This is a genomic window from Pantoea septica (assembly GCF_002095575.1).
Classification (GTDB): Bacteria; Pseudomonadota; Gammaproteobacteria; order Enterobacterales; family Enterobacteriaceae; genus Pantoea; species Pantoea septica.
On record NZ_MLJJ01000006.1, the window covers coordinates 112,956 to 153,633 of the forward strand.

Annotated in this window: 44 protein-coding genes and 1 pseudogene; 31 read left to right on the forward strand and 14 right to left on the reverse strand. The window is 54.1% G+C overall.

Going from position 1 to position 40,678, the window contains the following annotated elements:
• Positions 1–35: 35 nt before the first annotated feature.
• The gene (locus tag HA46_RS04935) at positions 36–1,289 is read left to right on the forward strand and encodes a glucosyl transferase (RefSeq protein ID WP_084882399.1); all 1,254 of its coding nucleotides are present in this window, start codon (positions 36–38) and stop codon (positions 1,287–1,289) included.
• Positions 1,290–1,547: 258 nt separating this feature from the next.
• Here HA46_RS04935 and HA46_RS20700 read toward each other — a convergent pair whose 3' ends face one another.
• A complete protein-coding gene (locus HA46_RS20700; protein WP_143807585.1) occupies positions 1,548–2,225 on the reverse strand; it encodes a hypothetical protein in 678 nt (225 codons plus the stop codon).
• Positions 2,226–2,769: 544 nt separating this feature from the next.
• Here HA46_RS20700 and xisR point away from each other — a divergent pair.
• The 4 genes from xisR (at position 2,770) to HA46_RS04960 (ending at position 7,514) form a co-directional block, all read left to right on the forward strand.
• A complete protein-coding gene (gene xisR / locus HA46_RS04940; RefSeq protein WP_084882404.1) occupies positions 2,770–3,027 on the forward strand; it encodes an excisionase family protein in 258 nt (85 codons plus the stop codon).
• 33 nt (positions 3,028–3,060) lie between these two features.
• Entirely contained in the window at positions 3,061–4,341 is a 1,281-nt protein-coding gene (locus HA46_RS04945) for a site-specific integrase (protein WP_084882407.1), read from the forward strand.
• A gap of 91 nt (positions 4,342–4,432) precedes the next feature.
• On the forward strand, positions 4,433–5,230 hold the full coding sequence (locus HA46_RS04950; RefSeq protein ID WP_084882409.1) for a hypothetical protein: 798 nt from the start codon (positions 4,433–4,435) through the stop codon (positions 5,228–5,230).
• Positions 5,231–6,035: 805 nt separating this feature from the next.
• Positions 6,036–7,514 (forward strand): glucosyltransferase domain-containing protein, encoded by a 1,479-nt coding sequence (locus HA46_RS04960; protein WP_084882414.1) that lies wholly within the window; start codon positions 6,036–6,038, stop codon positions 7,512–7,514.
• Between the two features lie 560 nt (positions 7,515–8,074).
• Here the strand turns inward: HA46_RS04960 and HA46_RS04965 are convergent.
• Positions 8,075–8,355, reverse strand: a pseudogene (locus HA46_RS04965) (DUF2612 domain-containing protein); the annotation flags it as partial.
• Positions 8,356–8,761: 406 nt separating this feature from the next.
• On the reverse strand, positions 8,762–9,781 hold the full coding sequence (locus HA46_RS04970; RefSeq protein WP_084882417.1) for an acyltransferase: 1,020 nt from the start codon (positions 9,779–9,781) through the stop codon (positions 8,762–8,764).
• Positions 9,782–10,692: 911 nt separating this feature from the next.
• On the opposite strand from HA46_RS04970, the gene HA46_RS04980 reads away from it, so the two are divergent.
• From HA46_RS04980 to HA46_RS21430, 5 genes are all read left to right on the forward strand, one after another.
• Entirely contained in the window at positions 10,693–11,277 is a 585-nt protein-coding gene (locus HA46_RS04980) for a phage N-6-adenine-methyltransferase (RefSeq protein ID WP_084882424.1), read from the forward strand.
• Positions 11,278–11,376: 99 nt separating this feature from the next.
• Positions 11,377–11,625 carry an excisionase family protein gene (locus HA46_RS04985; protein WP_084882428.1) on the forward strand — a complete coding sequence of 83 codons (249 nt, stop codon included), beginning with the start codon at positions 11,377–11,379 and terminating at the stop codon, positions 11,623–11,625.
• Positions 11,626–11,656: 31 nt separating this feature from the next.
• On the forward strand, positions 11,657–12,112 hold the full coding sequence (locus HA46_RS21260; protein ID WP_244277504.1) for an Arm DNA-binding domain-containing protein: 456 nt from the start codon (positions 11,657–11,659) through the stop codon (positions 12,110–12,112).
• Positions 12,113–12,145: 33 nt separating this feature from the next.
• A complete protein-coding gene (locus HA46_RS21425; protein WP_280174245.1) occupies positions 12,146–12,631 on the forward strand; it encodes a tyrosine-type recombinase/integrase in 486 nt (161 codons plus the stop codon).
• The gene (locus HA46_RS21430) at positions 12,619–12,843 is read left to right on the forward strand and encodes a tyrosine-type recombinase/integrase (protein ID WP_280174247.1); all 225 of its coding nucleotides are present in this window, start codon (positions 12,619–12,621) and stop codon (positions 12,841–12,843) included. Before HA46_RS21425 ends, HA46_RS21430 begins: the two co-directional genes overlap by 13 nt.
• Before the next feature lie 124 nt (positions 12,844–12,967).
• On the opposite strand, the gene fliE is transcribed toward HA46_RS21430, so the two are convergent.
• Positions 12,968–13,279 carry a flagellar hook-basal body complex protein FliE gene (fliE, locus tag HA46_RS04995; protein WP_033749815.1) on the reverse strand — a complete coding sequence of 104 codons (312 nt, stop codon included), beginning with the start codon at positions 13,277–13,279 and terminating at the stop codon, positions 12,968–12,970.
• 232 nt (positions 13,280–13,511) lie between these two features.
• Between fliE and fliF the strand changes: the two genes are divergently transcribed.
• From fliF to HA46_RS05070, 15 genes are all read left to right on the forward strand, one after another.
• Positions 13,512–15,218 carry a flagellar basal-body MS-ring/collar protein FliF gene (gene fliF / locus HA46_RS05000; protein WP_084882432.1) on the forward strand — a complete coding sequence of 569 codons (1,707 nt, stop codon included), beginning with the start codon at positions 13,512–13,514 and terminating at the stop codon, positions 15,216–15,218.
• Positions 15,215–16,207: a flagellar motor switch protein FliG gene (gene fliG / locus HA46_RS05005; RefSeq protein WP_084882436.1), complete on the forward strand. Its 993-nt coding sequence runs from the start codon at positions 15,215–15,217 to the stop codon at positions 16,205–16,207. Before fliF ends, fliG begins: the two co-directional genes overlap by 4 nt.
• Positions 16,200–16,892, forward strand: a complete 693-nt coding sequence (fliH, locus tag HA46_RS05010; RefSeq protein ID WP_033791362.1) for a flagellar assembly protein FliH — start codon at positions 16,200–16,202, stop codon at positions 16,890–16,892. Before fliG ends, fliH begins: the two co-directional genes overlap by 8 nt.
• On the forward strand, positions 16,892–18,244 hold the full coding sequence (gene fliI / locus HA46_RS05015) for a flagellar protein export ATPase FliI (RefSeq protein WP_033749819.1): 1,353 nt from the start codon (positions 16,892–16,894) through the stop codon (positions 18,242–18,244). Before fliH ends, fliI begins: the two co-directional genes overlap by 1 nt.
• Before the next feature lie 26 nt (positions 18,245–18,270).
• Positions 18,271–18,714, forward strand: a complete 444-nt coding sequence (fliJ, locus tag HA46_RS05020; protein WP_033791363.1) for a flagellar export protein FliJ — start codon at positions 18,271–18,273, stop codon at positions 18,712–18,714.
• Positions 18,711–19,991, forward strand: coding sequence for a flagellar hook-length control protein FliK (locus HA46_RS05025; protein ID WP_084882441.1), 1,281 nt, complete (start codon positions 18,711–18,713; stop codon positions 19,989–19,991). The genes fliJ and HA46_RS05025 overlap by 4 nt, the downstream gene beginning before the upstream one ends.
• Before the next feature lie 129 nt (positions 19,992–20,120).
• Entirely contained in the window at positions 20,121–20,606 is a 486-nt protein-coding gene (fliL, locus tag HA46_RS05030; RefSeq protein WP_033749823.1) for a flagellar basal body-associated protein FliL, read from the forward strand.
• Between the two features lie 4 nt (positions 20,607–20,610).
• Positions 20,611–21,618 (forward strand): flagellar motor switch protein FliM, encoded by a 1,008-nt coding sequence (gene fliM, locus HA46_RS05035; RefSeq protein ID WP_033791365.1) that lies wholly within the window; start codon positions 20,611–20,613, stop codon positions 21,616–21,618.
• Positions 21,611–22,015, forward strand: a complete 405-nt coding sequence (gene fliN, locus HA46_RS05040) for a flagellar motor switch protein FliN (RefSeq protein WP_033791366.1) — start codon at positions 21,611–21,613, stop codon at positions 22,013–22,015. Before fliM ends, fliN begins: the two co-directional genes overlap by 8 nt.
• Positions 22,016–22,020: 5 nt before the next feature.
• Positions 22,021–22,407, forward strand: coding sequence for a flagellar biosynthetic protein FliO (fliO, locus tag HA46_RS05045; RefSeq protein ID WP_033791415.1), 387 nt, complete (start codon positions 22,021–22,023; stop codon positions 22,405–22,407).
• Positions 22,407–23,138: a flagellar type III secretion system pore protein FliP gene (gene fliP / locus HA46_RS05050; protein ID WP_033750714.1), complete on the forward strand. Its 732-nt coding sequence runs from the start codon at positions 22,407–22,409 to the stop codon at positions 23,136–23,138. The genes fliO and fliP overlap by 1 nt, the downstream gene beginning before the upstream one ends.
• A 25-nt stretch (positions 23,139–23,163) precedes the next feature.
• Positions 23,164–23,433: a flagellar biosynthesis protein FliQ gene (gene fliQ, locus HA46_RS05055; protein ID WP_033749828.1), complete on the forward strand. Its 270-nt coding sequence runs from the start codon at positions 23,164–23,166 to the stop codon at positions 23,431–23,433.
• A complete protein-coding gene (fliR, locus tag HA46_RS05060) occupies positions 23,433–24,218 on the forward strand; it encodes a flagellar biosynthetic protein FliR (protein ID WP_033749829.1) in 786 nt (261 codons plus the stop codon). The genes fliQ and fliR overlap by 1 nt, the downstream gene beginning before the upstream one ends.
• Positions 24,219–24,853: 635 nt before the next feature.
• The gene (rcsA, locus tag HA46_RS05065) at positions 24,854–25,489 is read left to right on the forward strand and encodes a transcriptional regulator RcsA (RefSeq protein ID WP_033791367.1); all 636 of its coding nucleotides are present in this window, start codon (positions 24,854–24,856) and stop codon (positions 25,487–25,489) included.
• 134 nt (positions 25,490–25,623) lie between these two features.
• Entirely contained in the window at positions 25,624–27,330 is a 1,707-nt protein-coding gene (locus HA46_RS05070) for a methyl-accepting chemotaxis protein (protein WP_084882445.1), read from the forward strand.
• Positions 27,331–27,456: 126 nt separating this feature from the next.
• On the opposite strand, the gene dsrB is transcribed toward HA46_RS05070, so the two are convergent.
• Together dsrB and HA46_RS05080 are read right to left on the reverse strand one after the other, a co-directional pair.
• On the reverse strand, positions 27,457–27,651 hold the full coding sequence (gene dsrB, locus HA46_RS05075) for a protein DsrB (protein WP_033791369.1): 195 nt from the start codon (positions 27,649–27,651) through the stop codon (positions 27,457–27,459).
• Between the two features lie 48 nt (positions 27,652–27,699).
• A complete protein-coding gene (locus HA46_RS05080) occupies positions 27,700–27,858 on the reverse strand; it encodes a YqaE/Pmp3 family membrane protein (RefSeq protein ID WP_033749833.1) in 159 nt (52 codons plus the stop codon).
• Positions 27,859–28,213: 355 nt separating this feature from the next.
• Here HA46_RS05080 and HA46_RS05085 point away from each other — a divergent pair, with 355 nt between their 5' ends.
• From HA46_RS05085 to HA46_RS05095, 3 genes are all read left to right on the forward strand, one after another.
• The gene (locus tag HA46_RS05085; RefSeq protein WP_051563622.1) at positions 28,214–28,450 is read left to right on the forward strand and encodes a DUF2525 domain-containing protein; all 237 of its coding nucleotides are present in this window, start codon (positions 28,214–28,216) and stop codon (positions 28,448–28,450) included.
• A gap of 345 nt (positions 28,451–28,795) precedes the next feature.
• Positions 28,796–29,584, forward strand: a complete 789-nt coding sequence (locus tag HA46_RS05090) for a mannosyl-3-phosphoglycerate phosphatase-related protein (protein ID WP_033791371.1) — start codon at positions 28,796–28,798, stop codon at positions 29,582–29,584.
• Between the two features lie 33 nt (positions 29,585–29,617).
• On the forward strand, positions 29,618–30,838 hold the full coding sequence (locus tag HA46_RS05095) for a glycosyltransferase family protein (RefSeq protein ID WP_033791372.1): 1,221 nt from the start codon (positions 29,618–29,620) through the stop codon (positions 30,836–30,838).
• Here the strand turns inward: HA46_RS05095 and dgcQ are convergent.
• From dgcQ to HA46_RS05120, 6 genes are all read right to left on the reverse strand, one after another.
• Positions 30,835–32,484, reverse strand: a complete 1,650-nt coding sequence (dgcQ, locus tag HA46_RS05100; protein ID WP_084882449.1) for a cellulose biosynthesis regulator diguanylate cyclase DgcQ — start codon at positions 32,482–32,484, stop codon at positions 30,835–30,837. The genes HA46_RS05095 and dgcQ overlap by 4 nt on opposite strands.
• A gap of 109 nt (positions 32,485–32,593) precedes the next feature.
• Positions 32,594–32,773 carry a YodC family protein gene (locus HA46_RS05105; RefSeq protein ID WP_033791375.1) on the reverse strand — a complete coding sequence of 60 codons (180 nt, stop codon included), beginning with the start codon at positions 32,771–32,773 and terminating at the stop codon, positions 32,594–32,596.
• Positions 32,774–32,949: 176 nt separating this feature from the next.
• Positions 32,950–33,081, reverse strand: coding sequence for a hypothetical protein (locus HA46_RS21435; protein WP_255351574.1), 132 nt, complete (start codon positions 33,079–33,081; stop codon positions 32,950–32,952).
• Positions 33,082–33,122: 41 nt separating this feature from the next.
• On the reverse strand, positions 33,123–34,034 hold the full coding sequence (locus HA46_RS05110; RefSeq protein ID WP_033791376.1) for a DUF808 domain-containing protein: 912 nt from the start codon (positions 34,032–34,034) through the stop codon (positions 33,123–33,125).
• A 10-nt stretch (positions 34,035–34,044) separates the two neighbouring features.
• Positions 34,045–34,317 carry a hypothetical protein gene (locus HA46_RS05115; RefSeq protein ID WP_033791378.1) on the reverse strand — a complete coding sequence of 91 codons (273 nt, stop codon included), beginning with the start codon at positions 34,315–34,317 and terminating at the stop codon, positions 34,045–34,047.
• Positions 34,318–34,382: 65 nt separating this feature from the next.
• Complete coding sequence (locus tag HA46_RS05120; protein ID WP_033791379.1) at positions 34,383–34,859, reverse strand: very short patch repair endonuclease; 477 nt, start codon at positions 34,857–34,859, stop codon at positions 34,383–34,385.
• Between the two features lie 187 nt (positions 34,860–35,046).
• Between HA46_RS05120 and dcm the strand changes: the two genes are divergently transcribed.
• On the forward strand, positions 35,047–36,441 hold the full coding sequence (gene dcm / locus HA46_RS05125; protein WP_084882454.1) for a DNA (cytosine-5-)-methyltransferase: 1,395 nt from the start codon (positions 35,047–35,049) through the stop codon (positions 36,439–36,441).
• A gap of 115 nt (positions 36,442–36,556) precedes the next feature.
• A complete protein-coding gene (locus tag HA46_RS05130; protein ID WP_084882459.1) occupies positions 36,557–38,149 on the forward strand; it encodes a methyl-accepting chemotaxis protein in 1,593 nt (530 codons plus the stop codon).
• Positions 38,150–38,189: 40 nt separating this feature from the next.
• On the opposite strand, the gene HA46_RS05135 is transcribed toward HA46_RS05130, so the two are convergent.
• The gene (locus HA46_RS05135) at positions 38,190–38,441 is read right to left on the reverse strand and encodes an Arc family DNA-binding protein (protein WP_033791383.1); all 252 of its coding nucleotides are present in this window, start codon (positions 38,439–38,441) and stop codon (positions 38,190–38,192) included.
• A 78-nt stretch (positions 38,442–38,519) separates the two neighbouring features.
• A complete protein-coding gene (locus HA46_RS05140) occupies positions 38,520–39,218 on the reverse strand; it encodes a phosphohydrolase (protein WP_084882464.1) in 699 nt (232 codons plus the stop codon).
• A gap of 604 nt (positions 39,219–39,822) precedes the next feature.
• Between HA46_RS05140 and HA46_RS05145 the strand changes: the two genes are divergently transcribed.
• Entirely contained in the window at positions 39,823–40,500 is a 678-nt protein-coding gene (locus HA46_RS05145) for an ASCH domain-containing protein (RefSeq protein ID WP_084882469.1), read from the forward strand.
• The last annotated feature ends 178 nt before the right edge of the window (positions 40,501–40,678 follow it).

Below are 40,678 nucleotides of genomic sequence, written 5' to 3' on the forward strand. Positions count from 1 at the left end.
AAATTTTAGGCAGGCAGGTATTGAGAGAGGATAGTATGGTGAAGGAAGAAGGCAGCCTGAGCGCGGTCACGGTTGTAGGGCTGATGCTGCTGGCGTTCGCTCTTTTGGTTTTGCGTCGTCCGGATATCGTTATTCACGCCCAGCCATGGGCGGAAGACGGGAAAATCTGGATGGCAGGCATATATAACGAGGGGTTTTGGTCGTCGCTTCTACTGCCTCAGAATGGTTATTACCAGACGATATCAAGAATAGCTTACGGTATTTCGCTTGCTTTCGGTCTTGAGCATGCGGCATTGGGCGCTAACTTAATCGCTCTCCTTATTCGCTGCTGCTTTGTTGGATTCATTCTTTCGTCTAGAATGAACTTCATTCCAGTCGCTTACCGACTGGCTGCAGCGGCATATTTTGTGCTTATGCCGAACTTGTCTGAAGGTTTCGTAAATATTACCAACTCCCACTGGTATCTTTCAATGTATTTGGTAGCGGTTGTTATGGCAGAAATGCCAGAAAGTCGCGCATGGAAAATCCATGATTACGGCCTGCTTATACTAAGCTCGCTCAGCGGTCCATTCGTCGTATTTATCGCGCCATGTTTGTTAATAAAAAGAATTCACGAAAGAGGTGGCATTCTAAATGCAATAAAAGGAATGAATACCTTCGATTTCATTATGGCTTCCTGCTGTGTTATTCAGATTGCCGCCATACTCTTATCTCCTGAAACAGCTCGATCATCCGCCCCGCTTGGCGCGTCGTTAGGCGTTTTGATAAAAATCGTATCCTATAGAATCATTGCAGGAACATTTTTCCCTAATGAAGCAATATCTTTTATTCCATTAAATAAATGGCTCTGCCTGGCATTGTTCCTTCTTTTTATCATACCAGCGGTTTACTACTTTTTCCGTGCGGGATGGAGATATAAAATCGCGATCATTTTTCCCACATTGATGATTGGGTTTGCATTAACTAAACCGATGATGAGCATTACAGACCCACAGTGGCCTGTTTTCTTTGGCCCTGGTAATGGAGAAAGATACTTCTTCGTCACTAATTTCGCGTTCTTCTGTTTTGTTTTGTTTATGATATCTAAGGCCGGAAAGGCAAGTAAGGTTGCTCTCCCTGTTCTATGCTTGCTCACCTTGCTTTTGGTAAGCCGAGATTTTCGTATGGAGCCTTATGCCGACGTGGGTTTCGCCAAGGACATTTCTGAGTTCAACTCATTACCTGAAGGGCAGGTTAAGGATATACACATCAATCCTCCAGGGTGGATTATGACGCTTCATAAAAAGTAAAGAAAAGGCCATCAATGCGATGGCCTTACTTTTTATTCTGCTGACAGTTCGAACTGGCAAGAGAATGCGCTGATGTTGGCGCCTGCCACGTTTCTTATGTAAAACTTGGCAGATGTTGCGCTACTTTCACTGGGAGCATATGAAAGAATGTAGTCAGCGCTAACGTTAATTGGCGTTGCTCTACCCCATGCCGGAGCCTCTTTGAATACGCCAGAAGGCAGAGCTACTGTATAGCTCCCGGTTGAGGCAGAGATTGCATTAACGGATGTCGTCTCTCTCTACGTATGAGGTTGTTGGCGTCGTGAATGATGCGTCAGTTGCGCTTCCCCGATGAATATTCCCTTGGTATGTGCTGTAGTTAAAATATGACAGGTCGGACAATGCTGTAGTCATATCACGAACAGTGTTGCCAGTTACAGACCAGTAGGAAATACTAGTGCTGCTTCCGGTAAGGAATCCATTGAACCCTCTCGCATTGTTGTTTGCGATCATGCCCTCAATTCCGCCCGAAATATTTATTGCGTATTGAGTAGAAGCACCAGTGCTCAGCATATTACCGTAGATTTGGTTGCCTGTAATTGTCGCATTATCACCCGATGACGTTATGGCCGTTCCGGCTACGCTGATCCAGTTATTAGAAATAATTAGCGCATCAACTACAGAACTGATCGCGCTTCCTGTGCCAAGAATGATGTCAATAATGTTATTAGTGACAGTGGCCAGAAGTCCTGCCTGGAAGAAGGCTGCCTGAGTACAAGCAATAATTGTATTGTTGTTTATCATCCAGCCTTCACAGCGGTGCCCAACGGTTGTATCGGTAGACCAGTTAATGCCGCGGGAAAAGCTCATAATGGTGTTGCGTGTTACGCTGATGTTTACAGAGCTGAGGCCATTTATGCCTGTACCATACTGACCAACATACGCTGGAACGTTCATCAGCTCATTACCAGAGATTGTTCCATACCACGCATTTTGCAAGAGGATTGCATTCGCAAAGTAATAAGATGTTGAGTTAACTGGATTCCCAATAAAACAGTTAGTGATACTCCAGTGTTCAACAGCACTTCCAGACAGGTCACCGATAACAATTGCCCCTGCGGCGCGGGGGACCAGCTTAAGGCCGTTTATTGAAGATCCACTCGCAAGAACAACTATCCTGCCTGAACCTCCAAACCTGATTTCTGCACCATTTGATGAACATCAAAGACAGGGATGAAAGAGGCCGCACATATGTTCCAGGTGGAGAAAATTCCCCGCACTCAAAACTGACTGATGAAGACGTCCTATCCATCCTTAGCTCCTCTGAAAGTCACCGGGCCTTAGGAAAGAAATTCGGCGTCATGCCATCTGCCATCTTTTCCATAAAGAAAGGCAAGACATGGAAACACTTAGGGAAGAGAGATTAAGTGGCGCTCGTCGTGAGCATTTTAATAATTATCGCCTGCATAGTGGCCTGGTACTGGCCGGATAAGGAGTAGGTATGGAAAACGTAATTCAGCTGATGCCCAGCAAATGGGTTACTGAAGATGTTCTGATAGCAATCACCGGCTTGCGGCCCGGCACAATCAAGAGAGCCAGGGAGAACGCCTGGCTTCAGGGTAGAGAGTACCTGCTCTTCTCTCCAGTGAACGATCCCAAGCCAAACAGTGAAGCAATGTACAACCGTGAGGCAATCGACAAGTGGATCGAGTCTCAGGCGCAACGTCAACCAGATGCGGCTGAGCGGAAAAAGGCTTAACCTGACCTCCCTTTCAACCAATGGAGATGGCGCATGTCAAAATCAGCGTATCCGACCGGAGTAGAAAACCATGGCGGCTTTCTGTGGATCTGGTTTGTCTATCAGGGTAAAAGAGTTCGTGAGTCACTTGGAGTACCTGACACGCCGAAAAACAGGAAGGCTGCCGGTGAACTCAGAACGGCGATTACGTATCGCATCCAGACGGGAGCATTCAGTTACAAAGAGCAATTCCCGCAGTCGAAGCGATATGAAACAGACAGAAGCAAGCAGAGTGTCACCATTAAGGAGATGTGTGAAAAATACCTAGCGCTGAAGCAGCCGACAATATCTGCTATCACATTGAAAAACTTCAGGGCCAGACTGAAGACTGTTTACCTTCTTCTTGGCGAAGATGTACCGATATCATCAATCCGGCAAGAGGACGTTCTAAGGGTAAGGAACGAGCTTCTGAACGGAACCCAGTTCATTCGCATGTTTCAAGATGAGCCTAAAAAAGGGCGCACGGTCACAACTGTAAACTGCTCTATTTATCAACTTAAAAGCGTGCTGGCATTTGCTGTAACCAACGGATACATCGCTAACAATCCGGCAGATGGCATTTCTCCTATGAGGAAGGATAAGAGTGCTCCGGACCCGCTATCCAAGGATGAATTTCGCAGGATCATCAGTGCAGCCAGTCATCCACAGATTAAGAATTTCTGGTCAATCGCGGTATACACCGGCATGCGCCATGGTGAGTTGTGCGCGCTGGCATGGGAAGATGTCGATCTTGTGAATGGCACAATCACCGTCTGCAGAAACCTTACCGCTCTGGGTAATTTCTGTAAGCCTAAAACATCCGCAGGCGAAAGGGTGATCAATTTAATCGAGCCAGCAATTCAGGCATTAAAAGACCAGATGCTGGTCACAAGGATGAAGAAGGCAGTTGAGATAGAGGTTGTTGGGAGAGAGTATGGCAGGAAAGAACGGCAGGATGTGACTTTTGTTTTTAGCTCAGAAGTGACCGATGTATCAGGTAACGGCGGTGGGCACTACTCAGTCATGTCAGTAAGCGGTATGTGGAAAGGCATTATCAAACGATCTGGGGTCAGGCACAGGAGGCCATACCAGACGAGGCACACCTATGCGTGCTGGTCACTCACTGCAGGAGCTAATCCAAGTTTCATTGCCTCACAAATGGGCCACCGAAACGCGCAGATGCTTTATACGGTTTATGGAAAGTGGATGAGTGACAATAACAGTGAGCAAGTTGACCTTCTAAACAGCAAACTAAACGCATTTGCCCCATCAGTGCCCCAAAGGAAAGAGGCTTAAACAATTAGCATTTAAATACATGTAGTTATATCTCAATGCCATTTCTACGAACGTTCACTGGTATCTTTCAATATATCTTGTCGCGGTTGTTATGGCCAAAGATGCAGAAAGTTTACCAGAGAAAATGCATGACTTCATTGTTCTGGTGATAAGCGGACTAAGTGGGCCCTTCGTTGTTTTCATTGCACCATGCCTGATTATAAAGAGAATCTATACAAGAGAGGGGTTGATTAATGCGGTTAAAGGCATCAACCTGTTTGACGTTGTCATGGCTATTTGTTGTGTAATCCAGTTGTGGGCAATCCTTGCAACATCAGGATCGACACGCATTGATGCGCCTCTGGGATATAGCTTTGGCTTGCTTGCCGACATCGTTTCTTGTCGCATTATTTATGGCTCATTCCTTCCATTTAACATGGCGCGAGAAATGGCTGCGCACGGTAATGTCAATGCAGGGTTGTTCATCATTCTTTGCGTCGTACTACTATTTGCCTTCTTCCGGTATGGATGGAGAGTGAAATGCCTTATTCTCTTCCCGCTTCTGATGATAGGCTTTGCGCTTAAAAGCCCGGTCATTGCTATTGGCCAACCCCAATGGCCTCTGATATTTAATACGGAAAGTGGTGAAAGATATTTCTATGTTACCAACATAGCTCTGGCATGTCTGGCTATCGCACTGGCTTCGTCCATCACGAAGATCAGGATTACCATCCTTTCCGTCGGAGTGATTATCTTCCTTTCTTTTGTCCCTAAACATTTCCGGCTCCCTGCCCTTCCTGCGTCTGGTTACTATCAGGATGTTAAGTCGTTTGATGAAAAACCTTCTGGTGAAACGGTTTCTATAAGGATTCTGCCGCCAGGATGGGACATGAAACTTATTAAAAAATAGAATGGAGCCCACCTTCCCGGTGGGCTTTTTTATGCCATAAAGATATTACCAGTCTGAACACTACCCGCACCTGCATTAATAGATGTTGCACAAGTAAATACGTTACCTGTAGCACAGGTATAATATGCGACTCCCTCAGTGAGAGAGTAAGAGTTTCCGGTTGTTCGAAAGGCGTTGCCGGAAAAAATTTAGACTGTCGGCCGACACGGCTCACAAACGGACACTATCTTTGCCTTTACCCTCCCCAGCACGATAATTCCTTCCATATCATCCCCGTCGATCGTTTCACCATCCTGCGTTATCAATCTGGAAGCAAACAGCTTGCCTACCACCGGGTAGCCATAGTACTGAAAAGCCATTTCATCGCCAGGCTTCATCGTTTCGGCACGGTCTACGATGACAAGCCCGTCTGGCGTCTCCACACGGACACGCTGTCGTTTTCATATTCCCTGAACATAAAGCTACCCTTTACATTCATCAGTGTGTATAAACACAGTGATATTCAGAACTGGTTTTTGCAATCTGTCTGGGGGTTTGTCATGAGTATGTGAAGGGCTAAGATTTGGGTAACCACCCCGCAGCCCGCTCAGACAGGTGCGACGAAGATCTGCCCCTTCGCCGGGGCTTTTTTTGTGTTAGGATTTACGCCAACTTAAGAAAGGGGTACTAATCATGAGTAGTTGTGCATATGAGGCCATAAGAATATACCTCGGCATATAATAAGAAACGATAGGAGTTAAGTAGTTAATAAGTAGCAATAACGAATACCATTTTTGATAAATGCACAAAGCTGGACAAAATAAACATGCTTGCTAAGACCATATCTTTAGGTAATGAAGAGCTAAAAAAATACCGATATATTTTTATAGCCGCACTGGTGTCTTATATACTCATTTTTGGATTTGAGCTTACTCACTTCACCTTGTCCATTGATGAAGAACTAATGGATAATTTTCACCAGACTCTTAGTTTGGGACGCTGGGGACATGCCTTGTTGAGGAAATACATTCTTCCTGAGCCATACATTCCTTTTTTTACATTGATTCTTTCTATTCTTATACTTTCTGTATCATCTGTTATAGCAAGTGTTTACCTTGATCTATCCACACGCCAATCTGTAATTTTTGTCATAATGCTGGCTGCGATACCTCAGATGGCATATCAGCTTGAGTTCAGCAATCAAGCGGATACTATTGCCATATCAGTATTGTGCTCCGTGTTGTCGTTAACTTTACTGAATCGCTTGAGCATTGTTAATGCTGTCTCATTTGTCTTACTAACTGTCGCTTCGCTTTCAATTTATCAGTCAATATTCCTTTACGCCGCCTCATTGTTGATGGTATGGGTGTCAATTGGTGTTTTCAGAGGAAATCTAAATTTCATAAAATCATTAAAGATATGTACAATATTCTTGTTTTTAGTTATCATTTCTCTCATTATCAATAGTTACGTATCCGTCGTAGTCTCCAGCCATTACAATGTAGCCATTTCCGACTATCTTTCTGACAGGATGGGATGGAAGATTGCGCCGACGCATACTATTATAATGAATATAATTGGCGTAACTAGAGACTATTTAACTTTCAATGCTGAATATGGAATGAATGCTTTCCCTTTCTCAGTATTGTTCCTGCTGGCATCTGTCGCAGGTGCGTTTTATTATCGTAAAAATCCAATTCTTACTTCTGTTGTGCTGGTTCTGACTTTTTTTTCTGCATTCTCTCTTAATTTTGCTCTAGGCATGAGGTTACCACCAAGAACTATGACGCAAATACCTGTGGTGTTTGCTGGATTATTCATCATGGCTGTGCTTATCTTCAGGTTGAATGTTAGCGCGCTGGTAATTGCATTAATGTTCCTACTCACTAGTGCGGCATCTTCTAACAGGTTATTTTATACAGACTATATGGCCAGAAAAGCTGACGACCACCTGGCTACCAGAATAGTTGTGGCAATACAGCAGGAATATCCTACCGTAGATATTGATAATACACCCATATTCTTCTACGGAAGCTATACGCCTTATAACCAATGGTCACTAGCTAATTCTGATATTTTTGGTCGTTCGTTCTTTAGTCAGGACAAGGGTAATAACACAAGGATGAATGGTTATCTTTCTATTTCCAACATAATTAAAGTTAAGCGCCCGAACCCTGAACAAGTAGCAATGGCCAGAGAGGCAGGGGCTGACTTGCCATCCTGGCCGAACAAAGGCTCAGTTTCAATGGTTAATGGTGTATTGATAGTTAAGCTATCTAATGAACTTAGCAAGTATAATAATTAAAAAGTTGCCCACCAGAGACGGTGGGCATCCTCATTAAGCTGGCCTGTTTGGCCAAGGAATATCTGCATCAGTATTAGCGTCTAAAGCTTATAGATGGTCAATATAACTAAGCATAAGCTGAGTGACGTTGTCTCCTCATCAGTGAGCTTACGCCCAATCAAAAGCTTAGTTTGCCATACACTATATTGTTGAAGCCTGATTTATTAAGGCCTCTTTAGATGCTAAACCAGATTAATCAATCCCTGTTTTGTTTGTACGATTTCTTCATCCGTTGATTCAGGGGCTGCGAATTCCCCATCTATATAAGCGAATCCGATAGCGATTGTTTGATTTTCATCAAGTGGTACCACCTAAGAGCCATCACCTGCTGAAAGGCCAAAATCAAATTAATCTAATCATCCTGAGAAGAAAAGTAAGCCACATTAACAACTTTCCCATCTTTTATAATGACTGCATTTGGCATTATGCATATTCCTCTACAATAAATATCTCGTAAACTGACTGACTGGTGACATTCGCGCCAGCGCCAATGCCAAATACCTTAAAATTATTGATAGCTATTAAAGTGTCACTCCCCATGCGCCGTCATCAAATCCGGCAATATATTTATTGTCCATATCGGAGCCGAAGAATTTTAACCCAACTGATGGCGTTAAAATAAGAGGCGTTTGAATGTCCCCTGCCCATACTCCCGCAGCTTTAACTGTCTGATAGCGGACAGAAGCTCGAGTGACACCTGGCTGATATCCTCTTCAGGAAATACCCAGACTGAGATGGTCATATCCTGATTGTCGACTATTTGCATTCTCAAACCGGAACCTTCTAGCGCAACTTCCAGAATCGCCTTAGCGGCGCTAACAGCTGAGCCTGTTGTTTGGGTTAAGCATAAAGCGATCGGCATTCAGCGAATGACGAGCATAGACGCCGTGATAATCCCCGGCGTTCATTAATATGGCATTGGTTTATTCACCAACTAAACCATTTCAACATCACATTATGCGTGAGGGAATTTTTTGTCACTTAGTTATCTTTTATATGAAACTCAACTTGATACAATATGCCTTATTGATTGGCTCGAAATAGCTGGATAAGTGAGTGACGCGGCGCTGTTGGTGTTAACACCATACAAACCCAGCTTGCTAAACATAGTGTATGCTATGCACGAACCATAATCACCGAGCCAATCAATAATCTACACCGACATATATAAAAATCACCCTGCGAACAATCGCAGATATTGATTAATTTTATACAAAATACCTAAAAAACTTGATCCTTCTAGCGAGCCACACTATAAAAACCGAAACCAGGAAGATAATTAAAGTGTTTACCGCAGGGTCTACAATAGCTCGCCCACGCATTACAAACTCGTATTTTTCTAAGACAATAAAAACCAGCCAATGGACCAGATAAACACCGAAAGAGCACTCACCAACAGTCAATACAAAGCGAGTTAAAGTATTAGGTAGCCATGAGAAATCCAGAGACATCACGATATTAAAAATAACATATGATGACAAGAAAACAATGAGTGTATTAAAACCATAGAATCTCTCGTCTGGTTTCCCAGCCAGCCCGGAAGCATTAAGGTTAAGCCATGAATTTAATGAAAGAAGAGCAAAATATATCAGAAGTGCTGGTAATACTCTTACTTTCTTATGCATGTATGGAAAAGCCATTGCATACAATAAAAAGGATGGAAAAGTAAGATTAAATTGATTCAAACCAGACAGGAATCCATAGTCCCCTGGCATTAACTTAGAGTAAGCGATAATTGAAGGCAGACATATTGTGAAAAAGAAAACAACCCAAAAAAGATATTTGAATTTATCTTTTCCTTCTTCATAAAAAACATGTTTAACAAGCGGCAATGCAAACATAAATCCAATAAAAGGAGCTATAAACCAGAGGTGGAATGATGTACTCCTTGTGAATAGTCTGATTATAAACTCAATAAAACTACCCCCGCCATTATAAACATAATAAATTACAGACCATGTAATAAAAGGAATCCCTATCCTGATCAGTCTTGATGCCAAGCCTTTCTGGCTTTTATTGTTAAACGATATATATGCGGCAATTATAAAAAAAACAGGAACGCAGAATCTAGATATTGTGTAATAAATATGACTGGAGATCCACGCTAGGTAATTTTTACTCATTAAATTCGGATCATAATAGTGTTGCATAGTCATATGAATTAGTATGACACCAACGACAGCCATGAAACGTAGAACCTCAATATTTAAATTTTTTATTTGCTTCAAGAAATTTACCTTTTTAAAAGTATACTATTTAATCTTTTCACCTAAGGCTTAACCTCTGATCAACTACCTATAAAATTTCCAGCATTTAAAATACTTAATAAATATTGCAAGTAAAATACCGCAATAAGAATGAACCCCATCCAACCCTCCTTTTTGAACCAAATGATTACGAATAATTTCAATTAGCTAATTTAAGTGACCCATTTCACATTTAAAGACGATTTATGGCTGTTTTCGTGGTTAACAAAACGTTTCATTTCACCATAAATATTTCTAGAAATAAATATGGAAAACATCATCAAACTAGTTTCAGGCAAATGAGTGCCTAATTCAGTGCTGATAGCTATCGCTGGCATAGCGAGTTAAGCCTTCTTGCTGCTTTGCCCATCGCTTTTGCTCGTAAACTACCTTAGGAGAAGATGTGGCTGTATGGTCACGTTTACTCTTATTGGGTGAAGTTATTGCTATCTACCGACATTGGAGATCGAATGGAAAGTTACGTCCTTTCAATGGATGAGGCGTACGCGTTTCTGATCATATTCTGTTCGACAGCCCAGCAGTGGATACGCACCGGCAGACTAACCTCCACACGTAAAGGCCTATTCAAACCTAAATCACCTTGCCTTCTCACTCGCCAGGCCTGTATTGCCGCTCTCAACAATCCAATGCACACTGTTGCCGTGAGCGCGGTAGATATACATGAGAAGAAATCACCATGTCGATCTTCCGCAGGGATAAAAGCTGGGACGCCAGTTTCACAGAACTGGTCAATAGCCTAATAGCTAGTCAATTCGGCATTACAAGCTCTAAGGTAATGCTCTGGATTTTGTGGCATTATCGCTAAGCCACATCGCCCTGAAGTAACCTCCTACTCACCCTATTCACTATCGCGCTTTGCGTGAGGATTCTCTATGTCTGAAGCTATTCCCAGACGTGGCTACCATGACAGCCACACCAATCTCGATATTCGCGATTTATGGCAGACGCCGCTTGAGGTATTCGCAGCTTTAAACCGCGATTTCCGTTTTGTGGCAGATGTTGCCGCGAGCGAGCACAACCACCTGCTGCCGGTTTACTTCACCGAAAAGGATGACGCGCTGGCACAGGACTGGGCCGGGCGACTGCCACTGGGAATAACCTGGTGCAATCCGCCCTATAGCGAAATCACGCCATGGATAAAGAAAGCCACGGAGGAATGCCGTAAAGGGATCGGTACAGTGATGCTTGTTCCCGCTGACACTTCGGTCAGCTGGTTCAGCCTGGCGCGGAACCCATGCACCGAGGTGCGCTTCATTATCGACGGCCGCCTCTCGTTTATTCACGCTGATACCGGCAAACCAGTCAACGGCAACAACAAGGGCTCGATGCTGCTCATCTGGAATCCGTTCGCCTCAGGTTTTGGCATAACCGGGTATGTCTCGCGCGACACGCTGATGGCGATCGGCCGGAAGCTATTATTGTCTGGCATGGAGCCTGCCGACGAGCGCGCCGCATGACAGCTACCAGAAAGAAGCCGACATGGGCTGGATTATCACTAATCTTGCCCTTTTTATTTGTATCGTGCTGGTCTGGCTATAGCCGCCAAAGGAGTAGATATGGAAAACGTAATTCAGCTGGCGCCCAGCAAATGGGTTTCAGAATCTGTGCTGATGGCTATTACTGGCCTGAAGAAAAACACGATTAAGACAGCAAGGGAAAAGAGCTGGATGGAGGGTCGTGAGTATAAGCACATTTCGCCGGATGGCATGCCGATGGATAACAGCATGTGCTTCTACGACTGGAAAGCTGTTGAGAAGTGGATCGAGAATCAGCCAGCAACGATTCCGCGGCGTAAATCTGCTTAAATGCAGATCACTTTCAACAGGAGACAGGAAAATGTCTGCATATCCAACAGGCGTGGCCCCCAACAAAAACCATCTTCGGATCTGGTTCATGTATGAGGGTAAAAGACGGTGGGAGGCGCTTGGTGTACCCGACACGCCGAAGAACAGGAAGGTGACTGGCGAGTTGCGAAGCAACATCGTGTACCGGATAAAAACAGGGACGTTTAATTACCGCAGCCAGTCCCCCGACTCGCCGCTGTTTAAGAACGAGATAGATTCACCTAAATCATTAGCGATAAGTGATGCGGCGGATTTATGGCTAAAGCTGAAAAAGCCGGACTGGGCGAACAGCTCATATGTAACGACCGAGCGACGGGTACGGGTTACGCTCGACCATATCGGGAACAGTCGGGACATCAGGTCAATAATGCAGAAGGATCTGCTTAACCTGCGCATAGAGCTGCTGAACGGAAGTTACTTTACCGGCAGGAAGATGAATATAGAGTAAAAAGGCAGGACGGCGGCCACGGTAAATTCCAGCATGTCCGATCTGAAAGCCATCTTCGCCTTCGCGTACGGGAACGGATATATAGAGGAAAACCCGATGACGGGCATCAAGCCTCTTAAAAAATCCAACAAGCGGCCGGATCCAATCACGCGCGAAGAGTTTCCACGGCTCATTGCCGGATGCTCTACACGACAGAACGCGAACATGTGGTCGCTGGCGATCCTGACAGGAATGCGCCACGGGGAAATCTGCGCGCTAGCCTGGGAGGATATAGACCTCGAAGCGAAGACAATAACCGTGTCGCGAAACCTGACGCCGCAGGGACTGTTCACCCCACCTAAAACGGAAGCGGGCAACAGGGTAATAAACATGCTCTATGCAGCAGCAGAGGTTCTTCGCGACCAGCGCGAGCTGACAAGAATGTATCCTCAGACACCCTTCACCTTTCATACCAGGGATTTGGTGAGCGAATCGAGGAGCAGAAAACATTCGTCTTCAACGCCAGTCTGGATTCAGTAAACGGCAGGTCAGGCGCTTACTATTCAACAGAGTCGCCAGGTCAGATATGGAACAGTGCATTAAGGCGTACAGGCCTTCGTCACCGAAAAGCATATCAGTCCAGGCATACCTTCGCATGCTGGGCGTTGTCGGCAGGCGCAAACCCGAACTATGTCGCCGCGCAAATGGGTCACTCAGATGCGCAGATGGTCTATCGGGTTTATGGCGCCTGAATGTCAGAGAACAATACGGATCAGCTTTCCCTTATCAACACGAAAATGAACGTTCTTTTGCTACATACGTGCTTCGCTAAAGTGGCCGTATAGTTATTTTTAACATTATCAGCCAGTTACCCGATTAAACCTGCATATTCATAATATCGGTATAAGCCGCCACCAGCTTATTCCTCACCTGAATCCCCATCTGCATCGAGATAGAAGACTTCTGCATATCCACCATTACATCATTCAGCGCGATGCCCGGCTTGCCCATTTCAAAATCCTGCGCCTGCGTGCGAGCGGTGTTCTGCGTATCGCTGATCTTATCGAGCGCCGCTTTCATGGTGGCGGCGAAGTCGACCGGCTGCGTCGCCTCGCTGCTTTTGTTACTGGCCTGCAGCGAAGTGAGCTGAAGCTGCTGTAAAACGCCGTCGATTGCCTGAATGGACATGCCGTTACCTCATTGAAAGAGAGATGGAATTTTCTACGCTCAAAAAGTTAACACATTGTCAATAAGACAAAGGCGCTAAATAACCGCAAAAAACCCGGCTTATTCGCCCATCGAATTTTGCGATAAAGAAAATAATGCCATGCATTGAAGTGGAGTTTCATTTACGCAGTGTCAGGGAGTCTGTTTTGTCACTACAACAAACCCGGTCAATTATGTCAGGCAGGAATAGGTCATGAACGCGAGCGCAGCCGCCACACAGGATTCAGCCAAAAAAGGTTTCGGTGACCTTATCGCTCGCCTGCGCGCTAACCCGCGTATCCCCCTTATCGTTGCCGCCGCCGCCGCTATCGCCATCGTGATGGCGCTGGTGCTGTGGGCGAAAGCGCCCGATTACCGCGTGCTGTACAACAATCTCTCGGATGAAGACGGCGGTGCGATTGTTACCCAGCTCACCCAGATGAATATCCCCTATCGCTTCGCCGATAACGGCGGCGCGCTGATGGTGCCGGCGGAAAAGGTGCATGAGCTGCGCCTGCGCCTGGCGCAGCAGGGTCTGCCGAAAGGCGGATCGGTGGGCTTCGAGCTGCTCGATCAAGAGAAGTTCGGCATCAGCCAGTTCAGCGAGCAGGTTAACTACCAGCGCGCGCTGGAAGGCGAACTGGCGCGCACCATCGAAACCTTAGGGCCGGTGAAAACGGCGCGCGTGCATCTGGCGATGCCGAAGCCGACGCTGTTCGTGCGCGAGCAGAAAGCGCCTTCCGCCTCGGTCACCCTGAACCTTCAGCCTGGCCGCGCGCTCGATGAGGGTCAAATCCAGGCCATCGTGCATATGGTCTCCAGCAGCGTGGCAGGCCTGCCGCCGGGCAACGTCACCGTGGTCGATCAGAGCGGACGCCTGCTGACGCGTTCCGACAGCGAGGGCCGCGACCTCAACGACGCACAGCTGAAATATACCGCCGAAGTCGAAGCGCGCTACCAGCAGCGCATCGAGGCGATCCTGAATCCGATTCTCGGCCAGGGCAACGTGCACGCGCAGGTGACGGCGCAGATCAATTTCGACAAGAGCGAGCAGACCGACGAGAAGTATCAGCCGAACGGCAACCCGAGCAGCACCGCTATCCGCTCGCGTCAAACCAGCACCAGCGATCAGACCGGCAGTCCTTATCCGGGCGGCGTGCCGGGCGCCCTTTCCAACCAGCCAGCGCCGGCTAACACCGCGCCGGTCAACGCGCCTAACGGCCAGAACGGACAAAACGGCCAGCAGAACAACGCGAACAGCGGCACGACCACCAGCACCGCCAGCAGCAGCGTGCCGACCAACTCGCGCCGCGACGATACCGTGAACTACGAGCTGGACCGCACCATTCGCCATACCAAAATGAACGTCGGCGACGTGCAGCGTCTCTCGGTCGCGGTAGTGGTTAACTATCGCGCCGACGACAAAGGCAAGGCGATCGCCCTTAACGAACAGCAACTGAAGCAGGTAGAAGATCTGACGCGCGAAGCGATGGGCTATTCCCAGCCGCGCGGCGACAGCGTCAACGTGGTCAACTCCGAGTTCACCGCAGCCGATCCAACCAGCGGCGATCTGCCGTTCTGGCAGCAGCAGGCCTTCTTCGATCAGATGATGAACGTCGGCAAATGGCTGCTGATTGCGCTGGTCGCCTTCATCCTCTACCGCAAAATGGTGCGTCCGCAGCTGATGCGTAAACGCGAAGCGGAAAAAGCCGCCGTGGAAGCCGCAGAACAACGCGCCGCCGCCGCGCAGGAAGAAGAAGCCTACAGCGTACAGCTCAGCAAAGATGAACAGGATGCAGAGCGCAAGTCTAGCAACCGCATGAGCGCCGAGGTGATGAGCCAGCGCATCCGCGATATGTCCGAGAACGATCCGCGCGTCGTTGCGCTGGTTATCCGCGAATGGATGAGTAAAGAACTATGAGTCTGACCGGAACTGAAAAAAGCGCCATCCTGATGATGACCATCGGTGAAGAGCGCGCCGCCGAGGTGTTCAAGCACCTTAACCAGCGTGAAGTGCAGCACCTGAGCGCCGCGATGGCGAATATGCGCCAGGTGTCACACAAGCAGCTCACCGAGATCCTGCGTGAGTTTGAGACCGACGCCGAGCAGTTCGCGGCGCTGAGTCTCAACTCCAACGAGTACCTGCGTTCGGTGCTGACCAAAGCGCTGGGCGAAGAGCGCGCCGCCAGCCTGCTGGAGGATATTCTCGAGTCTCGCGAGACCACCAGCGGCATGGAAACGCTCAACTTTATGGAGCCGCAGGCCGCCGCCGATCTCATCCGCGACGAGCATCCGCAGATCATCGCTACCATCCTGGTGCACCTCAAGCGCGGCCAGGCGGCGGATATTCTGGCGCTGTTCGACGAACGCCTGCGTCATGACGTCATGCTGCGTATCGCCACCTTCGGCGGCGTACAGCCGGCGGCGCTGGCGGAGCTGACCGAAGTGCTCAACGGCCTGCTGGACGGCACCAACCTCAAGCGCGCCAAGATGGGCGGCGTGAGAACCGCAGCGGAAATCATCAACCTGATGAAAACGCAGCAGGAAGAGGCGGTCATCGAAGCGGTTCGCGACTTCGACGGCGAACTGGCGCAGAAAATTATCGACGAGATGTTCCTGTTCGAGAACCTGGTGGAAGTGGACGACCGCAGCATCCAGCGTCTGCTGCAGGAAGTGGAGTCGGAGCAGCTGCTGGTCGCGCTGAAAGGCGCCGAGCAGCCGCTGCGCGAGAAGTTCCTCAAGAACATGTCGGCGCGCGCCGCCGATATCCTGCGCGACGACCTCGCCAACCGCGGACCTGTGCGTATGTCGGCGGTGGAGAACGAACAGAAAGCTATCCTGCTTATCGTGCGCCGTCTGGCGGAATCGGGCGAGATGGTAATTGGCGGCGGCGAGGAAACCTATGTCTGATGCCTTTTCCGCCCGTCCGTGGCAGCTCTGGCAGCCTGATGATTTAGGCCGCCGCGACGAACCGGAGCCGGAGATCCTGCCGGAGCCGGAGACGTTCGAATCGGAAGCCGACGAGCAGCAGCAGCTCTTCGAGCGCATGCAGCAGCAGGCGCGCAAAGAGTCGCAGGCGCAGGGCTATAACGAAGGCCATCAGCAGGGCTTCGCCGAGGGTCAGAAAGCGGGCTACGACGCCGGCTTTCAGCAGGGGCTGGCCGATGCGCAGCAGCAGCAGGCGCCGCTTCAGGCGCGCATGCAGCAGCTGGTCACCGAGTTCCAGCACTCGCTGGAGGCGCTCGACAGCGTGATCGCCTCGCGTCTGATGCAGCTGGCGCTGGAAGCCGCGCGTCAGGTCATCGGCCAGGCGACCACGGTGGACGGCAGCGCCCTGCTGCGTCAAATCCAGCAGCTGCTGCAGCAGGAGCCGATGTTTAGCGGCAAACCGCAGCTGCGCGTACATCCCGACGATCTGCAGCGTATTGAGCAGACCCTCGGTCCGACGCTCGATCTGCATGGCTGGCGTTTGCTGGCCGACAGCACGCTGCATCCCGGCGGCTGTAAGCTGAGCGCCGAAGATGGCGATCTCGACGCCAGCGTGGCGACGCGCTGGCAGGAGCTCTGCCGTCTCGCCGCGCCAGGAGAGTTTTAATGACCTCGCGACTCTCCCGCTGGCTGGGCGCGCTCGACGCCTTTGAAACCCGCATCGCGCAGGTGCAGCCGGTGCGCCGCTATGGCCGCCTGACGCGCGCCACCGGCCTGGTGCTGGAGGCCACCGGCCTGCAGCTGCCGCTCGGCGCCACCTGCGTTATCGAACGCAACGACGGCAAGAACCTGACCGAAGTCGAAAGCGAAGTGGTGGGTTTCAACGGCCAGAAACTCTTTCTGATGCCGCTGGAAGAGGTCGACGGCATTCTGCCCGGCGCCCGCGTTTATGCGCGCGACAGCGGCCACAGCGGCAAACAGCTGCTGCTCGGCCCTGAGCTGCTGGGCCGGGTGCTCGACGGCAGCGGCAAGCCGCTCGACGGTTTGCCGTCGCCCGATACCGGCTACCGCGCGCCGCTGATCACCCCGCCCTTCAACCCGCTGCAGCGCACGCCGATTACCGACGTGCTCGATACCGGCGTACGCGCCATCAACGCCCTGCTTACCGTCGGGCGCGGCCAGCGTATGGGCCTGTTCGCCGGTTCCGGCGTCGGCAAGAGCGTGCTGCTCGGCATGATGGCGCGCTATACCCAGGCGGACGTCATCGTGGTCGGGCTGATCGGCGAGCGCGGCCGCGAAGTAAAAGACTTTATTGAAAATATTCTCGGCGCCGAAGGCCGCGCGCGTTCGGTGGTGATCGCCGCGCCCGCGGACGTCTCGCCGCTGCTGCGCATGCAGGGCGCCGCCTACGCCACGCGCATCGCCGAAGATTTTCGCGATCGCGGCCAGCACGTGCTGCTGATCATGGACTCCCTGACGCGTTACGCCATGGCGCAGCGCGAGATCGCGCTGGCCATCGGCGAGCCGCCCGCCACCAAAGGCTATCCGCCTTCGGTGTTCGCCAAGCTCCCGGCGCTGGTGGAACGCGCCGGCAACGGCACGCACGGCGGCGGCTCGATTACCGCCTTCTATACCGTACTGACCGAAGGCGACGATCAGCAGGATCCTATCGCCGACTCGGCGCGCGCCATTCTCGACGGCCATATCGTACTGTCGCGCCGGCTGGCCGAAGCGGGCCACTACCCGGCGATCGATATCGAAGCCTCTATCAGCCGCGCCATGACCGCCTTGATCGACGAGGATCACTACGCGCGGGTGCGTCAGTTTAAGCAGCTGCTCTCCAGCTTCCAGCGCAACCGCGATCTGGTGAGCGTCGGCGCCTACGCCGCAGGCAGCGATCCGATGCTGGACAAGGCGATCCGCCTCTACCCGCAGATGGAAGCCTTTCTGCAACAGGGCATTTTTGAACGCAGCCACTACGACGACGCCTGTCTGCATCTGCATGCGCTGTTCGGTTAACGGCGGCGTAACGGGAGGAGTAAGCGATGAAAAGCGCCAGTGCCATCGACACGCTGCGCGATTTAGCGGAGCAGGATCTGGAAAAAGCGGCGATGCACCTCGGCGATATGCGCCGCGGCGTGCGCCAGGCGGACGAGCAGCTCACCATGCTGCTCGACTACCAGGATGAGTACCGCAACAAGCTAAACAGCGATATGTCTGGCGGCATCGCCACGACGCGCTGGACCAACTACCACCAGTTTATACAGACGCTGGAACAGGCGATCGAACAGCATCGCGCTCAGCTGAGACAGTGGAATCAGCGTCTGGAGCAGGCGCTGGCCAGCTGGCGCGATAAGCAGCAGCGTCTTAACGCCTATCAGACGCTGATCAGCCGCGCGGCAGACAACGCATTACGAGTAGAAAACCGTCTCGATCAGAAACGGATGGATGAATACGCCCAACGGGCCGCATTGAGGAAAGGCGAATGATTACGCTGCCAAATATTGTCACCGCCGCCAGCGCGAAAGGCGAGCTGAAAGGTTCAGATTCCGCTGAGGGTTTGCACAGCGTCAAATCGCTGCCGCAGGACTTTCTGACCGAACTGGGCAATCGCCTGCTGACGCTGGCGAAACAGCAGGGAAACGCGGCGCAATCTGCTGAAAGCGCAGAGGAAAAGGAGGAGGCGCCTGCGCCGAAGGGCCAGCTTGACGCGCTGCTGACCGCCTTTGACAAAACAGAGGGTTTGAATGCGCTGCTGACGCCGGAAAATATTAAAGCCGCCACCAAATCCGCCGATGATAAGGATAAGGCGAGCGCAGAAACCTTAACCAATAGCGAGACGCAGAGCATGCAGGCGCTGTTCGCCATGCTGCCGATATCGCCGGTTGCGCAGCGCGACGCCTCCGCCGCTTCCGTCGCCGCCGGGTCGGGCGCCGACACGCGCCGCGGCGCGATCGCTGGCAATGCGCTCTCGACGCTGAGCCAGGCGCTGAGCGATTCGCTGGCGCAAAGCGCGTCGCCATCGGCCAGCGCGCCAGCGCACGCTGAGACGAAGGCGAGCCCGACGCAGACGCAGCTGATCGCCGCATCAGCGGGCCCGGCAGCAGGCACGGCCAACGCCAGTGCGCGGCTGACGCTGGACGGCAGCTTCCAGCAGGCGTTGAGCAACCTCGGCAGGCAGGAGGAAAAAAGCGCTCCGCTGACGCAAACGGACAGCAACGCGCTGACCAGCGTCGCCAGCAGCAGCGCGGCGCCGCTGACGATGCCGACCGCCTCGGCTACGACCAGTACGCCGTCAACGCCGATGCTCAACGCGCAGCTGGGCAGCGACGAATGGCAGCAGGCACTGAGCCAGCAGATTGTCATGTTCACCCGCAACGGCCAGCAAAACGCCGAGCTGCGGCTGCACCCGGCGGATCTGGGCGCCATCCAGATCAGCCTGAAGCTGGATAACGACCAGGCGCAAATCAATATGGCCTCCAGCCACAGCCACGTCAGGGCCGCGCTGGAAGCCGCCCTTCCGCAGCTGCGTAACGCGCTGGCGGAAAGCGGCATTAACCTGGGACAGAGTCAGGTAAGCAGTGACAGCTTCGCGCAGAGCCAGGGCTTCCAGCAGCAGCAACAGCAGCAGGAGGCGCGCCGCGACGGACAGCACGGCACCTTCTCTCTCTCCCAGGATGACGATAGCGAGATAACGCCGATCGCCGTTCCCGCCGCCCTCCAGGCGCGCATCCTCGGCACCGGCGCTGTCGATACTTTTGCCTGACAGCGACAAACGCTGAAGGTAAGCGTAAAACCCGCGTCTTTTCTTCCCATTGTTTGACTTAAGACGCGGGATAATCTGTCCAGGCAAACCGAGAGGTTTGCCCATAATTCACAGGAAGTTACTGCAAAAATGTCTGATAACGCGAAAGCAAAAGGCCGCAAACGTTCACTCTTAATTCCGGTGTTGCTCATTGTAACGCTGGCCGCTTGTAGCGTGGCAGGCTATGCAGTCTGGCGAATGATGAATAAACATGAGAGTGGTACACCGGAAGCTGCGAAAGTAGAACCGCCACCCGCTCCCGTCTTTTTTGCGCTTGATACCTTTACGGTCAACCTGATCAATCCCGACAACGATCCGGACCGCGTACTGTACGTAGGCTTTACCCTGCGTCTGCCGGACGAGGATACCCGTCGTCGGATGAATGATTATCTGCCGGAAGTACGTAGCCGCCTGCTGCTGCTGCTCTCGCGACAAAGCGCCGCCGCGCTGGCGTCGGAGCAAGGAAAGCAAGCGCTGATTGAACAGATTAAGCAGGTGCTGTCACCTCCGCTGGTGAAAGGACAGCCTGCGCAGGTGGTAAATGACGTACTGTTTACCGCCTTCATTTTGAGGTAAACCAATGGGCGATAGCATTCTCTCCCAGGCTGAAATTGACGCGCTGCTTAATGGCGACAGTGACAGCGCGGTAGATGAAAAGAGTCAAAGCGGGCCGGAAGGCGACATTCGTCCTTACGACCCTAATACCCAGCGTCGCGTGGTGCGCGAGCGCCTTCAGGCGCTGGAGATTATTAACGAGCGTTTCGCCCGACATTTCCGTATGGCGCTGTTTAACCTGCTGCGTCGCAGCCCGGATATCAGCGTCGGTGCGATCAAGATTCAGCCGTATCACGAGTTCGCCCGCAACCTGCCGGTGCCAACCAACCTGAATCTTATCCACCTGAAACCGCTGCGCGGAACGGCGCTGGTCGTGTTTTCGCCGAGCCTGGTGTTTATCGCCGTGGATAACCTGTTCGGCGGCGACGGCCGCTTCCCCACTAAGGTGGAAGGTCGTGAGTTCACCCACACCGAGCAGCGCGTGATCCGCCGCATGCTGAAGCTGGCGCTGGAAGGCTACAGCGACGCGTGGAAGGCGATCTACCCGCTCGATGTGGAATATGTCCGCTCCGAAATGCAGGTGAAGTTCACCAATATCACCACCTCGCCGAACGATATCGTGGTCAACACGCCGTTCCAGGTCGAGATTGGCAACCTGGTGGGCGAGTTCAACATCTGTATTCCGTTCTCGATGATTGAGCCGCTGCGCGAACTGCTGGTTAACCCGCCGCTGGAGAACTCCCGCACCGAGGATAACCACTGGCGCGAGAACCTGGTGAAACAGGTGCAGCACTCGGAGCTGGAGCTGATCGCTCACTTCGCCGAAACCTCGCTGCGGCTGTCGCGCATTTTGCAGCTGAAACCCGGCGATGTGCTGCCGATCGAGAAGCCAGAGCGCATTATCGCACACGTCGACGGCGTTCCGGTGCTCACCAGTCAGTACGGCACCATGCACGGCCAGTACGCCCTGCGCGTCGAGCATTTGATTAACCCGATTTTGAATTCGCTGAATGAGGAACAGCCCAATGAGTGACAGCAATAAACCGTCCGACGACATTTCTGCGGACGATCTGTGGGCTGAGGCGATGAATGAGCAGGCCGTTAGCAGCGCGCCGCAGGCCGACGACGTCTTTAAGACGTTCGAAACCAGCGCTGCCGCCGGTTCGCTGCAGGACATCGACCTGATTATGGATATCCCGGTCAAGCTTACCGTTGAACTGGGCCGCACCAAAATGACCATTAAAGAGCTGCTGCGCCTGACGCAGGGTTCCGTGGTGGCGCTGGACGGCCTGGCGGGCGAGCCGCTTGATATCCTGATCAACGGCTACCTGATCGCCCAAGGCGAAGTGGTGGTGGTTAACGATAAATATGGCGTACGCATCACCGACATTATTACGCCGTCTGAACGTATGCGTCGTCTGAGTCGCTAAATATGATGAACACCCAATCCCACGCGCTGCAGCCCGCAGCGCCGGCCATTTCCGGCGGCTCCGTCGTGACTCAGGTCAGCAGCGTGCTGGCCGTGATTGTCCTGCTGATCCTCGCCTGCGCCTGGCTGGCGCGTCGCCTTGGCTTCGCGCCGAAGACGGTGAGCAGCCAGGCACTGAAGGTGAGCGCCAGCGTGCAGGTCGGCCAGCGCGAACGCGTGGTGATTGTGGATACCGCCGAGGCGCGCCTGGTGCTGGGCGTGACGGCGGCGCAGATTACCCATCTGCACACCCTGCCGCCGGTCGCGCCGGATGCCCGTCCGCCTGCCGCCGCGCCGCAGGATTTTCGTCAGCTGTTACAAAACCTGGTTAAACGTCCCGGAAAACCCCAATGATGCGTCGACTGCTCTCTCTTCTGCCGCTATTACTGCTGGCGCCGGCCGCTCATGCCCAGCTGCCGGGACTGGTGAGCCATGCGTTGCCCAATGGCGGACAAAGCTGGTCGTTGCCGGTGCAGACGCTGGTTTTTATTACCTCGCTGACCTTTATTCCCGCCGTGCTGCTGATGATGACCAGCTTTACCCGCATCATTATCGTGTTCGGTCTGCTGCGCAACGCCCTCGGCACGCCCTCCGCGCCGCCAAATCAGGTGATGCTCGGCCTCGCGCTCTTTCTGACCTTCTTTATCATGGCGCCGACCTTCGACAAGATTTACGACGACGCCTATCTGCCCTTTAGCCAGGACAAGATCAGCATGGACGTTGCGCTGGAGAAAGGCGCGCAGCCGCTACGCGACTTTATGCTGCGTCAGACGCGCGAAGCGGACCTGGCGCTGTTCGCCCGTCTGGCGAACACCCCGCCCATCGAAGGGCCGGAAGCGGTGCCGATGCGCATTCTGCTGCCCGCATACGTCACCAGCGAGCTGAAGACCGCCTTTCAGATTGGCTTTACTGTTTTCATCCCGTTTTTGATTATCGACCTGGTGGTCGCCAGCGTGCTGATGGCGCTGGGGATGATGATGGTGCCGCCGGCAACCATCTCGCTGCCGTTCAAACTGATGCTGTTTGTACTGGTGGATGGCTGGCAGCTGCTGGTCGGTTCGCTGGCGCAAAGCTTCTATTCCTGATTATTCCGATTTCCCGGAGAAACTAATGACGCCAGAATCCGTTATGGCAATGGGCCAGGATGCACTGCGCCTGGCGCTGATGCTCGCCGCGCCACTGCTGCTGGCGGCGCTGGTCAGCGGGCTGATTATCAGTCTGCTGCAGGCGGCGACACAGGTGAACGAGCAGACGCTTTCCTTTATACCGAAGGTGCTGGCCGTGGCGGCCACGGGAGTGATTGCCGGACCCTGGATGCTGAATCTGGTGCTGGACTATATCCGCACCCTCTTTAGCAACCTGCCTTATATGATCGGCTAATGGTCACTCTCGACAGCGACCAGCTGGTTCACTGGGTCAGTCAGTTTTTCTGGCCGCTGGCGCGTATGCTGGCGCTGTTCGCCACCGCGCCGTTGCTGAGCGAGCGCGCTATCAGCAAACGCGTCAAAATCGGCCTGGCAGCGTTAATCACCTGGATAATGGTGCCAACGCTGCCTTCAGTCGAGGTAACGTTGTTTTCGCCCGCTGGCTTCTGGCTGCTGCTGCAGCAGATGCTGATTGGTATCGGGCTGGGGTTCACGATGCAGCTGGCGTTTGCTGCGGTGCGCCTCTCTGGCGAGGTCATTGGTTTACAGATGGGCCTCTCTTTCGCCACCTTTTTCGATCCAGGCAGTCGCTTGAATATGCCGGTTCTGGCCCGTTTTCTCGATATGCTGGCAATGCTGCTGTTCCTGACCTTCAACGGACACCTCTGGCTGATCTCGTTGCTGGCGGACAGCTTTCATACATTGCCGATTGGCGGGCAGCCGTTAAACGCCAACGCTTTTAATGCACTGGTCAAAGCAGGCGGTTTAATTTTCCTTAATGGCATGATGTTAGCGCTACCCTTAATCGTTTTGCTGCTTCTGATTAACCTGGTACTGGGTTTGTTAAACCGTGTTACACCTCAGCTCTCTATTTTCGCAGTTGGCTTCCCCATTACCTTAACAGTGGGAATTTTGACTATGGGGTTGATGATGCCTCTGGTTGCGCCCTTCTGTGAGCATCTGTTTAGCGAAGTCTTTGATTTGCTCGCCCAGTTTCTTTCGGAACTGTCTCACCCCTGATGATTAAGTATCTCACCATCTTTCTAAAGTGATACTTAAGCCACCTAAAACATTCTGTGCATTTTTCAAACCAGTTTTCCCAGAAATCAACTAAGGAAAATCTGATAAGTGAGAAGTAACTCTGAAAATTATTCTTATTAAACCGCGCTTCAAGTATTTTATTTCACAGATTCCCGGCACAGCTAACTTGGTGGAATCGTTGACAAAATCGGCAACAGATTGTTTTTGAACAAAAAAAATCCTTTAACGATTTTTCTTGTCAGGACCTTTTTTTTCCGGCATTGTCAACACTCGCTAAAACGTCACACTTTCGCGAATCAAATGTTTTTAAGAATCGTCCTATCAGAATTGACTGTGTTATGCGCGATAGTGACGAGGATCTCAAAACAGGGTGTTATGCACGCTTATTGCAAACCGCCAGCGATTCCCGCTATCACTGGAGGGATAAGTGACGTCAAGGCAACACAAAAACAACTTTGCAGAAACGGGTCAGGGAAGAATACTTTTGGCAGGCGTATGGCCTGTCGCCAGACTGCTGAGCAGAATAAAAAAGTGTCTTAGAAATCTCTCTCGTACAGCAACGCGTAATTCATCGTTGATTTAAACGGATAACAAATTGGTGAGGGTCGCTAAACATGCCAACGATTATTATGGATTCATGCAACTACACACGCCTGGGATTATCGGACTATATGTCCTGTAAGGGAGTCAAAAAGAAAAACATCTTTTCTGTCTCCGATATTGAGCAATTACAGCAGCGCTGCGAACAGTTAAAACCTGGCGTAGTGTTTATTAACGAAGAATGTTTTATCCATGAAGCTGATTCCAGCGACCGCATCCGAAATATTATTATGCAGCACCCGGAAACGCTGTTTTTCATCTTCATGGCCATTTCTAATATCCATTTTGAGGAATACCTCTACGTTCGTAAGAACCTGATTATTACGTCAAAATCGATAAAAACGACGACACTTGACTCCTTACTCAGCACTTATTTGCAGAAAAAGCTCAGCGCGTCTACCCGTATTTCATCAGGTCTGGATGTACACCCTCTGACGTTAAGCCAGACGGAGTCAAATATGCTGAAAATGTGGATGTCAGGTCATGACACCATTCAGATCTCAGACAAGATGCAAATTAAGGCCAAGACCGTTTCGTCACACAAAGGCAATATTAAACGCAAGATAAAAACACATAACAAACAGGTTATCTATCATGTGGTGCGTTTAACTGACAATGTAACGTCAGGTATCTATGTCAATGTGAGATAATCAACTCGCGAAAGAACCGGCCGCCTGGCCGGTTTTTTTTCGCCTTTTTTGCGAGCCAGATCTCACTCCGCTCCCTAACCCTTTCCCCTTCTCTGCCGATGTTAATTTCATAACCCCGACATGAGATCAAGGATATGAACACACCACCGGACTCTTCTACACCGTTCAAGGCTGGCCTGTGGCGCAACCTGCGCCTGGTGCCGCTCTTCAGCATGATTTTTGGCGGTATTATGCTGCTGTTTGCCCTCTGTATCGCCCTTGCCAGCTATTTTCTGATCCAGAGCAACCAGTCTCTTAAGGATGCCACTGACGAAATTCAGGTGCGCATGGGAATCTCTAACAGCTCAAACCACCTGCGCACCGCGCGTCTCAATATTATTCAAGCAGGCGCCGCCGCCCGCATCGGCGAGATGGACGAGTTTAAAGCCAGCATCGCCGCGACCGAGAAGCGTATTCAGCAGGCGCAGGAAGGCTTCAAGGTTTATCAGGAGCGGAAGGTCAAAACCCCTGAAGATATCGCGCTCGACGCCCCGCTGACGGCGCGCTTCAACGACTACGTCGAAAAGGGGCTCAAGCCGATGATCAACGCCGGCAAACAGGGCAGCTTCGAGGGCATTATCGCGCAGGAGACCGACGTCACGCGCAAACTCGACAACGCCTACAACGACGTGCTGCTGCAGGCGATTAAACTGCGCAACCAGCGCGCCGAAGCGATCAACGCGACGGCAGCGCACGAGTCGCGCATCGGCTTTATCGCGATGGCGGCCGCCTTCGTGGCCGCTTTACTGCTGACGCTGATGACCTTCGTCTTTCTGCGTCGCGTAGTGATCAGTCCGCTGCGCCTGTCGGTCGCGCGTATAGAGCGCATCGCGCAGGGCGACCTCACCGCCCCGCCGGAACCGCACGGCCGCAGCGAAATTGGCACGCTGCTGCATAACCTGCAGCTGATGCAGGATTCGCTGGTGAAAACCGTCGGCACGGTGCGTGAAGGCGCGGTGGCGATCTATCAGGGTTCCGGCGAAATCTCTGCCGGGAATACCGATCTCTCTTCCCGTACCGAGCAGCAGGCCGCCGCGCTGGAGCAGACCGCCGCCAGCATGGAGCAGTTAACCGCCACGGTGAAACAAAACGCCGAGAACGCCCACCACGCCAGTCAGCTGGCGGCAGACGCCTCCGGCAAAGCCCGCAGCGGCGGCGAGCTGGTGAGCGGCGTGGTGAAAACCATGACCAATATCTCCGGCAGCTCAAAGAAAATCGCCGAAATCACCAACGTCATAAACAGCATCGCCTTCCAGACCAATATTCTGGCGCTCAACGCCGCGGTGGAAGCGGCGCGTGCCGGCGAACAGGGCCGCGGCTTCGCGGTAGTGGCCAGTGAAGTGCGCAGCCTGGCGCAACGCAGCGCCCAGGCGGCCAAAGAGATTGAGTCGCTGATTGCGGAGTCGGTCAATTTGATCAAAGACGGTTCGCATCAGGTAGGCGAAGCGGGCGAAACCATGGGCGAGATCGTCGAAGCGGTACGTCGCGTGACCGATATTATGGCGGAGATTGCCGCCGCGTCGGATGAGCAAAGCCGCGGCATTCAGCAGGTCAGCCAGGCGGTCACCGAGATGGATAACGTCACCCAGCAGAACGCCTCGCTGGTGGAAGAGGCCTCTGCAGCCGCCGCCTCGCTGGAAGATCAGGCGGGTAAACTCACTAAAGCTGTCGCCGCGTTTCGCCTGCAGGACGCTCCGGCGCCAGCAACAGTAACGGCTGCCGCGCCCGCGCTGAAATCGCCGCGCCTGACGCCGCGTCCGGCACTGGCGGCCTCCGGCAACGATAACTGGGAAACGTTCTAAGGCAGAAACAAATAAAGGCGCTCCGAGGCGCCTTTATTATTATTGATGCAGCATGAAATAAGGCACCGTCAGGCGCCTTATTATTGCCGCGATATTCAGAGAGCGTAAAAGCAAAGCCCTGCGCCGCTATTCCGCCCGATAAGGCTCGACAAATATCCCTTCCGGATGATCGCCCTCATTAAAAAACCAGATGCCGAGCGGATAATCTTCCAGCGCCACCAGATACATGACCCCTTCGTTAAACGGCTCCACGGCGAGAATAGTGCCGAGGCGGCGCGGGCCGCCATCGGTCTTTACGGTGACGCGGTCATTGACCTTCATGCGCGTTGCTCCTGATGATTTTCCTGTGCATCAGTGTAAACGTCCGCCTCAGCGACGCGCAATCACCCAAACCGCATGAATGATGCCGGGGATATAGCCGCACAGCGTCAGTAGAATATTGAGCCAGAAAGCGCCGCCGAAACCGACCTGCATAAATACGCCCAGCGGCGGCAAAATGATGGCGATAATAATGCGTAACAGATCCATGGTCTCTCCTTGTCGCGTTATGGTTTAACTCCGCATGTAACTATAGACGATGCCGCTGATAACAAAGGAAAAACCAGGTAAATTTACGTAAGCCGGCGCTTTTTCGCTTTCTTAACGTTTCGCGACAAGACTTCTGACACGGCAACCTTTTACACTTTTCCTACTGCTTCACCCCAAAGAGGCAGTCAACCTAAAAGTAACAAGGATTTTGCCCGCGCAGCGCGGGCTTTTTTTTGCCTGTTTCTTTCCCACCGCAGAGTTATTCGCCCGCCCTGGCCAGAGTCTATACTTAATCGATCCGTCGCTACCCGTGGTCGGAGAGAAGCGAAATATCCTTTTAAACAAAAGGAGAGCGATGATGGCGCAAATCAATCCTGGCGGCCCTGACCTTCAGCCCGGCGAGAAACCCAATGTGGACTCGCTGCTCGACAGCCTGTCGCGCAGTACGGCGGCCCTCCCGCAAACCTTCCCCGAGGCGGACAACAGCCGCCATCTCAGAACCGGCGGCCGAGCCTGGGGAAGCAGCATAGAACTGGCGGACGAATATGAACTCGATATTCGCGACTGCACCTGTAATGAAATGAACCGCTAATCACAGGCGAAAAAAACCCGGCAGGGAGCGCCGGGTAAATAACCACATAGATTCGTTACATCAGGAAATGCTTGATACCTCTGCAGAGTACGCCTGGCCCGTGCTAAGACAAGTCCTGGCTATGCACAATACAACTGCCTTTTATGTTTGAACCCCGATGGCGTTACCGGGAACAGCCTGAATTCAGGGGCTTTGCGCCGTGCGCTTTTTGTGCATCCCGATTCGCTCAGCCGTTACGTTTTAGGAATTATCCTGGATATGCTGTGCGAGAGGGGAAAAACAGGCGCAATCCGGCATCAGCTATAATACTGAAATTCCGCCAGTTAATGTCGCAAGGAGCCTGCTATGCCCAGTTTGCAACAGCCGCTGTTAGTTATTACCGATCTGGATGGTTCCCTGCTCGATCATCATACCTACCGCTGGGATGCCGCCGCAGAGTGGCTGGCCGAACTGCAGCGCCATCAGGTGCCGGTCGTGCTCTGCTCCAGCAAAACCGCCGCGGAAATCGCGCCGCTGCAAAAGCGTCTCGGCCTGACGGATACCCCCTTTATTGCGGAAAACGGCGCGGTGGTGCAGATGTCGGCGCAGCGACGTGAACGGATCCCGCCGGAGAGTCTCGCCTATGAGGCGCTCTGCCGCACGCTCGGCACGCTACAGCCGGGCTTTCGCTTTCAGGGCTTCAGCCGCTTCACCGATGCCGAAGTCGCGGCGATGACCGGACTAACCGAAAGCGACTCGGCGCTGGCGCGCCAGCGCGAAGCGTCGGAAGTGATCGTCTGGCGTGACGACGAAGAGAAGCTGGAGGCGTTTCGCGCCGCGCTGGCGCAGCACCAGCTGCAGCTTACCCAGGGCGGACGCTTCTGGCACGTCATGCCCGCAGGCAGCGGCAAAGGCGAAGCGCTGCGCTGGCTGCTCAGCCAGTATGACAGCGCGCCCGCGACCATCGGCCTCGGCGACGGTCCTAACGACGCGCCTATGCTGGATGCGGTTGACTACGCCGTGGTGATAAAAGGCTACAGCAAAACGCCGGTCGCGCTGACCCGGCAGGACAAGCAACGGATCTACCATACGGCGCACTACGGCCCCGAAGGCTGGAAAGAGGGACTCGACTATTTCCTGACCCAGCCCGATTAAGCCGCAACTACTTATGATTAAAAGGATGGCGCGATGAGTGATTTTTATCAGAATGGCGTGATTACCAATTTCCATAATCTGACCGACCGCAGCGTTGAGTCGCTGGAAAAAGAGATGGTGCGCTTCGCGCGCAAACGCAAAATGGGGCTCATTCTCCCGTCGCTCTTTTCCGAACTGGAAGGACCGGCGCTAGGCAATATCGTCGATGAGCTGGCCAAAGTGCCCTATCTCGACGAGATCGTTATCGGGCTCGATCGCGCCGACCGCGATCAGTTCCTCTTCGCCCGCGAATTTTTTTCGCGCCTGCCGCAGCGCCACCGCATTTTATGGAATGACGGCCCGCGCCTGAAGGCGATCGACGCCGAACTGGATAAAGAGGGGCTTTCGCCCTCCCAGCCGGGCAAAGGGCGCAACGTCTGGTTCTGCACCGGTTTCACCCTCGCCTCAGATCGTACCCAGTGCGTGGCGCTGCACGACTGCGATATCGTCACTTACGAACGCGGCATGCTGGCGCGCCTGCTCTACCCGCTGGCGAACCCGGCGTTTCAGTATGAGTTCTGCAAAGGGTTTTACGCACGCGTCGCCGATGGCAAGCTAAACGGCCGCGTAGGCCGCTTGCTGGTCGGCCCGCTGCTGCGCTCGCTGCAAAAGGTGTATGGCCACTCCGAATATCTCGACTATCTGGCCAGCTTCCGCTATCCGCTGTCGGGCGAATTCGCCATGCGCACCCACGTGCTCAACGGCATTAAAATTCCTGGCGACTGGGGGCTGGAGATTGGCGTGCTGTCGGAAATTTACCGCAACTACACCACGCGTCAGACCTGTCAGGTCGAGATCGCCGACAACTATGACCACAAACATCAGCCGCTGGCGGAAGATGACGGCACCGGCGGCCTGAAGCGCATGAGCAGCGATATCGTGCAGTCGCTGCTGCGCAAGCTGGCGACGATGGGCGTGCCGCTCACCAGCGACTCATTCCGCGTGCTGAAGGCGACCTACTACCGCAACGCGCTCGATATGATGGAGATCTACAACCACGAAGCGGCGATGAACGGCCTGAAGTTTGACCAGCATATCGAAGAAGCGGCGGTAGAAATGTTTACCCAGTCGATTCTGGAGGCGGGACAGGCCTTTATCGAACGTCCTAACGACAAACCCTTTATTCCCAGCTGGAGCCGCGTCCAGTCCGCCTTCCCAGATATCCTGCAGCGTATCTATCAGGCGGTGGAAGAAGACAACGCCGGCAACGTTTAACCTCCGGCGACCACGCGGTTGCGGCCCTGACTCTTCGCCAGATAGAGTCGGCGGTCCGCCTCCGCCTGCAGGCGGGTCGCCTGGTAGTCGCCCTGCTCTTCGCTGCTGGCGACGCCTGCGGAGAGCGTCACGCTAAAACACTGGCTGGCGTTGACCAGAATGGTTTTCGCCGCCAGCCGCTCTCGCATCCGTTCCGCCACCTTTTCCGCATCCGCCAGGCCGGTTTCCGGCAGCACCACGCAGAACTCTTCGCCGCCGACGCGGCCGGCCAGATCGTCTTTCCGCAGCGCCTGGGAGACGATTGCGGCGACGCGCATCAGCGCCTGGTCGCCCGCCTGATGGCCCCAGGTGTCGTTTACCGCTTTAAAGTGGTCGATATCGAGCTGGATAACCGCCAGCGGCGCGTTAAGCGCACGGCAGCGCGCCGCCTCCGCTTCGAAGCGTTCAAAAAAGGCGCTGCGGTTGAGCAGACGCGTCAGGCCGTCGTAGCTGGCGCGCCACGCCAGCCGATCGGAGAGCTGGCTCAGCCGCCGCACCAGACGCACAATGATCTGGTGCGCCAGCAGCAGCAGCAGCACGAACAGCAGCCACATCACCAGCATAAACAGCATGGCGCCGCCTAAATCCTGGCGCAGTCCTTGCGCCAGGGTTTGCTGGTTCACCAGATAGCCGTCTACGTTTTTCAACCTGCTCCAGGTGATGAACTGATGCTCCAGCCGCAGCGAGCCCTGCGGCTGACGCGCAATCTGCGCATAGAGCCGCCGCAGCGCGCTGGCGCTCAGCGGCTTAGCATCTGCCGCGTTAAGGGAGGCAACGGGATGGCGCGCTTTGTCGAGCAGCACGACGCTGCCCTGCAGCGCGCTGTTGTACATCGTATTCAACTGACTGGCGATACGCTGCTGCGTGAAGTCCATCGACAGCGCTCCATACCAGTAGCCGTTGATAAAGATGGGCGTGCTGACCGTCAGCATCGCGCCCTCATCGTCCGCGCCCTGATAGACGCCAGACCAGCGCAGCTCCTGAGGCGACTCCAGCGTCGCCATGGCGCGAAACCAGGGTCGAGAAACCATGATGGCGTAGCTGGCGGAGAGCGCGGAGAGGCTTTGCGGCGGACGCGAAGTGATAAAGAATCCGGCGCGTGAGGTATACCAAAAGCGCGAGTGGAAATCGGCTTCCGCATCGCTGAACTGCATAATAAAGCTGAACTCCAGCGCCGCGAGCACCTCGCCCTCGAGCCGCGCCGGGTCGCGCTGCAGCAGCGCGTCCTGCGCCAGCCAGCTGTCGCCGACGCCGTTTATCGGCATGCTGCGCGGCATATTGAGCCGCAGCTGCCACGCGGGCTGCGCGCGCAGCTGCTGAAACTCCGCCAGTGCGCGGCGCGCGTGGTGGGCGTCGAGCGGATGCGCCAGCGCATAGGTGAACATGCGCCGGTAATAGATCATCCCGTCGAGGCTCTCCTGAAACTGGCTCTCCAGCCTGCTCTGCATATCCGCCAGCGCAGCGCGCTGCCGATCTTCATAGTTAATTTTCAGCGTGTGGAGCTCACGCCAGGTCAGAAAGAAAGAGAAAAGAAAGACCGCTAAAAACAAGAGATGAACGCGCAGTTCGGGACGTAATTTTCGCATGGAGAGCGGCAAAGCAGCCATCAGCAACGGTGCTCCGAATAACTGGGATCAGGCGAGTATAGCAGGCGTGGGGAATCAAAAAATGCGGGAAGTCACGGGGGATGAACAGCGCATCCCCGTTGAACAGCGCCTAGCTGGCGAGCTGCGTCTCAGAAATCGCGTGGCTCAGCTCATCCTGATGAAAGGCTTCGCGGCGCACGGCGTAGCCGTCATACCAGCGACACTCTACCATTCCGCTGGCGTAGCCTGTGACCACCATGGCAGGTCCGCCCTCTTTATGCTGCACTTCATCGCTAATCGTAAAGACCATCACGCATCCCTCTTTTGACCGTTAACAGAACCTTTTTATCTATAGCAGCCATCTGGACATCCTGCCCGTTAAGGCATGGAAAAAAGCGTAAATTCAGAATAAAGCAGTAAGAAATGTTGAAAATAAAAAAGCGGATAAGAAGGCTTATCCGCTTTTAACATCCGCTGGCGCTGAAATCAGATTTTGCAGCCTTCGCAATCCGCTTCATCGCCTAAGTCGTCAGGCACTTCATTGACCTTTTCCGCCGCTTTGGCTTCGGCCTGCTCAAGCTGGGCATCAATATCAAATTCAAACATATCGTCGTTCATAGCGTCTCCTCTCCTGACTTCACATCATATGGCAGTGCGCTTTATACCGATTTACCGCGCAGTTTAGCAATCAGATTCACCGCTAACAGCACGATCGACCCAACGATAAAGCCGAGCACCAGGTTGGCGCCGTTGCTGAGCAAACTGCCCACCAGCCCGCTCATATCGCCGGTAATCGATTCGATCAGATGATGCAGCGGCGTCAGGCCATGCACAATGATACCGCCGCCGACCAGGAACATCGCCAGCGTGCCGACCACCGACAGAATCTTCATCAGCCAGGGCGCGAACGCCAGCAAGAAGCCACCGATGCCCTGCGCGACCGAGGAGGATTTCTCATTCAGCCAGTAGCCGAGATCGTCGATTTTAACGATGGCGGCGACGATGCCATAGACCCCGATAGTCACCAGGATCGCGATGCCGGCGAGGATCAGAACCTGATTAAGCAGCGGCGCATCGGACACGATGCCGAGGGTAATGGCGACAATCTCTGCAGAAAGAATAAAGTCGGTGCGCACCGCGCCTTTGACTTTGTTCTTCTCGAATTCGCGCGGATCCTGCTGCGCCAGCTTGTCCAGCCGCTGCTGACGCGCCTCCGGGCTTTTCTCCTGCTTATCGTGCTGCAGGCTGTGCAGCACTTTTTCCACCCCTTCATAGCAGAGGTAGGCGCCGCCGATCATCAGCAGCGGCGTGATAAGCCAGGGCGCAAAAGCGGAGATCAGCAGCGCCAGCGGTACCAGGATCAGCTTATTGAGAAAAGAGCCCTTGGCGACGCCCCATACGACCGGCAGTTCGCGATTGGCCTTAACGCCCGTTACCTGCTGCGCATTCAGCGACAGATCGTCGCCCAGCACGCCCGCCGTTTTTTTCGCCGCCACTTTGCCCATGACGGAAATATCATCCAGAAGTGTTGCAATATCATCTAATAAAGTCAGTAAGCTGGATCCTGCCAAAATGTCTTCCTTATTCCGGTTCGTTATGTTGACAACAGGGACAGCGTTCCAGCGTCGCGACGGTAATGTCAGCGATGCCGTCGCACTCCCACTCTACGCGGACCGCCCCTGCCAGCTCGCCTGCATGCAGGTATTTGCTGACCGGGCTTTCCGTCATGCCGGTGATCTCCTCCGTCGCGACCAGGGTGTCGCCGATATAGACGCGTGCGGTCGCATGGGCGTTGACCATGCGCTCGTCGCGCAGCTGGTAGAGGCGTTTTACCGTCAGTTTGATACTGCTCATCCACAACTCCTGATCGCGGGGGAAGGCGAAATCTAACCCGGCGAAGCCGACAAGGCAAGGCGGCCTCAGCGCGGGCGATAGTGCTGAATGCCGTTGTGATCGATCTCGGCGCTCTGGTCCATCGCCAGCAGCCACTCCTCCAGCCGCTCCTGCAAATCGCCATCGCTGAGCCGCAGTTTGTTGCGCAGCGCGCACTCCCAGATAATCAGCACCTTCCAGCCGCTCTCCTGCAGCTGGCGCACATAGCGGTTATCGCGCTCGACGTTGCTGTTGATCTTGCCGACCCAAAACTCGGTGCGCGTCGCCGGCACCTTAAAGAGATAGCAGTGGTGGTGATGCCAGAAACAGCCGTGCACGAAGATAATCGCCTGCTGCTCCAGCAGAACGAAATCGGGGCGGCCCGGCAGGTTCTTATCCTGAACGCGGTAAGCGAAACCGCGATCCTTTAGCAGCTGCGCCACCCGCAGTTCAATGGCGGTGTCCTGCTGGCGTATCGCACGCATATTTTTGCTGCGCGTCGTGCTGGAGTGTACATCGGCCATGGCGCCTCCTTTTTGCCTTCTCTATCAACTTTAGCCTGACTCACTAAAAGCGAAAGCCTGCGCCGCGCTTAGCGAGGCGGGTAAAATCCCGGCGATGCGTCCTGCAGCGGCCTTAAGGCATCGCGCGCCAATTTCTTCACAGCCAGAGGAGTGTTAGCATAGCCCGTTCACAGTTAAGGAAAAACGCATGCTTGTCGATGACGCCACCGCAATGACGGAACCCGCTTCTCCCCTGCTCTCTGCCGATAGCGAAACCGCTGACCTGATGCGCCAGGCGCTGGCGATTTACGCCGCGCGCGATTTAGCAGCGGCATTTCACCAGGCGGGCTTCCACGACTGGACGCCGCAGCAACTGACCCGTCTGCGGCAAAACAAAAGCGCGCTGCCGCCACTGAGCGAAGGCGAACTCACGCTGTTGCGCACTCTGCTGCCGACGCGTCCGGCGCACTACGACAACCCGCTGTTTCGCTTTGTCGATCTCTTCGCGGGCATCGGCGGCATTCGCCGCGGCTTCGACGCCATCGGCGGAAAGTGCGTTTTTACCAGCGAGTGGAACAAAGAGGCGGTGCGCACCTACAAGGCGAATCATTACAGCGACCCGCAAGAGCACAGCTTTAATACCGATATCCGCCTGATAACCCAGCCAGACGGCCTGCGCGACGAGGCGGCTATCTATCGCCATATCGATGCGGCAATCCCCGACCATCAGGTGCTGCTGGCCGGTTTTCCCTGCCAGCCCTTTTCGCTGGCGGGCGTCAGCAAAAAAAATGCGCTGGGCCGCGCGCACGGCTTCGAATGCGAAGCGCAGGGCACGCTGTTTTTCGACGTGGCTCGCATCATTGCCGCCAAAAAGCCGCCGATCTTCGTGCTGGAGAATGTCAAAAATCTCAAAAGCCACGATAAAGGCCGCACCTTCGCCATCATAATGGCGACGCTGGACGAACTGGGCTACGACGTGGCGGACGCCGATGCCGCCGCGCCGGACGCGAAAATCATCGACGCGCGCCACTTTCTGCCGCAGCACCGCGAGCGTATCGTGCTGGTTGGCATCCGCCGCGACTATCCCTTCAGCAACACGCTGTCGCTGCGTCAGATCCAGCAGCTCTATCCGCCCGCGGTGCCGAGCCTGCAAAGCCTGCTGGAGCCTGAGCCGGAAGAGAAATATATCCTTTCCGCCCAGCTGTGGCGCTACCTCTACGACTACGCCAGAAAACATAAAGCGAAAGGCAACGGCTTCGGCTTCGGGCTGAACGATCCGCGTCAGGCCGACGTCTGCGTTCGCACCCTCTCGGCGCGCTACTACAAAGACGGCTCGGAAATCCTTATCGATCGCGGCTGGGATCGCGCGCTGGGCGAAGCGGATTTCAGCAACGCCGCCAATATGGCGCGCCGGCCGCGCCGCCTCTCGCCGCGCGAGTGCGCGCGCCTGATGGGCTTCGAGGCCCCAGGCGAGCGCCGCTTCCGCATCCCGGTTTCCGACACGCAGGCCTACAAGCAGTTCGGCAATTCGGTGGTAGTGCCGGTTTTCGCCGCGGTGGCGAAGCTGCTGTTGCCCTATATCAGGCAGATAAACCAGGCATAACAGGTCCAGAGTTTAGCTTAGTCACGCGCATTGTGCTGTTTTTCGGCGAATGCGCTCGCTGTCACAATGCTGTCACGCAACCGGCGAATACTCGCTTTTATTTTCAGGTTGCGCTATGTCCTCTGTCACGCTGTTCTCTCGCCGCTTTCGTCTGCGCATGCCGGTATTTCCCGGCTGGCTCAGCAGCCTGCGCGGCAACTTTACCCTGTTCGTTATTCTCTTTTGTCTGCTGCAGGCGCTGGGCGTCACGCTGCTCGCCGCGCAGGTCAGCCATACGCAAAGCGCGCTGGCGCAGAGTGCGTTACTGCGGGAAAGGCTGGCCCTGCTCGATAAAGCGCGCATCGAGCTCCTTACCGCCAGCGACAGCAGCCACCGCGCCGGCATCTATCTGATGCAGGATCAGCAGAGCGGCTCTGTCGACAGCTGGAAAAGCCTGGCCGACAGTGCCAGCGCCTCGCTGCAGCAGGCGAAAACGCTGTTCGCGCGCTACCAGGCCGACCAGAACGGCGCGCTGGCGCAGGCCTTTACGCTGCTGGCGAAGGGGCTGGAAGAGCAGTTAAAAGGATTAACGGATAATAAAATCGACGCCTTTTTTATGGTGCCGATGCAGGCCTGGCAGCAGCAGTTTAACGACGCCTGGTTCGCGGAGATGGACGCGGCAAACAGAGATCTCGACGCGGTCAACCGCAGCACGCTGGCGAGCATGACGCACAGCCGCAACCTGTCGCTGCTGGTCAGCGCGCTGTTGTTCGCGCTGCTGCTGGTGGGCGGCGTGCTGCTGGCACGCGGGGTTATCGCGCCGCTGCGCCACGCCAGCGGCCAGCTGCAGCGCATCGCCACCGGCGACCTGCTTCCGCCGCCCGCCGCCGGACGGCTGCAGCCGCGCGAAACGCGGCAGCTGTTCAGCGCCATGGCAGAGATGCGGCACGGGCTGCGTCATATCGTTTATGAGATCAATACCATCGCCGCCGGCGTGGCGGCGGGCGCAGGCGAGATGCAGCAGCGTAACGCGCGCGTCAGCGCTCAGCATGAGTCGCAAAACGCCAGCTTCACCCATTTGTCGCAGCGGCTGCGCCGCGTGGCAGATGAGGTAGAGAGCAGCGCGCAGGTGTCGCGGCAGGCGACGCAGCAGGCGTACGATGCCGATCGCCTGATGCAGCAGTGCGTCTCGCGGGTAGATGAGATGGAGACGCAGATGCGCCAGATTGTCGCCGCCTCCGGGGATATTGCCGGGATCGTCGAGATGCTGGATAGCCTCTCGCTCCAGACGCGCCTGCTGGCGCTTAACGCGGCGATTGAGTCTGCCCACGCCGGCGTCTACGGCCGCAGTTTTTCGGTGGTGGCGAAGGAAATCGGCATGCTCTCCAGCCAGAGCAGCGGATCGACGCAGCGCATCGACGGTTTGATCCAGCACACGCAGCAGCATGTGGCTCAGGGTTTTAATAAGGTCAAGGTGCTGGAAACGCTGTTTCAGACCATCAGCAGCGCAGTAGCCGATATCGCCGTGCAGCTGCAGGCGCTACAGCAGAACGCCACGGCGCAAAGCGCGCGCGTCAGCCACATCGCCGCCGAAATCCATAAGCTGGACGAGACGCTACAGGCTAACGCCGGACTCAGCGCGCAGCAGCAGCACGCCGCCGACGCCCTGCAGCAGCAGGCGGCGCGTCTGGCGCAGAGCGTGCGTCAGTTCCGCATCGAGCAGGCGTAAACGCCGCCCATAAAAAAACCCGTCTTGCGACGGGTCCGTTTTATTTCTTCTTCTTGGTCTGTTTCTTCAGCAGGGCGCGAAGCTGTTTGACCTCTTCCGCGGAAAACGCGTTTGACGCGGTTTCCGCCGTGTCCTGATTGTCTACCGCCGAGGCGGTGGGCGGCAGCAGGCTCTCCTGTAAACGCTGAACAATCTCCTGACTCATTGAGATTTGATTCTCCAGCGCCAGCTGTTTCAGCTGCTCTTTCAGCGCCGGATCGATCTTAATCGTCAAATTTACCGTCTCGGTCATTCTGTTACTCCCTTCGTTATTTATCATCAACGTAGCGGAAGTCACGACCGTTTAACAGACTGTCACAAAAATTTAATATTAGGCGCGTAAGAGACTGAAATCGCGCAGCACTGACTCGTCGAAGCTGGTGAGATTGCCCTGCAACTCGGCGCATAGCTTGGCCATATAGTGCACAAGGAAGTCGGCGTTATACTGCGCCAGCGCCCTGCCCGCCTCGGTCTGCATCGTGTCGGGGAGCCGCAGCAGCTTCTTCTGAAAGTGATCGAGCGTCCAGTTGACGTCGTTGAGCTCGCGCATCTTGCCGAGCGGATCCTCGTTATCGAACAGCGGCCGGTTAAGCGCGCCGGCCGTATAGAACACGCGCGCCAGCCCGATAGCGCCCAGCGATTCGAGCCGATCGGCGTCCTGCACGATTTTCGCCTCCAGGGTTTCCGGCGCGATAGCAGCGCTGAAGCTGTGCGCCTTAACGGCGTGCGACACCGCCGGGATCAGCGCGTCAGGAAAGTCGGGGAAATCCTGCGTCAGGATGCGCGCGGTCTCTTCGGCGGCATAGGTCGAAGCAAGATGGCGCTCGGGGTGATTTTTCGGCAGGTTGACCACATCGTGGAAGTAGCAGGCGGTGAGCACGACCAGCGGGCTGGCGTCGCTGCCCGCCATAATGCGCTGCGCGCTCATCCAGACACGGCGCAAATGGGCGATATCGTGCGCCTTGTCATCATGAACCCAGTTAATCAGAAACCAGCTTTCGAAGCGCGTTTGCCAGAGTGAGAGCGACATGGCTTATCTCCCTGTTAATGTTTGGGTACCGGTCTTAACATCGGACCGTACGCAGTGGGACGTCATCTTACCGAGTGGCTGATGACAAATTTTTGACACAGGGTGGTGTAAAATGCGCAGTGACATAACCGGTTCGAAAAAAATGAGACCGGGATCGAGTTATAGCGCCAATTCAAGCATTATCCCAGCTTTTAACAAACTTTCAGCATTAACCCATATCAATTATCTTAAGCAAAACTTATTAATATCGCTCAAAATTGACGTGCTACCTTTGAAGCCGTCAAGTAAGCTCACCGGATATGAAACCTATGCTCACTCAGGATATCTTCGCTTTGTGAAGGTTAAAGAATCTGAAAAGGTTTCAAAAACGTCCGATATAACGTACTGTATCCGGGTTATACCAGGTAAGGGACCACTTAGTAGACTCGGACTGGTGCGTTTTTTGCATTTTCGCTTTTTCCTAAAGGCAAATCGTTGTGTTGCCGTTACTGTAAGGCGTCAAATTGTTAAGCGGATTGATGTAAATTCATCATCGCTACACGCAGGCGCAAGACAGCGGTTTAATGTGTGTCCACCGGGTTTTATTTATATTCAGAGGTAATCAATGAAAGAACGGCCGATTCTTTTTTCCGAACAGCGGGTTCGCGCCCTGCTGGTTGGCCAGCAAACCCAGACCCGGCGCATCATGAAAACGCAGTCTTTCGGACCCGGTCAGGATCACCATGAAGGCGTGCATGCCTTTGACGTTAACGCTAACCATCTGCACGGCTATAAGCTGATGTCGATGGCTGATATCAGCCAGCACTGCCCATACGGCAAGCCGGGCGATATTCTCTGGGTGCGCGAAACCTGGCGTGGGCCTATCGTGCCGGAAAACGATCTGGCGGAGTATGAGCGCGATCCGGCGCCGTTCCGCCTGCCGGAGTTTTGCCAGTACCGCGCCGACAACAACGAGCTGGGACACCATGCCCAGGGTGGCCCGGAAGCCGATCAGTTCGGCTGGCAGACCGCCATTCACATGCCACGCTGGGCCAGCCGCATCAACCTGCAGATCACCGCCGTGCGTGCGGAAAAAATTCAGGATATCAGCGAAGATGACATCATGGCCGAGGGCGTGCAAACCGATTCCCACTTCCTCAATAACTTCTTCACCATGAACATGAATGCGGAGTCGCCTAAAGAGGCCTACCGCAAGGCGTGGCAGAAGCAGTACGGCGCGACCAGCTGGGAAGTGAATCCCTGGGTCTGGGTGATTGAATTTGAGCGCGTCGCGCGCAATTAATAGCGCTTTGCGGGCTGAATCACAGACAAATTGCTTGCTAAGCGGTTGAATAGACAGCTTTCACCCCTGCAGCCAGATTAAGGTGCCAGCAACCGTTTCGGGTGCTGGCATTTTTTCTGGCGGTCAGGATAGCGCGGGTAATTCGTCAGCGAGTATTACGATGTTTAAATGGCCGTGG

Excerpts from the sequence above, each read along its gene's own strand:
- HA46_RS04935 (WP_084882399.1), top strand. The coding sequence starts at position 36 with ATGGTGAAGGAAGAAGGCAGCCTGAGCGCGGTCACGGTTGTAGGGCTG.
- HA46_RS20700 (WP_143807585.1), bottom strand. The coding sequence starts at position 2,225 with ATGAACGTTCCAGCGTATGTTGGTCAGTATGGTACAGGCATAAATGGC.
- xisR (WP_084882404.1), top strand. The coding sequence starts at position 2,770 with ATGGAAAACGTAATTCAGCTGATGCCCAGCAAATGGGTTACTGAAGAT.
- HA46_RS04945 (WP_084882407.1), top strand. The coding sequence starts at position 3,061 with ATGTCAAAATCAGCGTATCCGACCGGAGTAGAAAACCATGGCGGCTTT.
- HA46_RS04950 (WP_084882409.1), top strand. The coding sequence starts at position 4,433 with ATGGCCAAAGATGCAGAAAGTTTACCAGAGAAAATGCATGACTTCATT.
- HA46_RS04960 (WP_084882414.1), top strand. The coding sequence starts at position 6,036 with ATGCTTGCTAAGACCATATCTTTAGGTAATGAAGAGCTAAAAAAATAC.
- HA46_RS04980 (WP_084882424.1), top strand. The coding sequence starts at position 10,693 with ATGTCTGAAGCTATTCCCAGACGTGGCTACCATGACAGCCACACCAAT.
- HA46_RS04985 (WP_084882428.1), top strand. The coding sequence starts at position 11,377 with ATGGAAAACGTAATTCAGCTGGCGCCCAGCAAATGGGTTTCAGAATCT.
- HA46_RS21260 (WP_244277504.1), top strand. The coding sequence starts at position 11,657 with ATGTCTGCATATCCAACAGGCGTGGCCCCCAACAAAAACCATCTTCGG.
- HA46_RS21425 (WP_280174245.1), top strand. The coding sequence starts at position 12,146 with ATGTCCGATCTGAAAGCCATCTTCGCCTTCGCGTACGGGAACGGATAT.
- fliE (WP_033749815.1), bottom strand. The coding sequence starts at position 13,279 with ATGTCCATTCAGGCAATCGACGGCGTTTTACAGCAGCTTCAGCTCACT.
- fliF (WP_084882432.1), top strand. The coding sequence starts at position 13,512 with ATGAACGCGAGCGCAGCCGCCACACAGGATTCAGCCAAAAAAGGTTTC.
- fliG (WP_084882436.1), top strand. The coding sequence starts at position 15,215 with ATGAGTCTGACCGGAACTGAAAAAAGCGCCATCCTGATGATGACCATC.
- fliH (WP_033791362.1), top strand. The coding sequence starts at position 16,200 with ATGTCTGATGCCTTTTCCGCCCGTCCGTGGCAGCTCTGGCAGCCTGAT.
- fliI (WP_033749819.1), top strand. The coding sequence starts at position 16,892 with ATGACCTCGCGACTCTCCCGCTGGCTGGGCGCGCTCGACGCCTTTGAA.
- fliJ (WP_033791363.1), top strand. The coding sequence starts at position 18,271 with ATGAAAAGCGCCAGTGCCATCGACACGCTGCGCGATTTAGCGGAGCAG.
- HA46_RS05025 (WP_084882441.1), top strand. The coding sequence starts at position 18,711 with ATGATTACGCTGCCAAATATTGTCACCGCCGCCAGCGCGAAAGGCGAG.
- fliL (WP_033749823.1), top strand. The coding sequence starts at position 20,121 with ATGTCTGATAACGCGAAAGCAAAAGGCCGCAAACGTTCACTCTTAATT.
- fliM (WP_033791365.1), top strand. The coding sequence starts at position 20,611 with ATGGGCGATAGCATTCTCTCCCAGGCTGAAATTGACGCGCTGCTTAAT.
- fliN (WP_033791366.1), top strand. The coding sequence starts at position 21,611 with ATGAGTGACAGCAATAAACCGTCCGACGACATTTCTGCGGACGATCTG.
- fliO (WP_033791415.1), top strand. The coding sequence starts at position 22,021 with ATGAACACCCAATCCCACGCGCTGCAGCCCGCAGCGCCGGCCATTTCC.
- fliP (WP_033750714.1), top strand. The coding sequence starts at position 22,407 with ATGCGTCGACTGCTCTCTCTTCTGCCGCTATTACTGCTGGCGCCGGCC.
- fliQ (WP_033749828.1), top strand. The coding sequence starts at position 23,164 with ATGACGCCAGAATCCGTTATGGCAATGGGCCAGGATGCACTGCGCCTG.
- fliR (WP_033749829.1), top strand. The coding sequence starts at position 23,433 with ATGGTCACTCTCGACAGCGACCAGCTGGTTCACTGGGTCAGTCAGTTT.
- rcsA (WP_033791367.1), top strand. The coding sequence starts at position 24,854 with ATGCCAACGATTATTATGGATTCATGCAACTACACACGCCTGGGATTA.
- HA46_RS05070 (WP_084882445.1), top strand. The coding sequence starts at position 25,624 with ATGAACACACCACCGGACTCTTCTACACCGTTCAAGGCTGGCCTGTGG.
- dsrB (WP_033791369.1), bottom strand. The coding sequence starts at position 27,651 with ATGAAGGTCAATGACCGCGTCACCGTAAAGACCGATGGCGGCCCGCGC.
- HA46_RS05080 (WP_033749833.1), bottom strand. The coding sequence starts at position 27,858 with ATGGATCTGTTACGCATTATTATCGCCATCATTTTGCCGCCGCTGGGC.
- HA46_RS05085 (WP_051563622.1), top strand. The coding sequence starts at position 28,214 with ATGATGGCGCAAATCAATCCTGGCGGCCCTGACCTTCAGCCCGGCGAG.
- HA46_RS05090 (WP_033791371.1), top strand. The coding sequence starts at position 28,796 with ATGCCCAGTTTGCAACAGCCGCTGTTAGTTATTACCGATCTGGATGGT.
- HA46_RS05095 (WP_033791372.1), top strand. The coding sequence starts at position 29,618 with ATGAGTGATTTTTATCAGAATGGCGTGATTACCAATTTCCATAATCTG.
- dgcQ (WP_084882449.1), bottom strand. The coding sequence starts at position 32,484 with ATGGCTGCTTTGCCGCTCTCCATGCGAAAATTACGTCCCGAACTGCGC.
- HA46_RS05105 (WP_033791375.1), bottom strand. The coding sequence starts at position 32,773 with ATGGTCTTTACGATTAGCGATGAAGTGCAGCATAAAGAGGGCGGACCT.
- HA46_RS21435 (WP_255351574.1), bottom strand. The coding sequence starts at position 33,081 with ATGAACGACGATATGTTTGAATTTGATATTGATGCCCAGCTTGAGCAG.
- HA46_RS05115 (WP_033791378.1), bottom strand. The coding sequence starts at position 34,317 with ATGAGCAGTATCAAACTGACGGTAAAACGCCTCTACCAGCTGCGCGAC.
- HA46_RS05120 (WP_033791379.1), bottom strand. The coding sequence starts at position 34,859 with ATGGCCGATGTACACTCCAGCACGACGCGCAGCAAAAATATGCGTGCG.
- dcm (WP_084882454.1), top strand. The coding sequence starts at position 35,047 with ATGCTTGTCGATGACGCCACCGCAATGACGGAACCCGCTTCTCCCCTG.
- HA46_RS05130 (WP_084882459.1), top strand. The coding sequence starts at position 36,557 with ATGTCCTCTGTCACGCTGTTCTCTCGCCGCTTTCGTCTGCGCATGCCG.
- HA46_RS05135 (WP_033791383.1), bottom strand. The coding sequence starts at position 38,441 with ATGACCGAGACGGTAAATTTGACGATTAAGATCGATCCGGCGCTGAAA.
- HA46_RS05140 (WP_084882464.1), bottom strand. The coding sequence starts at position 39,218 with ATGTCGCTCTCACTCTGGCAAACGCGCTTCGAAAGCTGGTTTCTGATT.
- HA46_RS05145 (WP_084882469.1), top strand. The coding sequence starts at position 39,823 with ATGAAAGAACGGCCGATTCTTTTTTCCGAACAGCGGGTTCGCGCCCTG.